This is a genomic window from Streptomyces sp. NPDC004629 (genome assembly GCF_042873595.1).
Taxonomy (GTDB): domain Bacteria; phylum Actinomycetota; class Actinomycetes; order Streptomycetales; family Streptomycetaceae; genus Streptomyces.
In genome coordinates this window covers 1-57,671 of record NZ_JBIALO010000042.1, presented here as the reverse complement: position 1 = coordinate 57,671, position 57,671 = coordinate 1, and the positions used below count along the sequence as shown (strand labels likewise).

General features: G+C 72.5%; 45 protein-coding genes and 1 pseudogene (1 of these 46 running past the window's edge). 23 read left to right on the top strand and 23 right to left on the bottom strand.

Translation table 11 applies throughout. The features are described from left to right. The 4 genes and pseudogenes from ACFYTE_RS38280 to ACFYTE_RS38265 all read left to right on the top strand — a co-directional run. Positions 1-398 carry the 3' portion of a hypothetical protein gene (locus ACFYTE_RS38280; protein WP_388720960.1) on the top strand. 457 nt of this gene lie to the left of the window's left edge, so only the last 398 of its 855 coding nucleotides appear in the window; its start codon lies beyond the left edge, outside the window; its stop codon occupies positions 396-398. Then, positions 395-2,539: an ABC transporter substrate-binding protein gene (locus ACFYTE_RS38275; RefSeq protein ID WP_388720957.1), complete on the top strand. Its 2,145-nt coding sequence runs from the start codon at positions 395-397 to the stop codon at positions 2,537-2,539. The genes ACFYTE_RS38280 and ACFYTE_RS38275 overlap by 4 nt, the downstream gene beginning before the upstream one ends. Positions 2,540-2,567: 28 nt before the next feature. After that, positions 2,568-4,709, top strand: coding sequence for a bifunctional serine/threonine-protein kinase/ABC transporter substrate-binding protein (locus ACFYTE_RS38270; protein WP_388720954.1), 2,142 nt, complete (start codon positions 2,568-2,570; stop codon positions 4,707-4,709). Between the two features lie 49 nt (positions 4,710-4,758). After that, positions 4,759-4,959: pseudogene (locus tag ACFYTE_RS38265) on the top strand (ATP-binding cassette domain-containing protein); the annotation flags it as partial. 617 nt (positions 4,960-5,576) lie between these two features. On the opposite strand, the gene ACFYTE_RS38260 reads toward ACFYTE_RS38265, so the two are convergent. After that, entirely contained in the window at positions 5,577-6,623 is a 1,047-nt protein-coding gene (locus tag ACFYTE_RS38260; RefSeq protein WP_388720951.1) for a Ku protein, read from the bottom strand. Positions 6,624-6,676: 53 nt separating this feature from the next. Here ACFYTE_RS38260 and ligD point away from each other — a divergent pair, with 53 nt between their 5' ends. After that, on the top strand, positions 6,677-7,558 hold the full coding sequence (ligD, locus tag ACFYTE_RS38255; RefSeq protein ID WP_388720948.1) for a non-homologous end-joining DNA ligase: 882 nt from the start codon (positions 6,677-6,679) through the stop codon (positions 7,556-7,558). Between the two features lie 34 nt (positions 7,559-7,592). Here the strand turns inward: ligD and ACFYTE_RS38250 are convergent, their stop codons facing one another. Further along, positions 7,593-8,396 (bottom strand): nuclease-related domain-containing protein, encoded by an 804-nt coding sequence (locus ACFYTE_RS38250; protein WP_388720945.1) that lies wholly within the window; start codon positions 8,394-8,396, stop codon positions 7,593-7,595. A 619-nt stretch (positions 8,397-9,015) separates the two neighbouring features. Here ACFYTE_RS38250 and ACFYTE_RS38245 point away from each other — a divergent pair. The 3 genes from ACFYTE_RS38245 to ACFYTE_RS38235 are packed head-to-tail and all read left to right on the top strand — an operon-like array spanning position 9,016 to position 12,225. Next, the gene (locus ACFYTE_RS38245) at positions 9,016-9,366 is read left to right on the top strand and encodes an SH3 domain-containing protein (protein ID WP_388720942.1); all 351 of its coding nucleotides are present in this window, start codon (positions 9,016-9,018) and stop codon (positions 9,364-9,366) included. Positions 9,367-9,409: 43 nt separating this feature from the next. Then, positions 9,410-10,771 (top strand): FtsW/RodA/SpoVE family cell cycle protein, encoded by a 1,362-nt coding sequence (locus ACFYTE_RS38240; protein ID WP_388720939.1) that lies wholly within the window; start codon positions 9,410-9,412, stop codon positions 10,769-10,771. Continuing rightward, positions 10,768-12,225: a penicillin-binding transpeptidase domain-containing protein gene (locus ACFYTE_RS38235; protein ID WP_388720937.1), complete on the top strand. Its 1,458-nt coding sequence runs from the start codon at positions 10,768-10,770 to the stop codon at positions 12,223-12,225. Before ACFYTE_RS38240 ends, ACFYTE_RS38235 begins: the two co-directional genes overlap by 4 nt. A 45-nt stretch (positions 12,226-12,270) precedes the next feature. On the opposite strand, the gene ACFYTE_RS38230 is transcribed toward ACFYTE_RS38235, so the two are convergent. After that, on the bottom strand, positions 12,271-13,377 hold the full coding sequence (locus ACFYTE_RS38230) for a ferritin-like domain-containing protein (RefSeq protein ID WP_388720934.1): 1,107 nt from the start codon (positions 13,375-13,377) through the stop codon (positions 12,271-12,273). A 125-nt stretch (positions 13,378-13,502) separates the two neighbouring features. On the opposite strand from ACFYTE_RS38230, the gene ACFYTE_RS38225 reads away from it, so the two are divergent. The 4 genes from ACFYTE_RS38225 to ACFYTE_RS38210 all read left to right on the top strand — a co-directional run bounded on the left by ACFYTE_RS38225 (position 13,503) and on the right by ACFYTE_RS38210 (position 16,647). After that, entirely contained in the window at positions 13,503-14,441 is a 939-nt protein-coding gene (locus tag ACFYTE_RS38225; protein ID WP_388720931.1) for a diiron oxygenase, read from the top strand. A gap of 61 nt (positions 14,442-14,502) precedes the next feature. Further along, positions 14,503-15,156 (top strand): TetR/AcrR family transcriptional regulator, encoded by a 654-nt coding sequence (locus tag ACFYTE_RS38220; RefSeq protein ID WP_388720928.1) that lies wholly within the window; start codon positions 14,503-14,505, stop codon positions 15,154-15,156. A 10-nt stretch (positions 15,157-15,166) separates the two neighbouring features. Next, complete coding sequence (locus tag ACFYTE_RS38215; protein WP_388720926.1) at positions 15,167-15,493, top strand: hypothetical protein; 327 nt, start codon at positions 15,167-15,169, stop codon at positions 15,491-15,493. Between the two features lie 113 nt (positions 15,494-15,606). After that, the gene (locus tag ACFYTE_RS38210) at positions 15,607-16,647 is read left to right on the top strand and encodes an NlpC/P60 family protein (protein ID WP_388720923.1); all 1,041 of its coding nucleotides are present in this window, start codon (positions 15,607-15,609) and stop codon (positions 16,645-16,647) included. 165 nt (positions 16,648-16,812) lie between these two features. Here ACFYTE_RS38210 and ACFYTE_RS38205 read toward each other — a convergent pair whose 3' ends face one another. From ACFYTE_RS38205 to ACFYTE_RS38185, 5 genes are read right to left on the bottom strand one after another with little or no spacing between them, the layout of a single operon-like run. Beyond that, the gene (locus ACFYTE_RS38205) at positions 16,813-18,066 is read right to left on the bottom strand and encodes a styrene monooxygenase/indole monooxygenase family protein (RefSeq protein ID WP_388720920.1); all 1,254 of its coding nucleotides are present in this window, start codon (positions 18,064-18,066) and stop codon (positions 16,813-16,815) included. A gap of 40 nt (positions 18,067-18,106) precedes the next feature. Beyond that, entirely contained in the window at positions 18,107-18,745 is a 639-nt protein-coding gene (locus tag ACFYTE_RS38200) for an ATP/GTP-binding protein (protein ID WP_388720917.1), read from the bottom strand. Then, a complete protein-coding gene (locus ACFYTE_RS38195) occupies positions 18,726-19,145 on the bottom strand; it encodes a DUF742 domain-containing protein (RefSeq protein ID WP_388720915.1) in 420 nt (139 codons plus the stop codon). The genes ACFYTE_RS38200 and ACFYTE_RS38195 overlap by 20 nt, the downstream gene beginning before the upstream one ends. Further along, entirely contained in the window at positions 19,142-19,645 is a 504-nt protein-coding gene (locus ACFYTE_RS38190; RefSeq protein ID WP_388720912.1) for a roadblock/LC7 domain-containing protein, read from the bottom strand. The genes ACFYTE_RS38195 and ACFYTE_RS38190 overlap by 4 nt, the downstream gene beginning before the upstream one ends. Beyond that, positions 19,642-22,947, bottom strand: coding sequence for a nitrate- and nitrite sensing domain-containing protein (locus tag ACFYTE_RS38185; protein WP_388720909.1), 3,306 nt, complete (start codon positions 22,945-22,947; stop codon positions 19,642-19,644). Before ACFYTE_RS38185 ends, ACFYTE_RS38190 begins: the two co-directional genes overlap by 4 nt. A gap of 385 nt (positions 22,948-23,332) precedes the next feature. Here ACFYTE_RS38185 and ACFYTE_RS38180 point away from each other — a divergent pair, with 385 nt between their 5' ends. Continuing rightward, entirely contained in the window at positions 23,333-24,124 is a 792-nt protein-coding gene (locus ACFYTE_RS38180; protein WP_388720906.1) for a hypothetical protein, read from the top strand. A 166-nt stretch (positions 24,125-24,290) separates the two neighbouring features. Here the strand turns inward: ACFYTE_RS38180 and ACFYTE_RS38175 are convergent, their stop codons facing one another. Continuing rightward, a complete protein-coding gene (locus ACFYTE_RS38175) occupies positions 24,291-24,782 on the bottom strand; it encodes a MarR family winged helix-turn-helix transcriptional regulator (RefSeq protein WP_388720903.1) in 492 nt (163 codons plus the stop codon). A 218-nt stretch (positions 24,783-25,000) separates the two neighbouring features. On the opposite strand from ACFYTE_RS38175, the gene ACFYTE_RS38170 reads away from it, so the two are divergent. After that, positions 25,001-25,822, top strand: a complete 822-nt coding sequence (locus ACFYTE_RS38170; protein ID WP_388720900.1) for a lysozyme — start codon at positions 25,001-25,003, stop codon at positions 25,820-25,822. Between the two features lie 71 nt (positions 25,823-25,893). Here ACFYTE_RS38170 and lon read toward each other — a convergent pair whose 3' ends face one another. Then, positions 25,894-28,326, bottom strand: coding sequence for an endopeptidase La (gene lon, locus ACFYTE_RS38165; protein ID WP_388720898.1), 2,433 nt, complete (start codon positions 28,324-28,326; stop codon positions 25,894-25,896). A gap of 207 nt (positions 28,327-28,533) precedes the next feature. Then, complete coding sequence (locus ACFYTE_RS38160; RefSeq protein ID WP_388720895.1) at positions 28,534-29,298, bottom strand: rhomboid-like protein; 765 nt, start codon at positions 29,296-29,298, stop codon at positions 28,534-28,536. Between the two features lie 222 nt (positions 29,299-29,520). Between ACFYTE_RS38160 and ACFYTE_RS38155 the strand changes: the two genes are divergently transcribed. From ACFYTE_RS38155 to ACFYTE_RS38140, 4 genes are all read left to right on the top strand, one after another. Continuing rightward, positions 29,521-30,198, top strand: a complete 678-nt coding sequence (locus ACFYTE_RS38155) for a spermidine synthase (RefSeq protein ID WP_388720893.1) — start codon at positions 29,521-29,523, stop codon at positions 30,196-30,198. A 113-nt stretch (positions 30,199-30,311) separates the two neighbouring features. After that, the gene (locus ACFYTE_RS38150; protein ID WP_388720890.1) at positions 30,312-31,052 is read left to right on the top strand and encodes a response regulator transcription factor; all 741 of its coding nucleotides are present in this window, start codon (positions 30,312-30,314) and stop codon (positions 31,050-31,052) included. Next, entirely contained in the window at positions 31,049-32,158 is a 1,110-nt protein-coding gene (locus ACFYTE_RS38145; protein ID WP_388720886.1) for an ATP-binding protein, read from the top strand. The genes ACFYTE_RS38150 and ACFYTE_RS38145 overlap by 4 nt, the downstream gene beginning before the upstream one ends. A gap of 281 nt (positions 32,159-32,439) precedes the next feature. Beyond that, on the top strand, positions 32,440-36,276 hold the full coding sequence (locus ACFYTE_RS38140) for a multifunctional oxoglutarate decarboxylase/oxoglutarate dehydrogenase thiamine pyrophosphate-binding subunit/dihydrolipoyllysine-residue succinyltransferase subunit (RefSeq protein WP_388720883.1): 3,837 nt from the start codon (positions 32,440-32,442) through the stop codon (positions 36,274-36,276). Between the two features lie 228 nt (positions 36,277-36,504). Here ACFYTE_RS38140 and fxsT read toward each other — a convergent pair whose 3' ends face one another. From fxsT to ACFYTE_RS38100, 8 genes are all read right to left on the bottom strand, one after another. After that, a complete protein-coding gene (gene fxsT, locus ACFYTE_RS38135; protein ID WP_388720880.1) occupies positions 36,505-39,507 on the bottom strand; it encodes an FxSxx-COOH system tetratricopeptide repeat protein in 3,003 nt (1,000 codons plus the stop codon). A gap of 80 nt (positions 39,508-39,587) precedes the next feature. Then, the gene (locus tag ACFYTE_RS38130) at positions 39,588-40,880 is read right to left on the bottom strand and encodes an HEXXH motif domain-containing protein (protein ID WP_388720877.1); all 1,293 of its coding nucleotides are present in this window, start codon (positions 40,878-40,880) and stop codon (positions 39,588-39,590) included. Then, entirely contained in the window at positions 40,877-41,152 is a 276-nt protein-coding gene (locus ACFYTE_RS38125) for a hypothetical protein (protein ID WP_388720874.1), read from the bottom strand. Before ACFYTE_RS38125 ends, ACFYTE_RS38130 begins: the two co-directional genes overlap by 4 nt. Before the next feature lie 91 nt (positions 41,153-41,243). After that, complete coding sequence (locus tag ACFYTE_RS38120) at positions 41,244-44,450, bottom strand: SAV_2336 N-terminal domain-related protein (RefSeq protein ID WP_388720871.1); 3,207 nt, start codon at positions 44,448-44,450, stop codon at positions 41,244-41,246. A gap of 7 nt (positions 44,451-44,457) precedes the next feature. Beyond that, positions 44,458-45,474, bottom strand: a complete 1,017-nt coding sequence (locus ACFYTE_RS38115; RefSeq protein ID WP_388720982.1) for an AAA family ATPase — start codon at positions 45,472-45,474, stop codon at positions 44,458-44,460. A gap of 167 nt (positions 45,475-45,641) precedes the next feature. Beyond that, positions 45,642-47,753 carry a trypsin-like peptidase domain-containing protein gene (locus ACFYTE_RS38110; RefSeq protein WP_388720979.1) on the bottom strand — a complete coding sequence of 704 codons (2,112 nt, stop codon included), beginning with the start codon at positions 47,751-47,753 and terminating at the stop codon, positions 45,642-45,644. 14 nt (positions 47,754-47,767) lie between these two features. Then, complete coding sequence (locus ACFYTE_RS38105; RefSeq protein ID WP_388720868.1) at positions 47,768-48,175, bottom strand: CU044_2847 family protein; 408 nt, start codon at positions 48,173-48,175, stop codon at positions 47,768-47,770. Positions 48,176-48,341: 166 nt separating this feature from the next. Continuing rightward, complete coding sequence (locus ACFYTE_RS38100) at positions 48,342-48,530, bottom strand: DUF6104 family protein (RefSeq protein ID WP_385867848.1); 189 nt, start codon at positions 48,528-48,530, stop codon at positions 48,342-48,344. A gap of 199 nt (positions 48,531-48,729) precedes the next feature. Between ACFYTE_RS38100 and ACFYTE_RS38095 the strand changes: the two genes are divergently transcribed. Continuing rightward, positions 48,730-49,677, top strand: a complete 948-nt coding sequence (locus tag ACFYTE_RS38095) for a DUF4097 domain-containing protein (protein ID WP_388720865.1) — start codon at positions 48,730-48,732, stop codon at positions 49,675-49,677. Between the two features lies 1 nt (position 49,678). After that, complete coding sequence (locus ACFYTE_RS38090) at positions 49,679-50,779, top strand: PadR family transcriptional regulator (RefSeq protein ID WP_388720863.1); 1,101 nt, start codon at positions 49,679-49,681, stop codon at positions 50,777-50,779. Positions 50,780-50,849: 70 nt separating this feature from the next. Here ACFYTE_RS38090 and ACFYTE_RS38085 read toward each other — a convergent pair whose 3' ends face one another. The 4 genes from ACFYTE_RS38085 to ACFYTE_RS38070 all read right to left on the bottom strand — a co-directional run bounded on the left by ACFYTE_RS38085 (position 50,850) and on the right by ACFYTE_RS38070 (position 54,322). Beyond that, a complete protein-coding gene (locus tag ACFYTE_RS38085; RefSeq protein WP_388720860.1) occupies positions 50,850-51,413 on the bottom strand; it encodes a Clp protease N-terminal domain-containing protein in 564 nt (187 codons plus the stop codon). Continuing rightward, on the bottom strand, positions 51,413-51,622 hold the full coding sequence (locus tag ACFYTE_RS38080) for an HTH domain-containing protein (protein ID WP_388720857.1): 210 nt from the start codon (positions 51,620-51,622) through the stop codon (positions 51,413-51,415). The genes ACFYTE_RS38085 and ACFYTE_RS38080 overlap by 1 nt, the downstream gene beginning before the upstream one ends. Before the next feature lie 103 nt (positions 51,623-51,725). After that, the gene (locus tag ACFYTE_RS38075; RefSeq protein ID WP_388720854.1) at positions 51,726-52,691 is read right to left on the bottom strand and encodes a zinc-binding dehydrogenase; all 966 of its coding nucleotides are present in this window, start codon (positions 52,689-52,691) and stop codon (positions 51,726-51,728) included. 407 nt (positions 52,692-53,098) lie between these two features. Further along, positions 53,099-54,322 carry an NADP-dependent malic enzyme gene (locus tag ACFYTE_RS38070; RefSeq protein WP_388720851.1) on the bottom strand — a complete coding sequence of 408 codons (1,224 nt, stop codon included), beginning with the start codon at positions 54,320-54,322 and terminating at the stop codon, positions 53,099-53,101. Positions 54,323-54,858: 536 nt separating this feature from the next. On the opposite strand from ACFYTE_RS38070, the gene ACFYTE_RS38065 reads away from it, so the two are divergent. The 3 genes from ACFYTE_RS38065 to ACFYTE_RS38055 are packed head-to-tail and all read left to right on the top strand — an operon-like array spanning position 54,859 to position 57,580. Next, complete coding sequence (locus ACFYTE_RS38065) at positions 54,859-55,818, top strand: ABC transporter substrate-binding protein (protein WP_388720848.1); 960 nt, start codon at positions 54,859-54,861, stop codon at positions 55,816-55,818. 29 nt (positions 55,819-55,847) lie between these two features. After that, on the top strand, positions 55,848-56,777 hold the full coding sequence (locus tag ACFYTE_RS38060) for an amino acid ABC transporter permease (RefSeq protein WP_388720846.1): 930 nt from the start codon (positions 55,848-55,850) through the stop codon (positions 56,775-56,777). After that, positions 56,774-57,580, top strand: a complete 807-nt coding sequence (locus ACFYTE_RS38055; protein WP_388720843.1) for an amino acid ABC transporter ATP-binding protein — start codon at positions 56,774-56,776, stop codon at positions 57,578-57,580. Before ACFYTE_RS38060 ends, ACFYTE_RS38055 begins: the two co-directional genes overlap by 4 nt. Positions 57,581-57,671: the final 91 nt, after the last annotated feature.

Sequence of the window (57,671 nt, the reverse complement as noted above, 5' to 3'; positions counted from 1 at the left end):
AGGTGCGCACCGCCGCGACCGTCACCGTGCACCGCACCGCCGGCCAGGCCGACGGGGAGATGGCCGAGACCCTGGAGGAGGCGCTGCGCTGCCCCGACCAGCAGCTGCGGGCCACCGAGCGGATCAGCGGCCTGAACTCGATCGGCTCCGGCTACGGGACGAACGGGAACACCTCGGCCGACGATGTGCTGCTGGAGATGGGCGAGTATGTGAATCCCGCCCTCGGCAAGGGGGCCATGCCCTACTTCTGGGACCAGGTCCGGCTCGGGCCGGTGACGATCGCCGTGGTCGTCGAGGGCGGCAAGGGCTACGCGCAGGGCGATCTGCTGGCCGCGCAGGCGCGGGCGGTGGCCGCCATGGAGACCAAGGTGCGCGGCGAACTGGGGGCCGGCAAGTGATCGACCGCTCGCTGCGCCCCGACGACCCGTCCTTCGTCGGCGGGCACCGGCTGCTGGCCCGGCTCGGCGAGGGCGGCATGGGCGTCGTCTATCTGGGCCGGACCGACTCGGGGGCGCTCGCCGCCGTGAAGGTGATCAGGGCCGAGTACGCGCTGGACGACGACTTCCGTACCCGTTTTCGCCGTGAGGCGGACGCCGCCCGGCGCGTGGACGGCCCCTGGGTGGTCAAGGTCACCGGCGCCGACCCGGACGCCGCGCGGCCCTGGCTGGCCACGGTCTTCGAGCCCGGCCCCTCGCTCGCCGAGGCCGTCGGTCGGCACGGCCCGCTGCCCGTGCGGGCGGTGCGGGTGCTGGGCAAGACGCTGGCCCGCGCGCTGGCCGCGGTGCACGGGGCGGGGCTCGTGCACCGGGACGTGAAGCCGGGCAACATCCTGCTCGCCGCGGACGGCCCCCGGCTGATCGACTTCGGCATCGCCCGCTCCCTCGACGCGACCGGGCTGACCGCGACCGGACTGGTGGTCGGCACACCCGGGTTCCTCGCCCCCGAGCAGGCGGCGGGGGACGGCGACTGGGTCGGCCCGGCCGGCGATGTGTTCTCGCTGGGCTGTGTGCTGGCGTACGCGGCGACGGGCCGGCCGCCGTTCGGCAGCGGCCCGGTGGACGCTTTGCTCTACCGGACCGTGCACGACGAGCCCGATCTCGACGGCCTGGACCGGCAGGACGAGGAGTTGGCGGCCGTGCTGCGGCGCTGCCTCGCCAAGGACCCGGCCGGCCGGCCCGCTCCGGAGGAGTTGGACGCCGCGCTCGTGGAGGACGTGCCGTCGGGGACCGTCGACTGGCTGCCCGCCGCCGTCGTCCGCATGGTCGCCGACCGGTCGGCCGAGATGCTGTCCCTGCCCGAGATCGGGGCCACGATCATCGAGGGGCCGGTGCGGGACCGCGGCCCGTCGCGGCGCGGGTTCCTCGCGGTCGCCTCGGGGGGTGCGGCCGTCCTCGCCATGGGCGGCGGTGCCGCCGCCTGGGCCGCGCTGCACGACGGCACCGGGAGGCACACATCGGCCGGGCCCGGCTGGGCGATCGGCGTGCAGGCCGATCTGAGCGGCCCGGGGAAGGCGGCCGGGCGGGCGCAGGAGCAGGGGGCGCGGATCGCGGTGGAGGAGTTCAACGCGCGCCTCGGCCGGCCGTTCACGCTGCACCTGACGACCTCCGACGACGGGGGCCGGGCCGAGCGCGCCGCGGCGGCGGCCCAGCGGCTCGTCGACGACCCGGACGTCCTGGCGGTGATCGGGTCCAGCACGGACGCCACCACGCAGGCCGCCCTGCCCGTCTACGACGCGGCCCTGCTGCCCGTGCTGGGCATGTCCGCGGGGCAGAACCTCGCGCAGAACGTCCGCTCCTTCGTGCGCGGCCGGCCGCTGCACAACGTGGTCGCCATGAGCCTCGGCTACCAGTTGGAGGCGACGAGCGCGGCGACTCCGGTCGGGGTGCTGCTGGACCGCAGCGGCGGGGACCTCTCCTGGATGACCATCCAGATGGTCAACTTGGTCGTCCGCCAGTACGGCGACGCCACGCACCCGCGGGTGGTGCCGGCCGGCACCGGCGATCTGACCCCCGTACTGGCTCAGATGCGCTCCGCCGGCATCAAGGCGTTCGTGTACGCGGGCCCGCTCGACGGGGCGATCCGGGCGGCGCGGGGGCTGGCGGACTTCACCGGGCCGAAGTACGCGGCCGAGCCCGCCCTCGACGCCCGGTTCGCCGCCGAGCCCGCCGCGGCCGGGTGGACGGTGGTGGCCGGCGCGATCGGGCCGGGCGCGGCCGGCGTCCGTTCCTTCGCGCAGGCCTTCCGCACGCGGTACGGGCGCGCGCCCGGCTTCTGGGCCGCCGAGGGCTACGACGCGGCGAAGCTGCTGATCCGGCAGCTCGTCGCGACGAACGGGAAACGGCCGGCGCGCAAGGCGCTGATCGGCCCGTTGCGGAAGGCCACGTACCACGGCATCACCCGGGACTTCGCCTTCGACCAGAGGAGCGCGGGCCAGCCGGTGCTGACCACGCCGGCCAGTTTTGTGCACCAGGTCATCGACGGCGAGTTCCACTATCTGGGCCCGGCCCCGGACAAGGCGCCGCAGCCGAGGACGGTGTGACGGTGCGCCGGCCGGGGGGCGGGCGACGATGCGGCCGCTGACCGCCGCGGACCCGGAGTCGGTCGGCGGGTACCGGCTGCTGGCCCGGATCGGGGCGGGCGGCATGGGCGTGGTGTATCTGGCGCGCTCCGGGGGCGGGGCCCTGGCCGCCGTCAAGGTGATCCGTGCCGAGCACGCCGCCGATCCCGGTTTCCGGGCCCGGTTCCGCCGCGAGGCGGCCGCGGCGGCCCGGGTCGACGGCCGGTGGACGACGCCGGTGACGGCCGCCGATCCGGAGGCCCCCGAGCCGTGGATCGCCACCGCCTTCGTTCCCGGTCCCTCGCTCGCCGAGACGGTCGGCGGGCACGGGCCGCTGCCCGCGGACACGGTGCGGGCGCTGGGTGCCCGCCTCGCGGACGCGCTCGCCGCCGTCCACGCGGCCGGGCTCGTGCACCGCGACGTCAAACCCGGGAACGTACTGCTGGCCCTGGACGGCCCCCGGCTGATCGACTTCGGCATCGCCCGCGCGAGCGGCGCCACCGCGCTGACCGCGACCGACGTGATCGTCGGCACCCCCGGTTATCTCTCGCCCGAGCAGGCCCGGGTCCGCGACGGGGAAGTGGGCGCGCCGAGCGACGTCTTCTCGCTGGGCTGCCTGCTCGCCTACGCGGCTTGCGGGCGGCCGCCGTTCGGTAGCGGCTCAGCGGCGAGTGTGCTGTACCGCACCCTCCACGAGGCGCCCGATCTCGGCGGCGTCCCGGACGAGGCGCTGCGCGCGCTGCTCGCCCGCTGCCTCGCCAAGAATCCGGCCGACCGCCCGACCGTGCCCGAACTGCGCGCGGATCTCGGGGAGTTCGCCACCGACGACTGGCTGCCACCGGGTCTGCCCGCGGTCATCGCCGAGCGTTCGGCCGAGGTGCTGAACCTGCCGGAGCCGGAGCGGCCCGCGCCGGACGATGCGACACCGGCCGGTACGGCAGCCAGGGAGCGGACCGTGTCCGGCCGCCGCCGTTTCCTGGTGCTCGGCTCCGCGGCGGCGGGCGTCCTGGCCGCGGGCGGCGGCACCGCCTGGCTCCTCGGCGCTCGCCGCGGGGCGGACGCGAGCGGTCACCGGCCCTCGCGCACGATCGCCGTGCAGGCCGATCTGACAGGCCGGGGCAAGGCGCTCGGCACCGCCGTCGAGCGGGGCGTGCGGCTCGCGGTCGAGCAGCACAACGCGCGCGCGGACCGCGGCTTCGACCTGGCCCTCACCGTGCTCGACGACCGCGGGGACCCGGACCGGGCCGGGGAACTGGCCCGGCGGCTCGTGGCGGACGGAACGGCGTCCGCGGTGGTCGGACCGACGTCCGACGCGACCGCGCTCGCGGCCCGGGACGCCTACAACAAGGCCCTCTTGCCGATGGTGACCGCGTGGGCGGGCTCCGACGCCCTGTACAGCACGGTGTCGGTGACGGAGCCGGCCGTGTTCCAGGTCAGGCCGTCCGACGGCGCGATCGCCACGCCACTCGTCCGCTATCTCACCAGCGTCAGGCCGGTCACCCGTACCGCCCTGGTCGACGACCGGGCGACCCGCGACTACAGCTGGCTGATCGCCACCTCGCTGACGGCGGCTCCGCCGTCCGGTGGGTCGGTCACCACGTACCCGGTGGCCGCGGACACCGACGACTTCGGTGCCGTCGCAGCGCGGGCGGCCCGGGCCGAGGCGGTGGTCTACTGCGGCGGTTCGCCGCGGCGGGCCGCCGCCTGCGCCCGCGCGCTGCGGGCGGCCGGGTTCACCGGCACACCCGCCGCGACCGAGCCGGTGCTCGACCCGGTGTTCCTGGACGCGGCGGGCGCGGCGGCCGAGGGGTGGGTCTTCTCGGCGACGTTCGTGGACCCGGCGCGGCTGAAGTCGGCCGCCGGGTTTGTCCGTTCGTACCGGCGGCGGTACGGCGCCGGCGCGGTGGGGCGGGGCGCGGCGGAGGCGTACGACGCGGCCGGTCTCGTCGCCCGCGCGCTGACCGCGGTGAGGGCGGGTCCGGTGGACACCGGCACCCTGGTCCACCGGTTGCGGTCCCTGTCGTTCCGGGGTGTCACCAGGACCATCGGCTTCCAGTCGGACACCGGCACCGTGCAGATGAACCCGGGGCTGTTCCTGTGGCGGGTGACGGGCGGGACGCCGGTGTTCCTCGGGCAGTACCAGCGGGTGTAGGCGGCACCTGAACGCCGGCCGTGGCGGGAAAGCGCCGGCCCTGACCCACCGGGGGACGCCGCGCCGGGAACGCCGGGCGCGCGCCCGGGAGGCGCTGGAGCAGGTCGGCCTCGGCCACCGGATCCGGGCGCTGCCCACGACGCTGTCCCGGCGGTGAGCGGCAGCGCGTGGCCATCGCGCGCTGGTGGGCCGCCCGTCGCCGCTGCTGTGCGACGAGCCCACCGGGAACCCGGACACGGCGACGGCGGACGCTCGGCAGGTCGACGGCGACGACGACGGCCGCGGGACCGCTCGGCGACGGGACCAGGGCCGCAGCCTCGGGCCGCAGCCCGCCCCGCCCGCCGATCCCGACGATGCCGACGATGCCGACGATGCCGACGACGACAAGTCCGTCCTCCGGCTCCCGAACCGGCTGCACCGGTCCGGCACGACGATCGTGGTCATCACCCACGACCCGGCGGTGGCCGTGCACAGCGGCCGGACCGTGGCGCTCCGGGACGGCCTGCTGAGCGGGCCGGTGGGCGCGTGAGGATTCCGTTCCGGCGTGCCGCACGCCCTGCCCGCACGGTCCGCCGGTCCGGCTGCCCCCTGCGTGACCTCGTCTCGGTCTCGGAGGCCCTGGCCGGGATTCTGCAGCGGCCCGCGCGCTCCGCGCTGATCACGCACCCGCCGGGGCCTCGGCGGCGGCAGTCGAGGGACCGGGCGCGCGGCGTAGGGCCGCAGCGACCACGCGCCCAGGGGGCGGTCCGGCTCCACGCCCGGAGAGCCGCGTCGGCCTGCGGCACCGCCGTCTCCTGCCGCAGGGGAACACGGGCGCGCACCGCACGGGCAGCGGGCGCGGGGCCGGTGGTTCGTCCGGTGGCGCGGTCAGGCCGTGCGTTTGCGGGACGCGGTGGACTTCTTGGCCGTCGTCTTCTTGGCTGTGCTCTTCTTCGCCGCCGCGCTGTCGGCGGACTTGGCGGCCGACTTCGCCGCCGTCTTCTTGGCCTGGGCGGACTTGGCCGTCTTCTTCCCCGCGGCGGCCGTGGTCTTCTTCGCCGCCGTCTTCTTCCGGCCGCCGGTCTCCTTGGGGGCCGCGCGGGTGGACCGGCGCAGCGTGGTGACCTCGGCGTGCTCCGCCTCCTCCTCGCCGCGGGACTCCTTGGCGGCCCGGACGCTGTTCTCCAGCGCGGCCATCAGGTCGAGCACCTTGCCGCCCGCGGCCGGGGCGGGCACCTCGGGAGGCTCCTCGCCGGCCGCCTTCGCGGCGATGACCTCCTCAAGGGCCACCTGGTACTCGTCGTGCAGATCGGCCAGGTCGACCTCGCCGAGCGTGTCCATCAGGGCGTCCGCGAGATCGAGTTCCTTGTCACGGACCGTGACATCCGTCTCCGGCGCGACCCCCTCGGGGGCCCGCACCTCGTCCGGCCACAGCAGGCCGTGCATGGCGATGGCCTCGCCCACCACCCGCAGCATCCCGAGGCGCTCCCGGCCGCGCAGCGCGTACTTGGCGATGGCGACCTTGTTGCTGCGTTTGAGCGCTTCGCGCAGCAGGGTGTAGGGCTTGGCGGCCGCCGCCCCGCCGGCCGCGAGATAGTACGCGGCGCCCATCTGGAGCGGATCGATCCGTTCGGCCGGTACGAAGGCCACGATGTCGATCGTGCGCGCGGTCGGGATCGGCAGGTGGGCGAGATCGTCGTCGGAGATCGGGACGATCGTGCCGTCCGCGTCCTCGTACGCCTTGCCGATCTCCGCACCGCTCACCTCGCGGTCCTCCAGTTCGCAGAACTTGCGGTACCGGATGCGGCCGCCGTCCTCGGTGTGGATCTGGCGGAAGGAGATCGCATGGCTCTCGGTGGCGTTCACCAGCTTGATCGGGATGCTGACGAGGCCGAAGGAGATGGCGCCGTTCCATATGGATCGCACGTGCCGCACCCTTCCATCCGGTTCGTGGTGATGTGTCCGCGAATATCTGGGATTGTCATCGTATGACGCCGATCACCGAGGTGGAGGGGCGACGGGTCGCGCTCAGCAACCTGGAGAAGGTGCTGTATCCGGCGACCGGCTTCACCAAGGGCGAGTTGCTGCACTACTACGCGACCACTTCCCGCGTCCTGCTCCCCCACCTCCGTGACCGGCCGGTGTCCTTCCTGCGCTATCCGGACGGGCCGGGCGGGCAGGTGTTCTTCACCAAGAACGTGCCGCCGGGTACGCCCGAGTGGGTCACGACCGCCGAGGTACCCAGGTCGGAGGGGCCCGCGCGGATGGTGCTGGTGCAGGACCTGGCCTCGCTGATGTGGGCGGCGAACCTCGTCACCGAGTTCCACACGCCCCAGTGGTCGGTCGGGGCGCCCGCGCAGGCCGACCGGCTGGTCTTCGACCTCGACCCCGGGGCCCCGGCGACGGTCGTGCACTGCTGCGAGGTCGCGCTGTGGCTGCGGGAGCGGCTGGCGGCGGACGGGATCGCCGCGCACGCGAAGACGTCCGGGGCGAAGGGACTGCATCTGCTGGCCGCGGTGCGCGGGGCCTCATCGGAGCGTGCCTCGGAGTACGCGAAGGAGGTGGCCGTGGCGGCGGAGCGGGCACTGCCGCGGCTGGTGGTGCACCGGATGACCCGGAGCCTGCGGCCGGGGAAGGTGTTCGTGGACTGGAGCCAGAACGCCGCGCGGAAGACCACGGCCACGCCCTACACGCTGCGCGCCCGGACCGAGCCTTCGGTGTCCGCACCGGTCACCTGGGAGGAGGTGGCGGAGTGCCGGGAGGCGGGGCAGCTGGTGTTCCGGGCCCAGGACATGGCGGCGCGGTTGCAGGATTTCGGCGACCTGATGGCCCCGCTCCTGGACGGCGCGCACGCGGCCGAACTGCCCTGACGGGATACGGCGGGGCAGCCTGCCGCGCCGGTCCTCACACCCGCAGCCAGGTGTTCCGGTCGCGGGCCATCGCGTGCAGGGCCTCCACGTCCGCCGGCTTCAGCACCGCGCCCAGCCGGGACAGCGCCGGCACGTCCGTGTCCCGCAGGACGCGCAGCTCGCGCGGCGGGACGGTGACGGTGACCTCCGCGGCGCCCGCGAGGGCCAGGACCGGGCGGACCTCGGCGGTCAGCGCGTAGGAGGCACGGTCGGCGTCGGCGCGGACACGGCGCAGCAGCGGGTGCGCCTCGCGGCGGCCCAGCGCGACCAGCGGGTCGGTCACCAGAACGCGCTGCTTACGGGCGTACAGGCTGTGCAGGGCGAACAGTCCGCCGGGGCCGATCAGCAGGTGGTGGATGCGGTCGCCGCCCGGCAGCGGGATGGAGTGCAGGGCGTGCCAGCCCGCGCCGTCCAGCCCGTCCAGGGCCTCGCCGACGGTCTGCTCGGCGAGCAGCGCCCGGCGCCGCGGGTCCGGGCGCAGCCGCCGGGCCGGGCCGGGATCCCGGTCGAGGGCCACCAGCAGCGCCTCGCCGGGGCGGTTGGGGGCCAGGTCGTCGTCCGGGTGCAGGGAGAGCCGGGCCAGTTCCGCGGGCGTGGGGACGGGCGGCGGGCCCACGGCCACCGGGCCGGTCAGGAAGGGGCCCAGGGCCTCCAGTACGTCCTCCCTGCGGTCCTCGCTGAGCAGGTTGACCCGGGCCGCCTCACGGTCGTACCAGGCGACGTTCCTGCCGTCGACGAGGCATACGTACAGCCGCTCCCGGCCGTGCCGCCGGTCCGGCACCACGCGCAGTCCGCTCATGCGGCATCACCCCTCGACCATGGGAACAGGCGGGCACGCCAGGGGCAAGGGCCGACGTGGGACTGCGTCGCGAGTGCGGGGTGCGGGGCGCTTGTGGCTTCTTGCGCCGTTCCCCGCGGCCCTGGCGGGGCGGCTCGGGGGTGCGCGTGGGATGCGGAGTGCGGGGCGTGGGTGGCTTCTCGCGCCGTTCCCCGCGCCCCTGAACGGGGGCGGCACGGGGGTGCGCGTCGAGTGCGGAATGCGGGCCGCATGTGGCTTCTCGCGCCGTTCCCCGCGCCCCTGAACGGGGGCGGCACGGGGGTGCGCGTCGAGTGCGGAATGCGGGCCGCATGTGGCTTCTCGCGCCGTTCCCCGCGCCCCTGACGGGGGCGGCACGGGGGTGCGCGTCGAGTGCGGGGTGCGGGGCGCTTGTGGCTTGTCGCGCCGTTTCCCGCGGCCCTGGCGGGGGCGGCGTGGGTGGCTTGGCGCGCCGGTCCCTGCGGTCCTGGCGGGGGTGGCTGGTTGCGGCTCTGGGGGTAGTGGATTGGTTCTGTTGGGTCAGTGTGGGGGGACCGGGGGGAGGGGGGCTTCTAGCGTGGCGAGCAGTCGAACTTCTTCTCGTTTCCCCTCGGAGGTTTTCATGGCCCTGCGTTCCGTCCTCGTCCGCGGTCTCGCCATGGGCGCCGCGGCCTGTGCTCTGGTCGGCGCGTTCTCCGGCGCGCCCGCCGCCGCGGCGTCCCATGCGGGTGAGGACCACCACTACCGGGGCGTGGTCACGGCGGACAGCGGCCTGTGGCTGCACGCCCGGCCCGACCGCGACAGTCTCCGGATCGGCTTCCTCCAGCGAGGCGAGATCGTCTCGATCCGCTGCGCGGTCCGCGGCGACAACGTCCGCGGCAACCCGCTGTGGTACCTCCTCACGGACGGCACCTGGGCCTGGGCCTCGGCCCGGTACATCGACAACATCGGGCCCGCGCCACGCTGGTGCTGACACCCAAAGCCCGCAAGCCCCCCGGTACGGGTAGGTTCCGGACATGACGAAGGCCGGAACCGCCGTGCCGGCGGCGGAAACCCCCACCCCCGTCGTACCGCTCCCCCGGCGCCGCGGCATCGAACTCGCCCTCATCGTGCTGGCCGTCCTGCTGTGCGTGTACGGCTACTGTGCCGTCGGCCTCGCGCGCACCGGTGCCGTACCGCCCGGCGCCGTCGGCTACGGCGCCGGGCTCGGGGTGCTCGCCCTGCTGGCGCATGCGGCGGTCCGGCTCCGGGCGCCCGGAGCGGACTGCCTGCTGCTGCCGATCGGCGTGCTGCTCAACGGCCTCGGCCTGGTGCTGATCTACCGGCTCGACCTGGAGACGCCCGGTGACCGGGCGGCGCCCGCCCAGCTCGTGTGGTCCACGCTCGGCGTGGGGCTGTTCATCGTGGTGGTGGTGCTGCTGCGCGACCACCGGGTGCTCCAGCGCTACGCCTACGTCAGTGGCGCCGCGGCCCTAGGCCTGCTGATGCTGCCGATCCTGTTCCCCGCGGTGAACGGCGCCCGCATCTGGGTCCGGATCTCCGGATTCTCCATCCAGCCGGGCGAGTTCGCGAAGGTGCTGCTCGCGGTGTTCTTCGCCGCGTACCTGGCGGCCAACCGCAGCGCGCTCGCCTACGCGGGCCGCCGCGTCTGGTTCATGCAGCTGCCCACCGGCCGGGTCCTCGGCCCGATCGTCACCGTCTGGCTGATCAGCGTCGGCGTCCTGGTCCTGGAGCGCGACCTCGGCACCTCGCTGCTGTTCTTCGGCCTGTTCGTGGTCCTGCTGTACGTCGCCACCGGCCGCACCGGCTGGATCGCGGTGGGCCTGCTGCTGGCCATGTTCGGCGCGGTCGTGGTCGGCTGGCTTGAGCCGCACGTGCACACGAGGATCGAGGACTGGCAGCACCCGTTCGCGACGATCGAGGCGGGTGAGGGTCCCAACCAGCTCGCGCAGTCCCTGTTCGCGTTCGCCGCGGGCGGTGTTCTCGGCAGCGGCCTCGGCCTCGGCCACTCCGTGCTGATCGGCTTCGCGGCCAAGTCGGACTTCATCCTGGCGACGGCGGGCGAGGAGCTGGGGCTCGCCGGACTGTCGGCGATCTTCCTGCTGTACGGGCTGCTGGTGGAGCGCGGCTACCGGACCGGGCTCGCCCTGTGCGATCCCTTCGGCCGGCTCCTCGCCACCGGCCTGGCCTCGCTCGTGGCGCTTCAGGTGTTCGTCATCGCGGGCGGGGTGACCGGGCTGATCCCGCTGACCGGCATGGCGATGCCGTTCCTGGCGCAGGGCGGCTCCTCGGTCGTCACCAACTGGACGATCACCGCGCTGCTCATCCGGGTCAGCGACTCGGCCAGGCGCCCGGAAGAGCGGTGGGCTGACCGATGACGCGGCACATCCGCCACGCCGCCGTGTTCTGCGTGCTGCTGCTCGCGGCGCTCCTCGTGAACGCCGCCCGGGTGCAGGTCGTCGAGGGCCCCGCCTACGACGACAATCCGGCCAACCGCCGTGCCACGATCGCCCGTTACGGCCAGCCCCGCGGCGACATCCTGGTCGAGGGCGCCCCGGTGACCGGATCCCGGGACACCGGGGAGCAGCTGCGCCACGAACGGACGTACGCGAACGGCCCGTTGTACGCCCCGGTCACCGGCTTCGCCTCGCAGGTGTACGGGAGGACGTTCCTGGAGCACACGGAGGACGGCATCCTCTCGGGCTCCGATCCGCTGCTGGCACCGTTCCCGCTGTGGAACGACGTGACCCGGGCCCGGAACCAGCCGGGGAACGTCGTCACCACGCTCGACCGGGCCGCACAGCAGGCGGCGTACCTGGGGCTCGGCGGGCGCAAGGGCGCGGTGGCCGCCGTGGAGCCGTCGACCGGCCGGATCCTGGCGCTGGTGTCCAGCCCGTCGTACGACCCGGCCGTGCTGTCCGGGAACGACGACTCGGTGACGTCGGCCTGGGCCCGGCTCAACCGGGACCCGGACAAGCCGATGCTCAACCGGGCCGTGCGGCAGACCTATCCGCCGGGTTCCACGTTCAAGGTGGTCACCGCGGCGGCGGCGCTGGACGCCGGCCTGGTCCAGGACCTGGACCGGCCGACGGACTCCCCGGACCCGTACACGCTGCCCGGCACCCGGACGCGCCTGACGAACGAGGGCGAGGGCTGTGCGGACGCCTCGCTGCGGGCCGCGTTCGAGTGGTCCTGCAACACGGTGTTCGCGAAGCTGGGCGTGGACGTCGGGGTCGAGGACATGGTGTCCACGGCGCAGGCCTTCGGTTTCAACGACACCGATCTGAAGGTCCCGTTCTCGGTCGCGCCGAGCACCTTCGACACCTCGGTGGACAGGGCGCAGCTGGCGCTGTCGTCGATCGGCCAGTACAACACGCGGGCCACGCCGTTGCAGATGGCGATGGTGGCGGCGGCCGTCGCGAACGGCGGGCAGGTGCGGGCGCCGTATCTGGTGGAGCGGACCACCCGCAAGGGCGGTGAGACGCTGGGCACCGCCGGTCCCCGTGCGCTGCGCCAGGCGATGAACCCGGCGACGGCCATGCGGATGAAGGAGCTGATGACCGGCGTGGTCCGCGACGGCACCGGCACCAACGCGGCCATTGCGGGTGCCACCGTGGGCGGTAAGACGGGCACCGCGCAGCACGGCCTCGGCAATGCCGGTGTGCCGTATGCCTGGTTCGTGTCCTGGGCCAAGGCCGACGCCGATCTGGAGCCGAAGGTGGCCGTCGCGGTGGTGGTGGAGGACGCCTCGGCGGACCGCGGCGAGATCAGCGGCGGCGGTGACGCCGCGCCGATCGCCAAGGCGGTGATGCGGGCGGTACTCGGACTGTGAGACGGGGGTCGCAGCAGCCCGGCGCCCGCCGAGGGCGACGTCCCGTCAGTCGTCCGCGCCCGCCTCGATGGCCCGCTCCACCTCCGCCACCCGTTGCCGTTCCTCCGCCGCGAAGCGCTCCGCGTCCAGTTTCTCGGCGATCTCCTCGTCCTCGGCCATGAGCCGGTCGAGGTCGGAGTCGCCCAGTTCCAGGACGCCCATGTCGACGTAGGCCTGCTGGAGGCGCCTGCCCCACAGGCCGATGTCCTTGACACAGGGGACGATCCGGCTGAACAGGAGCTTGCGGAACAGCTGGAGGAACTCGGACCGCTCGCTCAGCTCCGCCGCCTGCGGCCCGGGGATGCCGAAGTTCTCCAGCACCTCCACCCCGCGCAGCCGGTCCCGCATCAGATAGCAGCCCTCGATGACGAAGTCCTCGCGCTCGCGCAGTTCGGCGTCGGTGAGCTGTTTGTAGTAGTCCCGCAGCGCCATCCGGCCGAAGGCGACGTGCCGGGCCTCGTCCTGCATGACGTACGCCAGGATCTGCTTCGGCAGCGGCTTCTCGGTGGTGTCGCGGATCATGCCGAACGCGGCGAGGGCAAGCCCCTCGATCAGCACCTGCATGCCCAGGTACGGCATGTCCCAGCGGCTGTCGCGCAGCGTGTCGCCGAGCAGCGACTGAAGGTTGTCGTTGATGGGGTAGACGAGCCCGATCTTCTCGTGCAGGAACCGGCCGTAGATCTCGGCGTGCCGTGCCTCGTCCATGGTCTGGGTCGCGGAGTAGAACTTGGCGTCCAGGTCGGGCACCGACTCCACGATCCGCGCGGCGCAGATCATCGCGCCCTGTTCCCCGTGCAGGAACTGGCTGAACTGCCAGGAGGCGAAGTGCCGCCGCAGTTCGCCCTTGTCGCGGTCGGTCATCTTCGCCCAGTAGGGGGTTCCGTAGAGGGTCATCGCCTCGTCGGGGGTGCCGAGCGCGTCGTACGGGTCGACGTCGATGTCCCAGTCGATGCGCCGCATGCCGTCCCACTGCTTGTCCTTGCCCTTCTGGTACAGGGCGAGCAGCCGGTCACGGCCGTCCTCGTACTCCCAGCTGAACCGGGCCGCGCCGGTCGCGGGCACCTGCCAGAGGGGTTCTCCCGGGTCATTGGCGTACACGTCATAGGTGGGCATGTCTCGCAGGCTCACATGTAGACGCCGAGTCAACAAGTCGTGTGCGAGGGATTGACGGGCTTGCTGACAAGCAGTCTCATAAGTGCGGAGAGGTTGGACCCTGGGCAACGAGGTGACGGAGAGCCATGACGACCCTGACGGAAGCGGACGCCCTCGACGGGCTGCGCGACGCGCTCGGCCCGCTCAAGGACCGGGAGCAGGTGGCCGAGCGGCTGCTCGCCTCTTCCGCCAAGCACTCCTTCGATCCCGACCAGGAGCTGGACTGGGACGCGCCCTTCGAGGAGGGCAAGTGGTTCTGGCCGCCGGAGCTGGTGTCGCTCTACGGCACCCCGCTGTGGCAGCGGATGAGCGAGGACCAGCGGATCCTGCTCTCCCGGCACGAGGCCGCGGCACTCGCCTCGCTCGGCATCTGGTTCGAGACCATCCTGATGCAGCTGCTGGTCCGGCACATCTACGACAAGGCGGCGACCAGCGCCCATGTGCGCTACGCACTGACCGAGATCGAGGACGAGTGCCGGCACTCCAAGATGTTCGCCCGTCTGATCTCCCGCAGCGACACGCCCTGGTACCCCGTGGGCCGCGCGCACCAGACCCTGGGCCGGGTCTTCAAGACGATCTCCACGACTCCGGGCTCCTTCACGGCGACGCTCCTCGGCGAGGAGGTCCTCGACTGGATGCAGCGGCTCACCTTCCCCGACGAGCGGGTCCAGCCGCTGCTCCGGGGCGTGACCCGGATCCACGTCGTCGAGGAGGCCCGGCACGTGCGCTACGCCCGCGAGGAGCTGCGCCGCCAGATGATGACCGCCCCCAGGTGGTCCCAGGAGTTCACCCGGGTCACCTCGGGCGAGTTCGCCCGGGTGTTCTCGGTGGCCTTCGTCAACCCCGAGGTGTATGCGAACGTGGGCCTGGACAAGCGGGAGGCGATGGCGCAGGTGAAGGCCAGCGGCCACCGCCGCGAGGTGATGCAGACGGGGGCCAGGCGTCTGACGGACTTCCTGGACGACATCGGGGTGCTGCGCGGTGCGGGCCGCCGGCTGTGGCGGTCGTCCGGGCTGCTGGCCTGAGCCGCGGCCGGGGGCGAGGGCCCCACGGTCGCCCCCGCCGAAAGCGGTTACGCTGCCGGTCATGACCCCGCAGGCCCCCAGCCCCGCCTACCGTCGGCTCAGCGTCGAGGAGCGCCGCAGTCAGCTCATCGACGCCGCGCTGTCGCTGTTCGCGCACCGCGCACCCGAGGACGTGTCCCTCGACGACGTGGCGGAGGCGGCCAAGGTCTCGCGCCCGCTGGTCTACCGTTACTTTCCCGGCGGCAAGCAGCAGCTGTACGAGGCCGCCCTCGGGTCCGCCGCCGAAGAGCTGGAGCAGTGCTTCGACGAGCCCCGCGAGGGTCCCCGGCTGGCCCGCCTGGCCCACGCCCTCGACCGCTACCTCGCCTTCGTCGACCAGCACGACACCGGATTCAGCGCGCTCCTTCAGGGCGGCAGCGTCGTCGAGACCAGCCGCACCACCGCGATCGTGGACGGCGTCCGGCGGGCCGCGGCCGTGCACATCCACCACCACCTCGGCATCACCGACCCCGGCCCCCGGCTGCGGATGACCGTGCGGATGTGGATCACCGCCGTGGAGGCGGCCTCGCTGATCTGGCTCGACGAGGGCAAACAGCCGCCCCTCGACGAGCTGCGGGACTGGCTGGTCGAGCAGTTCGTGGCCGTCCTGACGGTCACCGCGGGCCGTGACCCGCAGACGGCGGCGCTCGTCACCGCGCTCGCCGAGGATGGCTGACACTGGTGCCGTGAAGAGTCAGGACATCCCGTTCGAGGGCGGGCCCATGGACGGGCGCGTGCTCCCGGTGCTGCTGGGCCCCACCGGTCACCCGCCGAAGACGTACCGCATCCCGGTGCCGGACGCGCACGGCGGGCCGCCCACCGTCCTCGTCTACCGCCGCGCGCCCCGGGCCCACAGCAAGCGCATGGGGCTCGTGCAGGGCTGGAAGTACACGTTCGACGCCGAGGGCGGCAAGGCGGCGAAGGGCGGTGCCGGGCTCCGGTGGCCCTGGTCCCGGCCGGCGGCCGGAGCGGACACCGCGTCGCCCGGCAAGCCGGATGACACCGACGGGTGACGCGATTGCGCCGAACCGCGCACGTTCGGCGCGCGGGTCGCGCGCGTACCCCTGATGTTCGCGGCGCGGAGGCGAAGATACGACAAACGCCCGCCCGCACCGGAGGTGACAACGTGTCAGAAAGGTTGCTGCGCCTGGTGGGTACGGCCGCGGTCGCGGCCCAGGCCGCCCTCGCGCCCGCACCCGCCGTGGCCGCACCGGCACCGCAACGGCCCGTGGCCGAGCTGCTGACGGACCTTCAGAAGCTGTACCGGCAGGCCGAACGGTCCACCGAGACCTACAACGCCACCGCGGAGCGGCTGACCCGGCAGCGCGCCGAGGTCAAACGGCTCGGCGGGGAGCTGGCCCGCGCCCGGCGATCCCTGCACGACAGCCGCCGGGACGCCGCGCGGCTCGCCCGGCAGCAGTACCAGAGCAGCACCGCCCTCTCCCCGTACGTACGGCTGCTGCTCGCCCGCGATCCGCAGCATGCGCTCGACGAGGGGCATGTGATCGGGCAGGTGGCCCGGGATCGCGCGCGGACGGTGGACCGGCTCCGAGCCGGTGAGAAGAAGCAGGACGCCCTGGTCCGCAAGGCCCGTAAGGCACTCGACGGGCAGCTCCGGCTCGCCGAGCGGCAGCAGCGGCAGCGGGACGACGTGCGCACCCGGCTCGCCGACGTCGAGAAGCTGCTCGCCTCGCTCAGCGCCGACCGGCTCGCCCAACTCGCCCGGTTCGAGCAGGACGGCGTCGACGACGCACAGCGCAAGCTCGTCGCCTCCGGCTCGCTCAGCAGCGCGCGGCGCCCGTCGCAGCAGGGCGACCGGGCCGTGCGCTACGCCGTGCGGCAGCTCGGCAAGCCGTACCAGTGGGGCGCGCAGGGGCCCGGCGCGTACGACTGCTCGGGGCTGACCTCACAGGCGTGGGAGCACGCCGGCACCCCGATCCCGCGGACCAGTCAGGAGCAGTGGGCGCGGCTGGCCCATGTCCCGCTGAACGAGCTGCGCCCGGGCGACCTCGTCGTCTACTTCCCCGATGCCACGCACGTGGCGATGTACCTCGGCGACGGAAAGGTCGTCCAGGCCCCCCGCACCGGCGACCGAGTCAAGATCTCCCCCATCGCAACCAACCCCATCCTGGGCGCAGTACGCCCCGACCCAACCCCCGCCCCCTAGCGGACACGGGAAACGCACCCAGGGGCGCGAGGAACTGCGCGACCAGCCACAACAAACCCGCACCAACCCACCCACACCAACCCCCCACCACCCAGGGGCGCGAGGAACTGCGCGACCGGCCACAACAAACCCGCAGCCGCCCGCGCACAAAGCCCCCCACGGCGATTAGGCCCCCGCCACAGCCCCCACGTACGCCTCCGACTTCTCCGCCTCATAGAAGAAGTTCTCGAAGTCGGCCGGATCATTGAACCCGTTCGCGAACCGGTCCGCGACCGGCTGCAACTGCCCCGCCGCCCCGATCAGGTTCAGCACATGCTCCGGCGGCGGCGCGAGCATCGCATTGGTCCACTTGGTGACATGCCGGGCCGTCTCCCAGTACCGCTCGAACGTGGCCCGCATCCAGGCCTCGTCGAACTCCTTCTCCCCGTGTTCGAGGATCGACGCGAGATAGGAGGCCGCGCACTTCGACGCCGAGTTGGAACCCTGGCCGGTGATCGGGTCGTTGGCGACGACCACGTCCGCCACGCCGAGGACCCGACCGCCGCCGGGGAGCCGGCCGACGGGGTTGCGCACGGTGGGCGCGTAACGGCCCGCCAGCACGCCGCCCGCGTCGGTCAGTTCCGCCTTCGTGGCCCGCGCGTGCTCCCAGGGGGTGTACCGCTCCATGAGTTCCAGGGTCAGGGAGAGGTGTTCGCCCGGGTCCTTGATGCCGGCGAAGGCATCGAGCGGGCCGCCCGGTATGCCCTCCCAGAACAGGATGTCCGCGCGGCCGGAGGTGGTCAGGGTCGGCATGACGAACAGCTCGCCGACGCCGGGCACCAGGTTGCAGCGCACCGCATCGAACTCGGGGTGCTCCGGGCGCGGTCCGAGGCCGTGGACGTAGGCCACCGCCAGGGCGCGCTGCGGCTCGCTGTAGGGCGAGCGCTCGGGATCGCGGGCGAACATGGACACCAGCTCGCCCTTGCCCGCCGAGACCAGCACCAGGTCGTAGGTGCGGGAGAAGTAGTCGAGGTCGCCGACCGCCGCGCCGTGGATGACCAGTTGGCCGCCGCGCTGCGCGAACGTCTCCATCCAGCCGGCCATCTTCACCCGCTGGTCGACGGACTGCGCGTACCCGTCCAGCTTGCCAACCCAGTCGATGGCCCGCTGCGCGGGGCCGGGGTCGAAGGAGCCGGGGGCCGCGACCGAGACGCCGAGTCCTTGGATCTTCGGGGCCTGGGACTCCCAGAAGTTCAGCTGGAGATCGCGCTCGTGCTGCAACGCCGTGTGGAACATGCACTGCGTCGACATGACCCGGCCGGAACGGATCTCGTCCGCGGTCCGGTTCGACATCAGGGTGACCTCGTAGCCGTGGGACTGGAGTCCGAGGGCGAGCTGGAGACCGGACTGGCCGGCTCCGACGACGAGTATCTTCCGCATGCGGGTGGTGCCTCCTGGAGGGCGACGGTGGGCCTACGGCCTACTCGGGGGTTTCCTCAAGCGCGTGGGCGACGAGGGCGAGGAGGGTCTCGATCACCGATATCCGGCGCCGCGCATCCATGATCATGACAGGTACGCGCGCGGGGACGGTGAGCGCGTCCCGGACGTCCTGCGGGTCGAACAGCTCGCTGCCGTCGAAGTGGTTGACGGCGACGACGTACGGCACCCCGCAGCTCTCGAAGTAGTCGAGCGCCGGGAAGCAGTCCTTGAGCCGGCGGGTGTCGGCGAGGACGACGGCACCGATGGCACCCCGCACCAGGTCGTCCCACATGAACCAGAACCGCTGCTGACCCGGCGTGCCGAACAGGTAGAGCACCAGGTCGTCGTCGAGCGTGAGCCGGCCGAAGTCCATGGCCACGGTGGTGGTCAGCTTGCCGGGCGTGGCGGTGAGGTCGTCGGTGGCCTCGCTCGCCTCGGTCATCAGCGCCTCGGTCTGCAACGGCGTGATCTCCGAGACGGCGGTGACCAGCGTGGTCTTGCCGACGCCGAAGCCGCCCGCCACGACGATCTTCGTGGCCGCGGGCGCCCGGGTGCGGTCCGTCTGCCAGGACTTCAGCTCCTCGTCGGGCTCGACGACGAGGGGGGCGACGCCGACGGCGTCAGAGACGGCGGAGTCCACTCAGCACCCTTTCCAGCAGAGCGCGGTCCGGCCGGCCGACACCGTGACCGGTTCCGGTTCCGTACACACGGATCTTTCCTTGGTCCGCGAGGTCGCTCAGGAGCACCCGGACCACGCCGAGCGGCATGTGCAGCAGCGCGGCGATCTCGGCCACCGTACGCATGCGGCGGCACAGTTCGACGATGGCCCGCATCTCCGGCATGACCCGCGAGGTGAGGTTACCGTTCGTCAGTTCCTTGCGCTCCTCCGGGGATTCCAGGGCCTCCGTGCTGGCCACGAACGTCTCCACAAGGAGGACATGACCGAAGCGGGTGCGGCCGCCGGTGAGCGAGTAGGGGCGGACCCGGGCGGGCTTGCGATCGCCGCCGCGGACCGGGAGTTTCTTCGGAGCGCTGCTCATCGGGGACTCCCCGTCGACTCGGACTCCAGGGATTTTCGCAGCTCGCTGCGGAGTTCCGGGGTCAGCACATGGCCGGCCCGGCCCACGAACAGCGCCATGTGGTACGCCACGACGCTCATGTCGCAGTCCGCGGAGCCGTGCACTCCGAGCAGCGAGCCGTCGCTGATCGACATCACGAAGAGGCTCCCCTCGTCCATCGCGACCATCGTGTGCTTGACCGCGCCGGAGTCCATCAGCTTGGCGGCACCGAGGGTGAGGCTGCCGATACCGGAAACGATGGTGGCCAGGTCGGCGGCGGAGCCGCGGGGGCCGGTGCGCGGCGTCTCGCCGGCCTCGCGGGCCGCGGCGGCGCGGGCGGGGTCGGAGGACAGGAGCAGCAGGCCGTCGGAGGAGACCACCGCGACCGACTGGATGCCGGGCACCTCCTCGACCAGGTTCGTCAGCAGCCAGTGCAGGTTGCGGGCCTCACTGCTCAGTCCGAAGGTACTGGGCGCGGTCAACTGCTTGCCTCCTCGACGGTGCCCCCCGTGGCTTCTCCGGCGGTGCGCTGCGCGGCCTGGGCCGCGGGTGTGCTGGTCTCGCCTGTCTGTTCCGCTATCTCCGTCGCGACGTCGCGGCGGCCGGCCTCCGCTCCACGGCGGAATCCGCCGAGCCTGCGGCGCAGGGCGTCGGCGTCCACGGACCCGGACTGCCTGCGGGGGGCCGGGGCGGTTGCGGTGATCTTCGGGGTGCGTTTGGGCAGGCCCTTGGCGGTGAGCAGGTCGGGCGTACGCTCGTGGGCCGCCTCGTCGCCGCCGGACGCGGCACCGGCGGTGTCCTCCTCGGCGGCGGTGGCCGGCGCCTGGGCGTCGTCGCCGGACCTTTGGGTTCCGGGGGCGGGGAACCCATGGGTCCCGGCCTCCGTGGCGGGTGCGCCCTGCCGGGCCGCCGCGGCGTCGACGGCCGCCGGGTTCGGCGCCAGCAACTCCATGGTCGTCTCAGCGAGCCTTTCCGAGGCCCCGCCGGCCCCCGGCACGGCACCATGCCCCACCGGACCACCCGCATACTCCACCGGACGCTCAGGCACCACAGCATGCCCGCCGACCCCACTCCCGCCCACCGTGGCATCCCCGTGCCCCGCCTCAGCGTGCCCGGCGGGAGCACCCCCGTACACCGACGCATCCACGTCCCCCGGCTGCCCGGCCGGGTGCCCCGGGACCGCAGCATGCCCGCCCGGACCACCCCCGTACACGGACGCGTCCCCGTGCCCCGCCTCAGCGTGTCCGCCGGGAGCACCCCCGTACACCGACGCATCCACGTCCCCCGGCTGCCCGGCCGAGTGCCCCGGGGCCGCGGCGTGTTCGTCGGGGCCGCTTTCGGGGGTCGGGGCGTTTGTCTGTTCTGGCCGGTATCCCGGGGCCGCGGCGTGCTCGGACGGGCCGTGGCGGTCCGCCGGTGCCTCCGTCTGGCCTGCCGGGTGCTCCGGTGCCTGGGCGTGTTCGGACGGGGTGCTCTCGGGCTCCGGGTGGCCGGTCCGGGGGCTGGGGGGCGGGGGGCCGTCCGTGACGGCCGCCTCCCGTACGGTCTGCTCGGCGAGCGCGACCAGCGGGTCGGTGTCGGCCGTCCGGCCGTGCAGCACATTGGAGTTGGCCTCGGCGTCCGCGCCGGGCAGGGAGACGGGCCGGGCACCGCCGGCCACGGTCGCCGGGGACGGGACGGCCTTCGCCGGGGCGTTCGTCAGCAGATCCTGGGTGAGGACCACGACCGCGGCCACACCGCCCTGCTTCTGCTCGCGCAACTGCACCCGGACGCCGTGCCGGTGCGCGAGGCGGGCCACGACGTACAGGCCGAGCCCGAGGCCGTCCTCGCTCTCCTGGCCGTACGCCGCGTCCGGGTCGAAGTCGGCGAGGCGGGCGTTGAGCCGGTCCAGGCGCTCGGCGGCCATGCCGATGCCCTCGTCCTGCACCGAGAGCATCACCTCGCCGCTCTCCAGCAGCCAGCCGGAGATCTCGACGGGCAGGTCGGGCGGGGAGAACGAGGTGGCGTTCTCCATCAGCTCGGCCAGCAGATGAGAGACGTCGTCGGCCGCGAAGCCGGCCACGTGGGCGTGCGGCGGCAGCGCGGCGATGCGGACCCGCTCGTAGCGTTCGATCTCGCTGACCGCGGCCCGTACCACGTCGACCAGCGGCACCGGGCCGTGGTGGTTCTGGACGTGTTCGGTCCCGGCGAGGACCAGCAGGTTCTCGCTGTGCCGGCGCATGACCGTGGCGAAGTGGTCGAGCTTGAACAGCGTGGCCAGCCGGTCGGGGTCCTGCTCGCGTTCCTCCAGGCCCTCGATGACGGCCAGCTGCCGCTCGACCAGGCCGAGCGTGCGCAGCGCCAGGTTCACGAACGTGCCGCCGATGCCGCCCCGCAACTGCTCCAGGTGTTCCTGCGAGGCCGCGAGTTCGGCCCGCAGTTCCTCGCGGATGTCGGCCATCTTCTGGCGCTGGCCGACCAGGTGCTTGCGGTCGGCCTCCAGGGTGGCGATGCGCTCGTGCAGGGCGGCGGCGCGCGCGTGCAGGGCGTTGACGGAGCGGACGGCCTGGGCGAACTCGTCGTTGCGGCCGGTGAAGGCGATGGGTTCCTCGGCCGACGGGTTCTCGGCCTCGGCCAGCCGTGCGGAGCCGCGGCGCAGCACCGAGAGCGGGCGGGTGAGGGTGCGGGCCAGCGCGGTGGCGACGCCGACGGCGATCAGCAGCAGGGCACCGAGGGCGGCGATGCGGATCTCCAGCGCGGTGACATCGTCGTCGCGCAGCAGTTCCAGGTCTTTGGTGCGGCGGTCGTAGAGCGAGGACTCCACGCCCCGCATCAGATCGACCCGCGCGGACAGCGCGGCGTCCAGCTTCTTGGTGCCGGTGGCCAGTTCACCATCGGAGAGCGTCGGCTGGTCGGTGAGGGCGGCGAGGTACTTGTCGGCGGAGTTGACCTCGGGGCCGGTGACCGTGGAGTCGTATGTCGTGACGGCCGGCTTGGGCGCGCCGTCGCGGAAGTCGGCGAGGGCGGCGTCGGCACGCAGGCGGGCCTGCTGCGCGGCGGCGGTGAGGGCGTCGCGCTGCTTCTTGTCGGCCTCGGAGGTGACCGCGGTCGTCGTGGGCAGTCCGGTGATGGGGTCGATCACCGTCTGGGTGGTGCTCGGCACGTTCAGGGCCGCGAGGAGCAGCCCGCGGGCGGCGGCGGACTGCTGGACGGCAAGGTCCAGCTCGGCGAGTGCGTAGGTGCCGGAGCCCGCCCGCTCGGGCATCCGTTCCGCCAGTTCCCCGGCCAGCCGGTGCAGGTCGGTGATGGTGGCGGTGTAGGCCTGGTGGGCTTCCAGCGCGGTGCTCTTGCCGGTGAGCGCGGCCCGGCGTACGGAGGCGACGGTGTCGAGGTCCGCGCGCAGCCCGGCGGGCGTGTCGGGGTCGGTGCGCAGGTCCTCGACCTGCTGGTCGACGCGGGCGCCGCGGTCTTCGGAGGGCGCCTTGGACTTGGGCCGGCCCGCGGCGATGTAGGAGGTGACCTCGTCGCGTTCGTCGGCGAGCGCGTGCGCGAGGGTCAGCGCGCTCTCGGTGCGTCCGGCGAGGGTCACCAGTTCCTGGGTGTCGCTCAGCTGTCCGGAGGCGGTGAGCAGGGACGGGGCGCCGGCCCCGGCGACGGCCGCGGCCACCACGGCCACGGCGACGATCAGCCGGTTGCGTACGTGGGTGGGGCGGCCGGTGCCGACGGGTGTGCGCCCGGCGCTCCCTTCGGGGGTCGTCTGCCTGCCTTTGCGCCGAGGCCGCTTCATCTGCACCGGTGCTCGCATTCCTGAACTCGTCTGCCCATGGGTCCGGGTGGCACCCCGCCGTGTCGATGCTCGTCGTCGATGCCAAGGTGGTGTGTACACCCGGTACGGTCCGTTCCGACCCTCCCAGTGCCGGTGGTCGGCGGTCATGCATCACCTGGCCCGCCACCCGAAGGAGTGAACCTCGGAGGGGAGTTGGCGGGCAAGTTCCTCCGGCAAGCGCGGGAGTGGTTTCGGGCGGGCCGGTTGGACGCGGGCGGCAGGCTTTGGCAGTATTCGCCGCCACGCGTTCCCGGAGTGTGTCATTCCTGCGCAAACCAGGCGGCTGACCTGCGTTGCTGCCTCAATGCGGCAGCCGTGGCGGGCCTTTGACAGGCCTTGTGAAGGGCTCGTGCAGACTGGCTGGATGCGTACTGAAGTCGTTTCCGAGCCCGGCGACCCCGACCGCCCCGACGAGGACTTCGCCGGTGTCGGACTACCGGCCTGCGGACAGGGCGGTTGCGTGATCGTCCTGGACGGGGTGACCCCGCCGAAGGACGGGACGGGATGTCTGCATTCCGTCCCGTGGTTCACCGCGCGACTCGGCGGCGCACTGACCGAACTGACCGTTTCCGACCGAGATCTGACGCTGCAGGAGATTCTCTCCCAAGCGATTCTCCGTACGGCCGAGGCGCACGCGTTCACCTGTGACCTTTCTCACCCGCGCACGCCCCAGGCGACCGTCGTCCTGGTCCGCTGGTCGGCCGACCTGCTGGAGTACCTGGTCCTGTCCGACTCCATCCTGCTGCTGGAGTCCCCCGCCGGCGCGGTCACCCCGGTCCAGGACGACCGGCTGGCCCGGCTGCCCCGCGCCGCGCTGGCCACGGACGCGGTGGCGGACGCGACGGTCCGCAACAAGGAGGGTGGCTTCTTCACGGCCGCGGCGGACCCGTCGGTCGCCGCCCGCGCGGTGACGGGGAGCGTGCCCCGCCACCGGGTCCGCGCCCTGGCCGCACTGACGGACGGGGCGACACGCTGGGTGGAGAAGTTCCACGAGGGCGACTGGGCGGACTGCTTCACTCTGCTGCGGAAGGAGGGCGCACGGGCCCTGGTCGACCGGGTACGGGCCCTGGAGGCGGCCGACCGCGAGGAACGCAGGCATCTGGGGCGCAGCAAGACGCACGACGACGCGACGGTGGTCTACGCGGAACTGCGATGACCGCGGCCGTCCTGAGATCCGGGCCCCACTCCGCATGACCGAGCCACGTCCGCTCCCCCTCCACGGCCTACGCCGCCAGGACCCACCTCTCCATGACCCGTCCCTCCAGGGCCCACCTCTCCAGGACCTGCCTCTCTACGACCTGCCTCTCCTGCCCCTCGATGGCCTACTTCTCCATGACCCCGTTCAACTGGTGGAGCAGGCGTGCCAGTTCCGCGACCTCGCTCCGGTCCCAGTGGGCGAGCTGCCGGACGTAGCGGGCGCGGCGGGCCTCGCGCACCCGGACGACCCGGCCGCGGCCCTCCTCGGTCAGCTTCACCAGCCAGGCGCGGCCGTCCGCGGGGTCGGGCTCGCGGCCGACCAGTCCCAGCTGCTCAAGGGCGCGCAGCTGGCGGGACATGGTGGCCTTGCCGACGCCGATGTAGCCGGCGAGGTCGGTGGCACGCTGCCGGCCGTGTTCCTCCAGCAGGACGAGCAGGCCGTACGCGGCGGGCTCCAGGTCGGGGTGGACCTCGCGGGCCATCTCGCCCTGGTTGGCCCGAGCACGCCGCAGCAGCATCGTCAACTCGCGTTCCAGCGCCAGGAATTCCTGGTCTGCACCACTCGCCGACAGCCGGCCGGCGACGGGCCGTCCGTCGCCGTTCGCGTCCTCGTGCACGTCAGCACCCCTGATCGGTTTCGCGGTTCTGAAAGTTTCCGCCACGTGCCGCCATCGCCGCAGCTCCATAAGTATTTCGCAGGCGTAGACCAACGGCAGCCTCCGGGGCCCCTTCCCATGGCGCGGTCTACGTGCGTAGCTTCCTGCCAGACATGTCGCTGGCATGTCCACGCCAGTAGGCCATTCGTGGTCCCCCCACAACTCCTCGGAGGCACGCCATGCCCCTGAACAGACCCGGTACCACCCGCCGCAGACTCACGGCCCTGTTCGTGACGCTGCTCGCGGCCCTGTCCCTCACCCTCCCCCTCACCAGCGCCCAGGCGGCCACCACGCCCGCCCCCGGCTCCGCCCACATGGGCATGGGCGTCCTGGCGCACGAGGGCCGGCACGGCATGCCCCGCACCGCTGACGCCACCCAGACCGAGGGCGTCGACGTCGCCAGCTACCAGGGCAACGTCGACTGGTCGACCCTGTGGAACAGCGGGGTCAAGTGGGCGTACGCGAAGGCGACGGAGGGCACGTACTACACGAACCCCTACTTCGGCCAGCAGTACAACGGCTCCTACAACGTCGGCATGATCCGCGGCGCGTACCACTTCGCGACCCCGAACACCACGAGCGGTGCCGCCCAGGCCAACTACTTCGTCGACCACGGCGGCGGCTGGTCCCGGGACGGCAAGACCCTCCCGGGCGTCCTCGACATCGAGTGGAACCCGTACGGCGCCGACTGCTACGACAAGTCGGCCAGCGCGATGGTCAGCTGGATCGCCGACTTCCTGAACACGTACAAGGCCCGCACGGGCCGCGACGCCGTCATCTACACGTCCACCAGCTGGTGGACCCAGTGCACCGGCAACTACAGCGGCTTCGGGTCCGCCAACCCGCTGTGGATCGCCCGCTACGCCTCCAGCGTGGGCACCCTCCCGGCCGGCTGGGGCTCCTACACGATGTGGCAGTACACCGAGAGCGGGCCGCAGGTCGGGGACCACGACAAGTTCAACGGGGCGCTGGACCGGGTGCAGGCACTCGCGAACGGCTGACCCTCCCCAGGCAGGTGAAGGCCCGGGTCCCCGGCAGGGGCCCCGGGCCTTCCTTCATCCGGTGGCGTCCGTCACGCCGCCACCGGAACCTCGGGCTGCGCGCCGTTCACGGCCGGCGCGAGGGCCAGCTCCAGGACCTGGCGGACATCCGTGACGGCGTGGACGTCGAGCTTGTCCAGCACCTCGGCGGGGACGTCGTCCAGGTCGGGCTCGTTGCGCTTCGGGATGACGACGGTCGTCACCCCGGCCCGGTGTGCGGCGAGCAGCTTCTGCTTCACACCGCCGATGGGCAGCACCCGGCCGGTGAGCGAGACCTCGCCGGTCATCGCCACGTCCGTGCGCACCAGCCGGCCGGACAGCAGCGAGGCCAGGGCCGTCGTCATGGTGACGCCGGCGCTCGGACCGTCCTTGGGCACCGCGCCCGCCGGGAAGTGGATGTGCACGCCCCGGTCCTTCAGGTCGGCGACCGGCAGTTCCAGCTCGGCGCCGTGACTGCGCAGGAAGCTCAGCGCGATCTGCGCCGACTCCTTCATCACGTCGCCCAGCTGCCCGGTCAGGGTCAGGCCCGCCGCGCCGGTCTCCGGGTCCGCGAGGGACGCCTCGACGAACAGGACGTCGCCGCCCGCCCCGGTGACCGCGAGGCCGGTGGCCACGCCCGGCACGGCCGTACGGCGCTCCGCCGGGTCCTGGGCGGACTCGGGCACGTGGTGCGGCCGGCCGATCAGGGCCCGCAGATCGGCGTCCGTGATGGTGAACGGCAGCTTCCGCTCGCCCAGTTCGTGCTGGGCCGCGACCTTGCGCAGCAGCCGGGCGATGGACCGTTCCAGGGTGCGCACGCCCGCCTCGCGGGTGTACTCGCCGGCCAGCTTGCGCAGGGCGCTCTCGTCGAGGGTGACCTCGTCCTTGTCCAGGCCCGCCCGCTCCAGCTGGCGCGGAAGCAGGTGGTCGCGGGCGATGACGACCTTCTCGTCCTCGGTGTAGCCGTCGAGGCGGACCAGCTCCATGCGGTCGAGCAAGGCCTCCGGGATGGCTTCGAGCACGTTCGCCGTCGCCAGGAAGACGACGTCGCTCAGGTCGAGTTCGACCTCCAGGTAGTGGTCGCGGAAGGTGTGGTTCTGCGCCGGGTCCAGGACCTCAAGCAGGGCCGCCGCCGGGTCGCCGCGGAAGTCCGAGCCGACCTTGTCGATCTCGTCCAGCAGGACCACCGGGTTCATCGACCCGGCCTCCTTGATCGCGCGGACGATCCGGCCGGGCAGCGCGCCGACGTAGGTGCGCCGGTGGCCGCGGATCTCGGCCTCGTCCCGGACGCCGCCGAGGGCGACGCGGACGAACTTGCGGCCCATCGCGTGCGCCACGGACTCGCCCAGGCTCGTCTTGCCCACACCGGGCGGCCCGACGAGCGCGAGCACGGCGCCGCCGCGCCGGCCGCCGATCACGCCCAGGCCCCGGTCGGTGCGGCGCTTGCGCACCGCCAGGTACTCGGTGATGCGCTCCTTCACGTCCTCCAGGCCCGCGTGCTCGGCGTCCAGGATCGCCTTGGCGCCCTGGATGTCATAGGCGGAGGCCTTGTCATCGGTTCGCTCGTTCCACGGCAGTTCGAGGACGGTGTCGAGCCAGGTGCGGATCCAGGAGCCCTCCGGGGACTGGTCGCTGGACCGCTCCAGCTTGTCGACCTCCTTGAGCGCGGCCTCGCGGACCTTCTCCGGCAGGTCGGCGGCCTCGACGCGGGCGCGGTAGTCGTCGGACTCCTCGCTGTCCTGATCGCCGTTCAGCTCCCGCAGTTCCTTGCGGACGGCCTCCAGCTGGCGGCGGAGCAGGAACTCGCGCTGCTGCTTGTCGACGCCCTCCTGGACGTCCTTGGCGATGGTCTCGGCCACGTCCTGCTCGGCGAGGTGGTCGCGCAGCTGCTGGCTGGCCAGCCTGAGCCGGGCCACCGGGTCGCCGGTCTCCAGCAGTTCGATCTTCTGTTCGGTGGTCAGGAACGGCGAGTAGCCGGAGTTGTCGGCGAGCGCGGAGACGTCCTCGATGGCCTGCACGCGGTCGACGACCTGCCATGCGCCGCGCTTGCGCAGCCAGGCGGTGGCGAGGGCCTTGTATTCCTTGACGAGTTCGGCGACGTGGCCCGGCAGCGGCTCCGGCACCTGCTCGTCGATGCGGGTCCCCTCGACCCACAGCGCCGCGCCCGGCCCGGTGGTCCCGGCGCCGATCCTCACCCGGCTCCGGCCGCGGATCAGCGCGCCGGGGTCGCCGTCGGCCAGCCGGCCCACCTGCTCGACGGTGCCGAGCACACCGGTGCTCGCGTACGTCCCGTCGATGCGTGGGACCAGCAGGACCCTGGGCTTGCCCGGTTCCGCGCGCGCGGCGGCCTGGGCGGCCTCCACCGCGGCACGTACGTCGGTGTCATTGAGGTCCAGCGGTACCACCATCCCGGGCAGCACGACCTCGTCGTCGAGCGGCAGCACGGGCAGGGTGAGCGTTGTGAACGCCGCGGACTCAGCAGCCATGATCTCCCCTTCGGCAGTCAAGTTGAGCTATGCCGACTCAATGCACCTGAGCCCCGGAATGTTCCCCACCCCGCGTTCGCTCTGAGCGATCACCAGCCGGCGCCCCAAAGGGGCGCCGGGAACTGGGCGAGCAGCCACCACGCACTCGCACCCGACCACCAACCCCCGCCACCAACGGCGACGACCGCCCAGCCCAAGCGGCAGCGCTCAGTCCCAGCGGCGTACCAGGGGCCAGGTCGCCACACCGACGGCCAGCGCGATGAGATGACCCCAGTCCGTCATCGGGTCGGCGAACTCGATCAGGTCCGCGGCGACCATCCCACCGCACAGGGCCAGCAGCATCCAGCGCAGCCAGGGCGCGACGAGTCCGGCCAGCGCGCCGGTGACGGCGGCCACGCCGAAGCTGATGCCGTAGTCGAGGCGGTGCAGCGAGGTGACCGGCAGATGCCCGGCGAGCACGGCGAGCCCCACGGGCACCTCGGTCGCCAGCGTGGCCGGCACATGCCCGAGCAGGAAGATGCCGGCCGCGCGCAGGGCGCCGACGCGCCGCTCCAGCGCGGTGAGGACCAGCAGGAAGCCGAGCACGTACGGCGAGGCGACCCCGCCGGCGATCCACAGCGCGCTCGCCACCAGCACCGCGCCGGGCGCGCCCACCAGGTGGGCCACGTCCGTGCTCGATCCCTGCTGGAGGGCGTGCACGAGGGACGGGTCGGCGAACGAGGCGACCAGCGAGGTCACGGCGAGCAGGGCCGCGTAGGCGAAGGTGAACGGCGTACCGGTGGGCGTGGGCAGCAGCCGCCAGGGCCGCGGGGCGCAGGGCGTCCGGGTGACAGACGGTGCCGCCGACGGCACGGGGCCCCGCTGACGCGGCATCCCGTCCAGCAGCTCGGCCGTCCGGTTCCCGACCGGCTCGGGGGCGTCCGTGAGGCGTGTGGGCGGGGCCGTGGTCGCGGCCGCCGCGGTCTGTTCCACCGTCAGGCGCTCCTTCCACTCGGCCCCACCCTTCGCGCCACGGGGGCCGCTGTCTATGACCGACGCCACGCGTAACCGGATTCACCGGATGCTCCGGGGAACCGGCTCGGCCGTACGGGGAGCACGGCCGCGGCGCGCCGCTCGTCCGGGTGACGCGCCGCCGCTCCCGCCGACCGGGGCCGGACCGCAGGACCGGCCCGGGGTGTCGGGCAGGATGGGGCCATGACCGCCGCGTACGCCATTCCCGAAGTCCTGGACCGCCGCGAGGGCCCCTACGGCGAGGTGGTGCTGCGCCGGCACGGCGCGCTGCTCCAGATCATCGCCAACGGCTGCTTCCTGATGGACACCTCCGACGGGCGCTCGGAGCGGCTGCTGGTGGACGCCGCGCTCGGCGCCCTGGACGACCGCCCGGCGCCGGAGGTGCTGATCGGCGGTCTGGGAGTCGGGTTCTCGCTCGCACACGCCGCGGCGAACCCCCGCTGGGGACGGATCACGGTCGTCGAACGGGAACCCGCGGTCGTCGACTGGCATCGCGGTGGGCCGCTCGCCGAGGTGTCCGCCGCGGCCCTGGCCGACCCGCGCACCCACATCGTGGAGACGGACCTGGTGGCGTACGTCCATGAGACGTCCACCACGTTCGACGCGCTGTGCCTGGACATCGACAACGGGCCCGGCTGGACGGTCACCGAGGGCAACGGCGGCCTCTACGCACCGGCCGGACTGGCGGACTGCGCAAGGGTGTTGAGGCCCGGCGGGGTGCTCGCCGTGTGGTCGGCGCAGCCCTCTCCGGAATTTGAAGGAACCTTGGGGAATGCCGGGTTCCAGCAGGTGCGTACCGAAGAGATCCCCGTTGCCCGGGGCGTTCCGGACGTCGTGCACCTCGCCGTACGACCTGGATAGCGACGGCACGGTCTGTCGCCGTAGTGTGCTTCCCTGACGCGGATCATTCAAGCGTCAATCGCAGTCATGGGATCACCCCACGGATTCCGGAAAGCACACTTCAGGGGCGGGCGATGGAGCAGACACACACCTCCCACAACGGCACGTCGGCGGCCAGCCCGGGCGCGCAGCGCCGGGTCCTGGTCGTCGAGGACGACCAGACGATCGTCGACGCCATCGCGGCCCGGCTGCGCGCCGAGGGTTTCCTCGTGCAGACCGCGGGCGACGGTCCGGCAGCCGTCGACACCGCCGAGGCATGGCAGCCCGATCTGCTGATCCTCGACATCATGCTGCCCGGCTTCGACGGTCTGGAGGTCTGCCGCCGGGTGCAGGCCCAGCGCCCGGTACCGGTGCTGATGCTGACCGCGCGGGACGACGAGACCGACATGCTGGTCGGGCTCGGGGTCGGGGCGGACGACTACATGACCAAGCCGTTCTCCATGCGGGAGCTGGCCGCGCGGGTGCATGTGCTGCTGCGCCGGGTGGAGCGGGCCGCGCTGGCCGCGGCGACCCCCCGCTCGGGCATCCTGCGCCTCGGTGAGCTGGAGATCGACCACGCGCAGCGCCGGGTACGGGTACGCAGCGAGGACGTGCACCTCACGCCGACCGAGTTCGATCTGCTGGTCTGCCTGGCGAACACCCCGCGCGCGGTGCTCTCCCGTGAGCAGCTGCTCGCGGAGGTGTGGGACTGGGCGGACGCCTCCGGCACCCGGACCGTCGACAGCCACATCAAGGCGTTGCGCCGGAAGATCGGCGCCGAGCGGATCCGCACCGTGCACGGGGTGGGCTACGCGCTGGAGACACCGACGCCATGAGCGAGGGGCGGTCGGCCGCACGGAGGAGCCCCGGGGAACCCTGGGGCGGCGTACGCCCGTTCTCGATCAAGACCAAGCTGGGCGCGCTGGTCGTCATCTCGGTGCTGATCACGACAGGTCTGTCGATGATCGCGGTGCACACGAAGACGGAGCTGCGCTTCATCACGGTCTTCTCGATGATCGCCACCCTGCTGATCACACAGTTCGTGGCGCTGTCGCTCACCTCGCCGCTGGACGAGATGAACGCGGTGGCGCGCTCCATCTCGCACGGCGACTACACGCGCCGGGTGCGCGAGAACCGCCGCGACGAACTGGGCGACCTGGCCCAGACGATCAATGTCATGGCGGACGAGTTGGAGGCCCAGGACCGTCAGCGCAAGGAGCTGGTGGCGAACGTCTCGCACGAGCTGCGCACCCCCATCGCGGGCCTGCGGGCGGTGCTGGAGAACGTCGTGGACGGCATCGCGGAGCCGGACACCGAGACCATGCGCACGGCGCTCAAGCAGACGGAGCGGCTCGGCCGGCTGGTGGAGACGCTGCTGGACCTGTCCCGGCTGGACCACGGGGTCGTCCCGCTGCGCAAGCGGCGTTTCGAGGTGTGGCCGTATCTGTCGGGCGTGCTGAAGGAGGCCAACATGGTCGCCTCGGCGCGTGCCGCCATCGCCTCCGGCTCGGGCAGCCACACCCGTACCGACGTCCATCTGCACCTCGACGTCTCGCCGCCGGAGCTGACCGCGCTCGCCGACCCGGAGCGCATCCACCAGGTCGTCGCGAACCTCATCGACAACGCGGTCAAGCACAGCCCGCCGCACGGCCGCGTCACCGTGAAGGCGCGGCGCGGGACGCAGCCCGACTCGCTGGAACTGGAGGTCCTGGACGAGGGACCCGGCATTCCGCGCTCGGAGTGGCGCAAGGTCTTCGAGCGGTTCAACCGGGGCGCCGTCAGCCGTCCGCACGGTCCGGGCAGCGACGGCGGCACGGGGCTCGGGCTTGCGATCGCCCGCTGGGCCGTCGATCTGCACGGCGGCCGGATCGGGGTGGCCGAATCCGAGCGGGGCTGCCGGATTCTCATCACCCTTCCGGGAGAGCCTTCTCTGCCAAGTTGACGTAAAGTTCGAAGCGGAGCCACAAGATCCACGAGCGTCCCGGCCGACGGGTGCGTGGATCCGCGCGGAGCTACGCCCTTGCGCGCGCCGAGGCACGGGTCGAGGCATCCCTCGCACAGCTGAATCCCGCTTGTTTCCCGCCATTTCAAGGCTCGAAACCCAGTTTCTGATGTGACTTACGCGACGATGAACCGGCCCGACCTGACCTTCCCGCTCATGGAGGCGTAGCCTTTATTCCCGCTGTCCATCACCTTGTGAAGCGGAAGAGGGCGGTTGCCGCCGTGTCGCCACAGTCCCCCAGTAACCCGAGCTCCGCCGGCCTTCGGTCGGGCGGTGCCACCACGACCGACGAACAGGCCGGGAAGAATCCCACCGCCGCGTTCGGCGCGAACGAGTGGCTCGTCGACGAGATCTATCAGCAGTACCTCCAGGACCCGAATTCGGTAGACCGCGCCTGGTGGGACTTCTTCGCCGATTACAAGCCCGGAGCGGCTGCCGCCCCGGCCCAGGCGGGTACTGCGACCGCGGGGGCCGCAGAGACCTCCGCACCGGCCGCACCGGCCCAGCCCGCCGCCCCGGCGGCGCCCGCGCCCGCCGCACCGGCGCCTGCCGCACCGGCGCCTGCCGCCCCGAAGCCCGCGACCCAGGCTCCGGCCCCGGCCGCCCCCCGGCCCGCCGCTGCCGCGCCCGCGCCGGCCAAGCCCGCCACGCCGGCGGCCAAGCCGGCAGCACCGGCCGCCGAGGCCCCTCAGGGCCCCGAGTACGTGACGCTGCGCGGCCCCTCCGCGGCGGTCGCCAAGAACATGAACGCCTCGCTGGAACTGCCGACCGCCACCTCGGTCCGCGCGGTCCCGGTGAAGCTGCTGTTCGACAACCGCATCGTCATCAACAACCACCTGAAGCGGGCGCGCGGCGGGAAGATCTCCTTCACGCACCTCATCGGCTTCGCGATGGTCCAGGCCATCAAGGCCATGCCGTCGATGAACTGGTCGTTCGGCGAGAAGGACGGCAAGCCGACCCTCGTCAAGCCGGCCCACGTCAACCTCGGCCTCGCCATCGACCTGGTCAAGCCCAACGGCGACCGTCAGCTCGTCGTCGCGGCGATCAAGAAGGCCGAGACGCTGAACTTCTTCGAGTTCTGGCAGGCCTACGAGGACATCGTCCGCCGTGCCCGCGACGGCAAGCTGACGATGGACGACTTCACCGGCGTCACCGTCTCCCTGACCAACCCGGGCGGCCTCGGCACCGTCCACTCCGTGCCGCGTCTGATGCCCGGTCAGTCGGTCATCATGGGCGTCGGCTCGATGGACTACCCGGCGGAGTTCCAGGGCACCAGCCAGGACACCCTGAACAAGCTCGGCATCTCGAAGGTCATGACGCTCACATCGACCTACGACCACCGGGTGATCCAGGGTGCCGCCTCCGGCGAGTTCCTGCGCCAGGTCGCCAACCTGCTGCTCGGTGAGAACCGCTTCTACGACGAGATCTTCGAGGCGCTGCGCATCCCCTACGAGCCGGTCCGCTGGCTCAAGGACATCGACGCCTCGCACGACGACGACGTCACCAAGGCCGCCCGCGTCTTCGAGCTGATCCACTCCTACCGGGTCCGCGGCCACGTCATGGCCGACACCGACCCGCTGGAGTACCGCCAGCGCAAGCACCCGGACCTGGACATCGTCGAGCACGGCCTGACGCTGTGGGACCTGGAGCGCGAGTTCGCCGTCGGCGGTTTCGCCGGCAAGTCGATGATGAAGCTGCGCGACATCCTCGGTGTGCTGCGCGACTCGTACTGCCGCACCACCGGCATCGAGTTCATGCACATCCAGGACCCGAAGCAGCGCAAGTGGATCCAGGACCGCGTGGAGCGCCCGCACTCCAAGCCGGAGCGCGAGGAACAGCTGCGGATCCTGCGCCGGCTGAACGCCGCGGAGGCATTCGAGACCTTCCTGCAGACGAAGTACGTCGGGCAGAAGCGGTTCTCCTTGGAGGGCGGCGAGTCCGTCATCCCGCTGCTGGACGCGGTCCTCGACTCGGCGGCCGAGTCCCGTCTGGACGAGGTCGTCGTCGGCATGGCCCACCGTGGCCGCCTGAACGTCCTCGCCAACATCGTCGGCAAGTCGTACGCCCAGATCTTCCGCGAGTTCGAGGGCAACCTCGACCCGAAGTCGATGCACGGCTCCGGCGACGTCAAGTACCACTTGGGCGCCGAGGGCACCTTCACCGGCCTGGACGGCGAGCAGATCAAGGTCTCGCTGGTCGCCAACCCCTCCCACCTGGAGGCCGTCGACCCGGTCCTGGAGGGTGTCTCCCGCGCCAAGCAGGACATCATCAACAAGGGCGGCACCGACTTCACCGTGCTGCCGGTGGCGATCCACGGCGACGCGGCCTTCGCCGGCCAGGGCGTGGTGGCCGAGACCCTGAACATGTCGCAGCTGCGCGGCTACCGCACCGGCGGCACGGTCCACGTCGTCATCAACAACCAGGTCGGCTTCACCGCGGCCCCCGAGTCGTCGCGTTCCTCCATGTACGCGACGGACGTGGCCCGCATGATCGAGGCCCCGATCTTCCACGTGAACGGCGACGACCCGGAGGCGGTCGTGCGCGTCGCGCGCCTGGCCTTCGAGTTCCGCCAGGCGTTCAACAAGGACGTGGTGATCGACCTCATCTGCTACCGCCGCCGCGGTCACAACGAGTCGGACAACCCGGCCTTCACCCAGCCGCTGATGTACGACCTGATCGACAAGAAGCGCTCGGTGCGCAAGCTCTACACCGAGTCCCTGATCGGTCGCGGCGACATCACCCTGGAAGAGGCCGAGCAGGCGCTGCAGGACTACCAGGGCCAGCTGGAGAAGGTCTTCACGGAGGTCCGCGAGGCCACCTCGCAGCCGGCCGCCGCGGACGTCCAGGAGCCGCAGGACGGCTTCCCGGTGGCGATCCCCACGGCCGTCTCCTCGGAGGTCGTCAAGCGCATCGCCGAGTCCCAGGTCAACGTGCCCGACCGGGTCACCGTCCACCCGCGGCTGCTGCCGCAGTTGCAGCGCCGGGCGGCCATGGTCGAGGACGACACGATCGACTGGGGCATGGGCGAGACGCTCGCCATCGGCTCGCTGCTGCTTGAGGGCACCCCGGTCCGGCTGGCCGGCCAGGACTCGCAGCGCGGCACCTTCGGCCAGCGCCACGCGGTCCTGATCGACCGGGAGACGGGCGAGGACTACACCCCGCTGCTGTATCTGTCCGACGACCAGGCCCGCCTCAACGTCTACAACTCCCTGCTCTCCGAGTACGCGGCGATGGGCTTCGAGTACGGCTACTCGCTGGCCCGGCCGGACGCGCTGGTGATGTGGGAGGCCCAGTTCGGCGACTTCGTCAACGGCGCGCAGACGGTGGTGGACGAGTTCATCTCGTCGGCGGAGCAGAAGTGGGGGCAGACGAGCGGCGTGGTGCTGCTCCTCCCGCACGGCTACGAGGGCCAGGGCCCGGACCACTCCTCGGCCCGCCCCGAGCGTTTCCTTCAGCTGTGCGCGCAGAACAACATGACGGTCGCGATGCCGACCCTGCCGTCGAACTACTTCCATCTGCTGCGGTGGCAGGTGCACAACCCGCACCACAAGCCGCTGGTCGTCTTCACCCCGAAGTCGATGCTGCGCCTGAAGGCGGCGGCGTCGAAGGCGGCGGAGTTCACGAGCGGCCAGTTCCGCCCGGTCATCGGCGACGACTCGGTCGACGCGGCGGCCGTGAAGAAGGTCGTCTTCTGCGCCGGCAAGGTCTACTACGACCTCGACGCCGAGCGGAAGAAGCGCGGTGTGACCGACACGGCGATCATCCGGATCGAGCGGCTGTACCCGCTGCCGGGTGCCGAGTTGCAGGCCGAGATCGCCAAGTACCCGAACGCCGAGAAGTACCTGTGGGCCCAGGAGGAGCCGGCGAACCAGGGTGCCTGGCCGTTCATCGCCCTCAACCTGATCGACCACCTGGACCTGGCGGTCGGCGCGGACGTCCCGCACGGCGAGCGGCTGCGCCGCATCTCCCGTCCGCACGGCTCGTCCCCGGCGGTCGGCTCGGCCAAGCGGCACCAGGCCGAGCAGGAGCAGTTGGTGCGTGAGGTGTTCGAGGCGTAGGCCTCCGGCGGTTTGGCCGATGGTTGGAGGGCCCGGGGTCGAGTTCTTGCTCGGTGTCGGGCCCTTCGCCTATGCGTGGGGGTGAGTGCGGAGCATGCGCGAGTGCGGGTCGGTGGGGATTGCTCGCGCAGTTCCCCGCGCGCCTAAAGGGGCGCGGGGAACTGCGCGATCAGCCACGACGGTGCCGCATATGACCGACTGCCTATCCCGGCGTATCCAGCGGAGCGTTTAGCTTAGGTAGGCTTCGAAGTCCCAGTAGGGGCGGGTTCGTTGGCGGGCCGAGATGGTGTGGGGGTGCTGGGCTCCTAGCGTGCGGGTCAGGGACAGCAGGCCGTCGTCCTCCAGCTTTCCGGCCTCCTCCTGCTCCCTCGCCGCCCGCAGGTCGGCGGCGAGGGCCAGCTGGCAGGAGAGGGTGAGCGGATGCTCGTCACCCAGCACCCGGCGGGAGCGGCGCAGGGTGTCCCGGCTCAGCTCGACGGCGTCGGCGATACGGCCGTTGAAGTTCCGTGCGCTCGCCGCGTTGAGCGCGCAGCCCAGGACCCAGGGATGGTCGGCGGTCAGGGTGGCGGTGAGCCCGGCGAGCGCGGATTCGAACATGGCCATCGCTTCGGCGCGTTCGCCCGCGGACTGCATCACCAGACCAGTGTTGGTCAGCATTCCGGTGGCGACGGGGTGGGCGGGTCCGAGCAGGGCACGGTAGCCCGCCTCGGCCTCGGCGATCAGGTCGCGCGCCAGGCCCAGGTCACCGTGTTCCCGCAGGTAGTTGCCGTAGTTCGTGAGGAACGACAGCGTGCGGTAGTGCTCTCGGCCGTGCACCTGGCTCAGCTGTTCGAGCAGGCTGACCATGGCGGGCCCGGTGTCCCGCGCCTGTCCGCCCTCACGGCGCCGGCACATGATCAGCTGGGCGCGGGCCTCCAGCGTCTGCGGATGCTGCGGCCCCAGCACCTGTACATGCAGGCGCAGCACGGGTTCCTGGCGGGCCAGCGCGTCCCGGTAGCGGCCGAGCAGACGCAGGTCGTGGGTGACGGCGTTGCCCGAGCTGAGCGTGTTGATGTGCCGGGCGCGCAGCGTGTTCTCGCGCCGGGAGAGGGTCTCCAGGTCCATCTCGTACGCCTCGGCGTACCGGCCGAGCAGGCGCAGCACGACGCCCAGGTTGTGCCGGGCGATCAGGGTGAGCGTCTCGTCCGGCCCGAGGAGCCGGGAGTTGCCGTCGAGGACTTCCTGCTGGAGTTGGTACGCCTCCTGGTAGCGCCCCAGCTGCCGCAGGCTGCTCGACATGGTGCCCTTGGTGGTCAGCTCGGCCAGTTCGTTGCGCACCGGCGCGGCCTGCAGCTTGTCCAGGATGCCGCGGTCCAGCTCGTGCGCCTCGCGGAAGCTGCCGCTGGCCCGCAGGATGTTGCTCTCCTGGGTGGTCAGATCGAGCATCGACTGGTCCAGCGGGTCGGACGTCCCCGACCAGTTCTCCCGGATCCGCCGGGCCAGGTCGAGTCCGCTCCGGTACTCCCCGCTGCGGAAGCAGTAGCGCAGGCAGTTGAGCACGGTCTCCCGGACCCGGGGCCGGGTGCTGGAGAGCGCGCCCGAGGGCTCCAGGTGCGGCAGCAGCTCGGCGTAGCGCGGCCAGTTCCGGCTGTCCATGGGGTTGCCGGGGTCGGCCTCCGCGAGCAGGGTGCGCACGACCCGCTGGTGGTCCGTGCGGCCCTGCTCGCTGACCAGTTTGGAGACGATGTCGTGGACGAGCCGGTGCATGTGCACGGACTCCTGGTGCGGGCCCATCTCGACGCCCGCCGGGCCGCGGGTCTCGCGGGTGAGCACCGAGTAGTTGACGAGGGTGTCCAGGGCCCTGGTCCAGGCGGCCAGGTCGGTAGTCATCCAGCGCAGGTCCTCCGGGAGGTCCGCCTGGGGGTAGGCGCGGATCAGGCCCAGCGGGATACGGCCGGGTGCGAACGACGTGCACAGGCTGAGCACGTCGATGGCCTGTGGCTGGGAGCGGCGCAGCCGGTTGAGCAGTATCGACCAGGAGGTCATGGACGACTGCGGGAAGCCCTCGCCGGTGGCGGGTTCGTCGACCGTCGAGAGCTGGCGCTCCCGCACCATGCGCAGGTACTCGGGTACCTCCATGCCGGACTCGCCGAGCCAGGAGGCGGCCTGTACGAGGGGCAGCGGGACGTCGCCGAACTCGGCGGCGACCTCGTCGGCCTGGGCCGCGCTGATGTGCGGGGCGCGTCGCAACAGATAGGCGGTGGACTCCGCGCGCAGGAAGGCGGGGATCTCCAGGATGTCGGTGTGCTCGCTCCAGCCGCGGTTGCGGGAGCTGATCAGGACGTGCCCGGGGCCCTGCGGGAGCAGGGTGTTGATCCCGTCGGTGTCGTCCCAGCCGTCCAGGATCACCAGCCAGTTGGCGTACGGATCACCGCGGCGCAGGGCGTCCCGGACGGCCCGGATGCGTTCGCCGGGCTCGCTGCCGATGGACAGGCCCATTTCCACGGCGAGTTCGCCGAGCCGGTCGCGCTGGATGTTGCGGTCGTCGGAGTTGACCCACCACACGACGTCGTAGTCGGTGCTGAACCGGTGCGCGTACTCGACGGCGAGCTGGGTCTTCCCGATGCCCGACATGCCGAGCAGGGTGCAGGCGGCGGCGCCGCGCTCGGCGTCCGCCAGCCGCTGGTGGATGTCGGTGAGGAGGTCGTCGCGGCCGGTGAAGCGCGGGTTGCGGCGGGGGACCTCGCCCCAGATCTCGCAGCGCGTGTCGGGGTAGCGGACCCGGTTGGTCACGGTCCGTGGCACCCGGGCGCGCTCCAGGCCGAGCCGGCGGAGCAGCCGTTCCTCGGCGCTCTCCTCGCTCAGCCCCCACAGGCTCGCGGGTTCCAGGACGGCCGTGGCCGGCAGCAGCGGGCGGTTGGTGAGGTTGACGGCGGCGAAGCGGTCGGCGTGCGCGGCGACGAACCCGCGCAGGGCGTCGTTCCACTCCCCCGCGGGCCGCGGTCCGAGTTCGAAGAACCAGTCGTTGAGGACGAGGAGGATGCGCCCGCTGGACAGCAGCAGGTCGTCGAGGGAGTCCTCCAGCGGGACCTCGCGCGGCGGGTCCCAGCGCTGCAGGGTGGCCCGGTGGCCGTGGCCCTCCAGGCACTGTGCGATCCATGTCGCCCAAGAGCGGTGGTAGCCCGGAAAGACCACTAGGAAGTGCTCGGGCGACGGCGTACCGTCCCCGCCCGAACGCCGCTGTACCGCCATCGTCGCTCCCTGTTCCAGCGTCCGCCGCGCTGCCGCGCGTCCACCTGCATAGCGTGACGCAATCCTATGCCCACGGAGTGTTATCGCAGGCTTCTGGCCGCCCCGCCGAGGCTGGCGTGGTGTCGGCCCATCCCCCGTACGAACTCCCTTCCCACCAAGGTCAGTTCATCGGATTCGCCGAGCGCGGACAAGGCTTCTCCGACGTGCTCACGGTAGATTTCCAGCCGCGGTCCGGCGCGGCGCCGCCAGCCGGACGGAACGGACGGGGTGCGGGCGGCCCGCCACCACAGATCGACGAGCGCGAGATGCGCGTAGACGCCTTGCAGCACGCCCATGACCGGGCGGGGGTCGGGCCGCCAGCCGACGCGGTGCAGGGTGCCGGCACCGGGTACGCACAGCGGCGAGAGGTCGTGCAGGGCGGCCAGTTTGGTGTGCTGGGTCTCGTGCACAAGGGATTCCGCGAGTTCTCCGCCGTCATCGGGAAGCTGGGCCAGCACGGCGCCGGGCGCGGCCCGGGCGGTGGCGCTGCGCGGGGCGCCGCCGGCCCGTCGCTCGGGGGCGAGGGGGACCACGGCCCGCAGCACCGTCCCGATCTCCGCGGCCCGGCCGGGATCGGTCGCCGACAGCAGCGCGTGCGCCTCGCTCCAGCGCTGTGCCCACAGCCGCCGGGCGGACTCGGGGCGCTCGGCCGCGGGCAGGGCGGCGGGGCCGATTCCGTGCGGCGGGACCCGGTAGGGGTCCAGGTCGTCCAGGACGATCGCGCTGCCCGGCAGCGTGCGCAGCGCGGACCAGCCGGGCCCGCCGCCGAGGACGCGGGCGGTGCGGTCGTCCGGCCGGGTGGCGGTGCGCAGCAGGACCGGGCCCTGACGGCCCGTCGGGTCCGCCATCCGCACGGTCCCGGCCCGGCTCGTCAGGCGTACCTCCGGTGTGGTGCGGCGCAGCGTGCCCAGGCCGGGCAGGGCCAGCACGCCGGTCGGCAGGGTCCGGGTGCCGCCGACCGGGCAGCCGGCCCGGATCGCGGCGGCGAGGGCCACCCCGCCGAAGTGCGCCAGATGCCGTTCCAGGGCGGGCCCGTCGGGCGCGGCGAGCGCCTCGGCCAGCCAGGCGCCCGTCATCGGGTAGTCGAGCACATCACGCACCGCTGACGGGTCGGCCCGCTCCGCGCTCTCCAGCAGGCCCCAGTCGCGCTCGAACCGCCGCCGGGCCGGCGGGCCGAGCGCGCCGCCGAGCCGTTCCAGCCGTACCAGGAGGGATTTCAGGAACAGCAGTCGACGCGCGTGGAGTCCGGCACGCAGTGCCGCGTCGCCCATGGGCAAGGGACGGGTGCTCGCGAGCACCCTGGCGACCTCGGACGAGGCGGACGCCAGGGTCATTCCGGGCTCTCCTCGCCCGGGAGGCGTTCGGCGGATCCGACCGGAAACATGCGCTCCTGGCCGTCGCCGGTCCGCAGGGGGTCGTCCCCGGTGGAGTACCAGGCCTCGGTCAACTCGTGCGGGCTGCGGAGCACCCGCGCCACCGCGAGACTCAGCCCCGGATCGTCCATGGCACGCAATGTCCGCAGGTCGACGTCGGTGAGGTCCGGCAGGAGCGCGGTCCGTGCGACCTCGTCGCCGGTACCGACCGCCCCGTTCCTCTGCTCCCCCACCCTCGGCTCCTCCCTGCCTACGCCCGCCCCGCGCAGCCGCACTGGCTGCCCACTTCTTCCCGACAGGCCGGGGACAGAAACCCGCCTCCGATCAACTTCGGTCGCGTTCCGTCAAGTTCGTCCATTCTGCCGTCCATGGCCACCACGGCGGCGCCACCGCGTGCCACTGTTCCTCCGGAGTGCGCTCGGCCCCGGACCGCGCCTGTTCCTCCTCCAGCCGCCGCGTCAGTTCCACGTCCGCCCAGTCCACCTCCCACAGCGCCCCCACCAGCCGCTGCCACTGGTCCCGGGCCGCGCGGTAGGCGGCACGGGCCGCGCGGGGACGGTCCATCAGGGCGAGCACGGATCCCGAGCCGTGCCGCGCCCGCGCCGCCGTCACCGAGCCGGGGTCGGCCCCGTGCGCGGCCAGCGCCTCGCGTTCCGCGTTCTCGTACGCCTGGAGGGCGTCCACCAGGACCGGCGCCCCGGCCCGGTACCAGCCTTCGAGCCGGACCCGGCCGAGTTGCAGCCAGACCTCGGCCCGCACGGCGGCGTCGGCCGCAGCCCGTACCGCCTGCCCCAGCAGGTGACGGCTCTCGAACAGGTCGGGCAGGAAGCCCAGATGGCGGAACCGCTGGGCGAGAGCACTGCCCACCAGGCCCTGGAGCCGGCCGCGCTGGGCCGATCGCGCGGGCAGCGCCTTCAGCGCCTCGCGCAGCACGTTCTCGGCCCGGTCCACGACCCGCGCACCGTCCCCGGCCGAAGCGCGCCGCAGCAGCGACTCGCCCCAGGCGGTGAGGAGTTCGCAGCGCCGCGCGCTGTAGGGCGGCGCCAGCATCACGGCCGTCTCGTACGCCTCGTCGGCCTCGGAGGCCTCGCCCGCCGCGTCGTGGAACGCGGCCCGCGCCGCGAGACAGGGCAGCCGCAGGTCCGGGTCCTCACCGGCGGCCCGCTCGGCCGCCACCAGGGCGGCACGGGTCTCGGCGTCCTCGGCTCCCGCGGCCCCGAGCGCCCGCGCCAGGTCGAGCAGCGCCGGGCTGCGCACCGCCGCGGCGGCCCGCTCGGTCTCCAGCAGCGCGCACGCCTCACGCAGTTCCGGTACGGCGGCCCCGGGGCGGCCCAGATCCAGCAGCAGACGCCCGCGCAACAGCAGCCGGGCCCGATGCGCGGTGGCCGACGCGGGCGCCCCGCCGGCCGGCTCCCGCACCCCGCTCTGCCGCACCGACTCGGCCCATGCCCGCGCCCCGGCCGCGACACCGGGCCAGGGCACCTGCCCCGGATCCAGCACCGCCGCTGCCGCCGACAACTGCTCCGACTGGCCCGTCAGCTGCCACAGCTCCCGCCGGCACGCGGCCAGTTCGAGGGCCGCCTCCGCCTGCTCGGCGCTGTCCGCCGGGGCCGCCGCGTGGGCCGCCGCGAGGTCGTCGACGGCGTCCCGCAGCAGCCCGGCCCGCCGGCCGGCCGCACGCACCGCCGCCGTGCCGGCCTCGGCCCGCAGGATCCGGCCGAGGAGCAGCCGGGCCCGTACGGCGTCGGCGGGGTCCTGCGCGGCCGGGCCGACGGGCGGGCCCAGGGCGGCCTCGGCCTGCTCCCGCGCGCGGCGCAGCGTCTCCGGGTCGGCGAGCTGCTGCCACTGGCGCAGCAGCCGTTCCGCCTCGGCCAGCGGCTCGGGGGTCACCAGGTCGGGCAGGTAGAAGCGCAGCACCCGGGCGGGGATGCGGGCGAACAGTTCGGCCTCGACGCTGCCCTGGGCGTCCTGCGCCCCGCCGTCGTCGGCGAAGCGGGCGGTGCCTGCGGCCGGGTCACGATCGGCGAGCCGGGCGGCGGCGAGCGCCGCGAAGTTGCGGGTGCCCTTGCCGAAGTACCGTTCCACGTAGGCGGAGCAGTGCTTGAGGACGAGTCCGGCGGTGTCCTGGTCGAGGGAGGCGAGCAGCAGTTCCTGGAGCCTGCCGGGGAAGGCGAAGCAGGGCTGCTGCTCGGTGCCGGGCAGTTGCCTGAGCAGGCCGCCGAGCAGCACCTCGGCGAGTTCCATGGGGCCGGTGTCCGGGAGCATGGCGCGCTGGACCAGCTGCATCACGGGCAGGGTGAGCGGGGCCGCCGCCAGGTAGACGGCGAGGCGCAGCGCGCCGGGTGAGGCGGCGGCCCGGAAGGCGCGCAGCAGCTCGTCGTCGCTGCGCGGGGTCCCGGTGCCGGGCGCGGCCGGGACGGCGGGCGTGGTCAGCGCGGCCCAGGCGGGTTCGCTGGTCGGGCCCGTGCCGGACAGCAGGCGGGCCCAGGCCGCGAACGCCTCCGGCGTCGGCTGGAGCACCGGCACCGGCCGGGCGTCGGCGGCGGGCGCGTCCCAGGGCTCCTCGTCGGGCAGGAAGCCGATCCGGCCGCCCAGTTCGCCGGGGCGGACCAGGCGGCCCGGTTCGGCGGGGAACGCGGTGCGGCCCCACAGGCGGGGCGGCAGCGGCTGCACGACCGCCAGCGGCGCGGTGCGCGGCCAGGCGTACAGCAGCCGCTGCGCGGTGCCGTTCTGCCACAGCGGTCCCACGCAGTCGCTGATCACCAGGGTGAGCCGACGGCCGGTGGGGTCGTGCAGCTCGTCGGCCCTGCGCAGCCGGGTGTGCGCGCCGGGTCCCGCGGTGGTGCCGACCAGGGGCGTGCCGTACTCGTCGCCGTACAGGTGGTGGACGCGGACGGAGGCGAAGGCGCCGGACTGCTGGCATGCCTGGCGCAGTTCCTCGACGAGCTGTCCCCATACGGCCATGGCGGGGCCGGTGTCCATGAGCAGTTGGACGTCGCAGCGGTGGCGGCGGCCGGGCCGGGTCACGGGCAGCAGTACGCCGCTCGCGGCGGCGCGGTCCGCGGTGGCCTCCTCGTCGACCTCCTCGTCCCGGGGGGTGTCGGTGGCGAACCGGTAGCGGCCGAGCACGCGCAGCGCCTTTTCCAGGCCGAGCAGTCCGGGCAGGGCGCCGGCGGCGGGCGCGCGGACCGGGAAGACGGAGTGGGTGCCGTCGGCGTGGCCGTGCGGGGCGGCGCCGGCGGCGTGCAGGGGTACGGGGGCGGAGGGTGCCTCGGCAGGGGTCCGCGCCGGAGCCTCGGGCGTGGCCGGCCGGCCCGCGGACTGCTGGCCGGGTTCGGGGCCGGGGCCAGGGCCGGGTGGGTCCCTGTCCGGGGTGAACGCGGCCGGGCCCGGCGCCCGGGGCGCATCGCGGGGCGGGGCCGCGCCGAGCCGCTGGGCCAGCCAGACGGCGTCGGCGACGTCCTCGGCGCTGAGGTCAAGGCCGCCGCGGCGCAGCCTGCCGATCAGCTCGTCCAGACGCATGCCGCGCATCCGGCCATCACCTCGTACGGTCGAGCGGCTGCATGAGCATGTCCGCGATCCGCTCCCGGGTGAGGCGTTCCGCGCGCGACGCGTGCTGGGTGAGGAAGAGGGCGTTGAGGAGCTGGTCCGCGGCGACCACCTCGCCCGGTTCGCGGTCCAGGAACCGGGCGATCAGATCGCGGCCCGCGGTCACGCTCTCCTCGCCGAGGTGCGCCTCCACCATGGCGGTGAGCTGTTCCTCGCCGGGCGGCTCCAGTTCGAGCTGGATGCAGCGGCGCAGCAGCGGCGCCGGGAAGTCGCGCTCGCCGTTGGAGGTCAGGACGATCACCGGGAAGGCGGTGCAGGCGACGCGTCCGCCGTGCACGCGGACCCGCTCGCCGTCGTGGGTGAGCACCTCGACGACGGGCTCGCGGTCCGCGAGCCGCTCCAGTTCGGGGATCGCGAACTCGCCCTCCTCCAGGGTGTTCAGGAGGTCGTTGGGCAGGTCGAGGTCGCTCTTGTCCAGTTCGTCGATGAGCAGGACCCGGGGCTGCTCGGCGGGGAGCAGGGCGGTGCCGAGCGGACCGAGGCGGATGTAGGAGCCGATCCCGGAGGCCGCCGCCGCGGCCCCTTCGGCGCCCTGGGCGCGCTCCAGCTGGACGTCCTGGAGCCGGCCGATCGCGTCGTACCGGTACAGGCCGTCGTGGAGCGTGGTGCGGCTGACGATCGGCCAGCGCAGCACCTTGCCGAGCCCGAGTTCGTGGGCGACCGCGTAGGCGAGGGTGGACTTGCCGGTGCCCGGATTGCCGGTGACGAGCAGCGGGCGGCGCAGGTAGAGCGCGGCGTTGACGGCGTCGACCTCGGCGGGCCGAGGCGCGTAGTTCTCGACCAGACGACGGCGCACGCCGAGCCGGCGGGCGCTGCTGGAGTCCTCCGGGCCGGACTCCGCCCCCTCCTGGGCGGCCGCGAAGTCACGCCAGGGCGGCGGCGCGGGTAACCGCCGTACTCCGTCGTGCGGCTGACCCACTCCGCGGTAGATCCGCCAGTCGTTCACCATGGGCTCCTCCCGGCTCCGGTGATCAGGCTGCGGGCCCGGCCGTTCGACGTACGACGTTACCGCCAGGTGGCCGTGCCTGCCGAGCTTCGCGGGCGTCCGGTGTCGCTTCCCGGTCCGGGAACGCCCTTGTGATGCAGGTGGTTGACGAGGTGTCCGGTGGGCGGTCAGCCGCCGGGGGCGGCCAGGGGTGGCGGTCGCATGGCCTCCGATCCGTACGGAGTGCGGTCGGGCGGGTCGAACAGCACGGCGAGTTTGCCGCGCAGGCCCTGGGCGCGCACGGTGTCGGGGTCGGCGAGCCGGATGCGCAGGTCACGGACCGGGCCGTGCAGCCCGTCCGCCCCCTTGGCCAGCCCCAGCAGGTCGGCGGCCTGCCGGTGGAAGGCGCGGCACTCCTCGTGGTCGTGCCGGTCCCGGCGCCACAGCACCACGGAGTGACCGGCCATGAGCGCGTACTTCATGGCCACCTGGCCCTCGCCGCTGCCGACCGGGCCGCAGTAGACCGGCACACAGCCGTTGCCCAGCGCCGACAGCCGGCCGTAGACGGCGTACTCGCCCTCGGTACGGCCGCCGGGCGCATGTCCGCCGGCCGGTGCCTCGCCGCGCAGCGGCTGGTGGGAGAGCGGTCCGCGGGTCGTGCCCCGCCACCGTTTGAGCCACTCCGGCGAGGGCTTCCTGGCATTGCGCCGGGCGTCGCGGATGACGACGGTCCGGCGCAGCCCGAGCGGCATGGCACGCTCGTCGGGATCGGCGGTATCGGCGGTATCGGCGGTATCAGCGGTATCGGCGGTACTGTCTTCGGGCTCGCCCGCGGCGCCGTCGGGAGCGAGGCCCCAGTCGTCCACGGGCAGGTCGAACAAGCGCCGCGGCAGGAACACCTCGACCGCGGCCAGGTGTTCGCCGTGGTCGCCCTGGCTGAGTGCGCGGGCCAGCGGTTCGCGCAGGGTGGCGGACAGTTCGTCGGCGCGTACACCGCGGTCGTCGCCCGCCACGGGCGTGACGTCCTGGCCGTCGTAGATCAGCTGGACGCTCCAGGGGTAGAGGTCGCCGTACATCGGTTCGCCGACCTTGACGAGGACGTCGGTGCGGGCCGTGGACGGCTCCGCGGGGTGCGCGGCGGCCGGGTCGAAGAGGCCGTCGAGGATGCCGTGGATGGCCTCGCCGACCGCCCAGTACTCGTGCCGGTCGGCCTGTTCGGTGATCCAGTCGGCGAAGGCGCGCAGCCGCTCCGGGTCCGCCTCGCCCGGACGTTCCTGGACGGTGTGCCGGGCCACCCGGGCCGCGTACAGCAGGACGGCGTCGAGGTCGACCGGGGCTGCGCCGGCGGCCTGCCCCGGCGCGCGCAGTCCGTGCAGCAGTCCGGCGCCCTCGCGCCAGCTGCGCGGCTCGTGCACGATCAGCGAGCGGTGCCGGCTGTTCAGCACCCGGGCCCTGACCTCCTCGACCAGGTGGACGACCTCGCCGGGACCGGCGGGCGGCGGGAGGTGCGCGAGGTGGCCGTAGAGCCGGGCCCGCAGTTCGGGGGTGATCCCGGAGCCGTCGTAGCCGGGCAGGCCGGACTGCGCCGCGGTCCAGTGCGCGTACTCCGCCGACTCGTCGAGGAGCGCGAGGTGGTGCAGGTCGTGGGCGCGCAGCACCTCGTGCACCAGGTCGCCGCCGCGTACGTCGAGCAGTTCGCGCAGCGCGGTGATCGGCACGGCGGCGCCCTCGTCCCGGCCGCGGCCCTTGATCATGCCGATGACCGCGCCGTAGCGCCGGTCGATCACGGGCCCGCCGGACAGTCCCTCGAACGGCAGGCTGCCGTTGATCAGCAGCGCCCGGCCGTCCGAGCCGGCCGCCTCGCCGACACCGTGCCGCACACCCAGCTCGCCGGTCCTGCGGGACCAGCCGTGCAGCCCGATCGGGGCGGGGGTGCTGGGCGCCCGGTCGCTCAGCCACAGGCACCGCGCGTCCTCGGCGTCCGGCACCCGGACGAGCGCGATGTCCGGCAGCCGCCAGCGGTCACCCGCCGCGTCGGGGTTCTCGGGGCGCGGCTCGGCGAGGACCACGGTGCCGGTCGCGGTCCGCTCCCGCCGGATGCCCGCGGCGCCGCGGCCCTCCCAGCTCACGCCCACGACCCTCTCCCCTCGCCACACCGCAGCGCCCCCCTTCCCCACGACGTGCGCGCAGGTCAGCAGCCAGCCCGGGGCTATGAAGAAGCCTGATCCCCAGTACCCGTCACGGTCGGTTGCATACCCGTCGCCCGGTGCGCCGATGCGTGCGAGCGAGGGGCGCACCATCTCGTCGAAGGCGCTCATTCCGCGTCGGGGGCGGTAGCGCCGGGCGCCGCGCCGGCGCGCCGGTCCGCCGCCGGATCGGTGCGCCGCCCGTCCCCCGCCGGTTCGGTCCAGGTCAGGGACACGGTCAGGGAGGACGTGCCGCCGCCTTCGGCGATGGCACTCACGATCTTGCCGGACTGCGCCGTCAGTTCGATTCCGAAGCTCACGGACACCTCGACCGGCGCCGTCGTGTCCAGACCGGCGCGCAGGGAGCGCACGACGCCCCCGACCGTGCCGGCCAGTCCCCCGGCCATGTCGACGATCCGGCCCCCGAACCCGGTGTCCCGGTACCCGTCGTCCTGCGCGGTGTCGTCGGCCGCGCCGATCCTGGCCCAGACGACGGTTCCGTCATCGAGCCGTATCCGTTCGACCCCTCCGCCCATGCCGCCCCCGTTCGCTCAATGGGAGGAGAAGGCTAACTCCCGATGAAGACGAGCGGGAGGGGCAACGACCCCTCGGGCGTGGCGAACGACCGCATCAGCACTGCCCGCTGAGGCCGCCGGCCTATTGCTCTACCGCTCTACCGCTCTACTCCTGGTATCTACCGCTCTACTCATCGTCATCGTCCTCGTCGTCGTCGAGCCGGGCCAGCCAGGTCGCCAGCCGCTCGACGGGGACCTCGAAGTCCGGGTTGAGGTCCACGAAGGTGCGCAACTGCTCGGCAAGCCACTCGAAGGTGACCTCTTCCTCGCCGCGCCGCTTCTCCAGTTCCTCGATGCCGCGGTCGGTGAAGTACATGGGGGCGTCTCTCCTGCGGATACGTATGCACTCGGCCTCTGCGCACAGCCTATGCAACCCATGCTCGCCGAGGCCCACCCTCCCCGGGCCGGGGGTCGGCGTCCACGAACGGGTGTCTTGACTTTCCGAGACCGCGATATATCGTGTTTCGCGGAAGACGCGATATGGCGCGTCGCGTCCCGCCGAGGAGGTCAGCACCATGTCCGAGTGGTCCGTCGCAGAGCCCAGGAAGCTCACCTTCGACGACCCCGTGCGTGATCTGCACGTGCGCATCGTCAACGGAACAGTCAACGTCGTGGGCACGGACGAGGGTTCCGCCCGGCTCCAGATCTCCGAGGTCGAGGGCCCGCCGCTGGTGGTCACCCAGGAGGGCGGCACCCTCACCGTGGCGTACGAGGACCTGCCCTGGAAGGGCTTCCTCAAGTGGCTGGACCGCAAGGGCTGGCGGCGCACCGCGGTCGTCTCGCTCGCGGTCCCCGCGGACACCCGCGTCGAGGTGGGCGTGGTCGGCGCCGGCGCCGTGGTCTCGGGGATCCGCGGCGCCTCGGTGGTCAAGGGTGTCACCGGTGACACGACCCTCGTCGCCCTCTCCGGCCCGGTCCGCGCGGACACGGTCTCCGGCAGCCTGGAGGCCCAGGCCGTCACCGGCGACCTCCGCTTCAACTCCGTCTCGGGCGACCTGACCGTCGTCGAGGGCTCCGGCCCCTCCGTGCGCGCCGACACCGTCAGCGGATCCATGATCATCGACCTGGATCCGGACGGTCCGACCGACGTCCGGCTGACCAGCGTCTCCGGCGAGATCGCCATCCGGCTGCCGCATCCGGCGGACGCGGAGGTGGAGGCGAACACGGCGAGCGGCACGATCTCCAACGCCTTCGACGGACTGCGGGTGCACGGCCACTGGGGCGCCCACAAGATCACCGGCCGGCTCGGCGCGGGCAACGGCAAGCTCCGGGCCACCACGGTCTCCGGTTCGATCGCCCTGCTGCGCCGCCCGCCGAAGGAGGACGAGGACACGACCTGGGACGACACCGAGCCGGACCCGGCCGCGTCCCGGCACACGTCGGGGGACAATTCCGTTTCCGGCCGGACAGCCGACACGACGAGCGCCCCGGCCGACGGCACGACCGACAAGAAGGTGCTCTGACATGCCTCCCGTCTTCGCCCACGGCCGCCTCCGCCTGTACCTGCTCAAGCTGCTCGACGAGGCCCCGCGCCACGGCTACGAGGTGATCCGTCTCCTCGAAGAGCGCTTCCAGGGGCTGTACGCACCATCGGCGGGCACCGTCTACCCCCGGCTGGCCAAGCTGGAGGCCGAGGGTCTGGTCACACACACCACCGAGGGCGGCCGCAAGGTGTACGCCATCACGGACGCGGGCCGCGCAGAACTGGCCGACCGCAGCGGGGAACTGGCCGACCTGGAGCTGGAGATCCGCGAGTCGGTCGCGGAGCTGGCCGCCGAGATCCGGGCCGATGTGCGCGGCGCGGCGGGCGATCTGCGGCGCGAGATGCGGGCCGCCGCCTCCGAGGCCCGGCACGGCGCCGGCACCCGCGCCACCGAGCAGGGCCCCTTCGGGGAGCACGGCGAGGCCGGCGACAAGGAGTCCTGGCGCGCCGCCAAGGAGGAGATGCGCCGCGTCAAGCAGGAGTGGAAGGAGCAGGCCCGGCGGGCCAAGGACGAGAGCCGCAGAGCCCGTGACGAGGCCCAGCGGGCGCGGCGCCAGGCCCAGGAGGCCCAGGCGCGGGCGCGGGCCCAGGCACAGGAGGAGATGCAGCGGATCGCGCGGCGGGTCCAGGAGCGGGTGCAGGACCACTTCACGCGGGGCGACTGGCCCACGGGCATGCGTGAGGGCCTGAGCGAACTCGCCAAGGAGTTCGGCGAGTTCGGCAAGGACTTCGGGAAGGACTTCGGGAAGGAGTTCGGCAAGGACTTCGGCTTCGGCCGCGGCGGGGCGGGAGCGGGGACCGGCCAGGGCCCTGCGGCGGGGACCCCCAAGGCCGCGCCCGCTGCGGAGTACGAGCAGACGGCGGAGGACTTCCCGGCCGACTATGTACCGGCCTGGGCCCAGGAGGACACCAGCGGCGATCCGGCCCGTGACCTGGACCGCCTCCTCGACCGCTTCCGGGACGACATCCGGGACGCGGCCCGCGACAACGGCGTCACGGCCGACCAGTTGCGGGACGCCCGCCGCCATCTGTCGACGGCGGCGGCCCACATCGGGGTGATCCTCCGCCGGCCCCGCCCCTGAGCCCCCGGCACCGCGTCCGCACGTGCCCGCGCCCGATGCCCGCGTCCGGCGCGGGCCCGCGGAGGCCGCGTCAGGACGCCTTCGCCTCTCCGCCGCCGTACAGCACCCGTGTCACGGACTCGTACGTCACGCCATGATCGGCGAGAACCTCGGCGGGTACGCCGGGGCATACAGTCAGGGCGATGAGGATGTGCTCGTCACCGATGTGCCGGTCACGGCGGCCGGCGGCGGTGCGCAGCGCCCGTTCGAGGACATCCTTGGCGCCCTTGGTGAAGGGGCGGTGGCCCGACCACCAGCCCCTGCCCCCGCGGTCGCCGGACAGCGCCCCGACGCCATGCGTCTCCTCCACCCGCTGGACGATCCCGGCGACGTCGATCCCCAGCCCGGCGAGCGCGTCCTCGTCCGCCCGGGTGAGACCGCCCCGCCGCCGCGCCTCGCCGAGTGCGCCCCGCACGGACTCCTTGCGGTCGGCGAGGCCCAGCGCGGCCAGCGCGAAGGAGGCGCGGTTTCCCTCGCGGTCGAGCAGCGCGAGGAGCATATGGTCGGTGCCGATGGACCGCGCGCCCTCGCGTTCGCCGTACTCCACGGCGCCGCGTACCACGTCACGGGCGTGCCTCGTGAACCGTTCGAACATCACTGCCTCCCGTACTTCTTGTGCACGGCCTGCCTACTGACGCCGAGTTCGGCGGCGATCTCCTGCCACGACCAGCCCTGGTTGCGGGCATTGCGCACCTGCACGGCCTCCAGCTGCTCCAGCAGCCTGCGCAGGGCGGCGACGGCCCGCAGCCCGACCCGCGGGTCGCGGTCGCCTGCGCGCTCGGCGAGATTGGTTGCCTCGGTCATGATGTCAACCTACGTTGACATGAAGGGATCTGTCAACCCCGATTGACAAGGATCGACGGCCGACCCGGGAGCCGGGTCGGCCGTCGGTGGGGCAGCGGCGCGGTCAGCCGTTGGTGAACACGACCTTTCCGAACTGGCCGCCGGACTCCAGCCGTTCGAAGCCCTCGCGGGCGCGGTCCAGTGGCAGCACCTCGTCGATGACGGGGCGTACGCCGGTGGCGGCGCAGAAGGAGAGCAGGTCCTCCAGTTCCTCCTTGGTGCCCATGGTCGAGCCGACGACCTTGAGCTCCAGGAAGAAGATCCGGGTCAGCTCGGCGTGGGACGGCCGGTCGCCGCTGGTGGCGCCGGAGATGACGATGGTGCCGCCGGGCCGCAGGGACTTGATCGAGTGGGACCAGGTGGCGGCGCCGACGGTCTCGATGACGGCGTCCACGCGCTGCGGCAGCCGCGCCCCCGTCTCCACCGCCTCGACGGCACCCAGCTCCAGGGCCCGCTTGCGCTTGGCCGCGTCCCGGCTGGTGGCGAAGACCCGCAGCCCCGCCGCCTTGCCGAGCACGATCGCGGCCGTGGCGACGCCACCGCCCGCGCCCTGCACGAGCACCGAGTCGCCCGGCCGCACCCCGGCGTTGGTGAAGAGCATGCGGTACGCCGTCAGCCAGGCCGTGGGCAGACAGGCGGCCTCCTCGAAGGACAGCTCCTTGGGCTTGGGCAGGACGTTCCAGGTGGGCACGGCGACCTGCTCGGCGAAGGTGCCCTGGTAGCGCTCGGTGAGGATGGAGCGGGGTTCCCTGGGGCCGACGCCGTGGCCGGTCTGACCGATGACGGAGTGCAGGACGACCTCGTTGCCGTCCTCGTCGACTCCGGCGGCGTCACAGCCGAGAATCATCGGCAGCCGGTCCTCCGGGAGGCCGATGCCGCGGAGCGACCACAGGTCGTGATGGTTGAGGGAGGCGGCCCGGACATCGACGGTGCTCCAGCCGGGGCGGGCCTCGGGGGCCGGGCGCTCCCCCAACTCAAGGCCGGCCAGCGGCTGGTCGGGGTCGATTCGGGCGGCGTAGACAGCGAACATGGGCTCGACGATAGGTTCCCCACCCCACCAACGGAACCAGGCACCCCACAACAGCACCACCCCCCAAGGGGCGCGAGGAACTGCGCAACCAGCCACAACACCACCGCACCCAACCCACAACAGCACCACCCCCAAGGGGCGCGAGGAACTGCGCAACCAGCCACGACGACGCCGCACCCGACCCACGACGGCACCACCCCCAAGGGGCGCGAGGAACTGCGCGACCAGCCACGACGGCGCCGCACCCGAATGACGACGCACCCGCACGGACCGCCCCCACAGGCCCGCCTCAGTGGGACCCCGCCAGGTGAGCCCACCGAGGCAAGGCTCACCGGCGGAGGCCAACCGGCGGAGGCCAACCGGTGCGGAAAGCACGACGCTCGCCGGCGGCAGGCCCAGGACAACGGCTACCGGCGGGCCACGCCCTCCGCTCGGGCCGCCCCGGCCACCGCCGCCGTCACCGCGGGAGCGACCCGCTCGTCGAACGGCGAGGGGATGACATAGTCGGCGGCGAGATCGTCGCCGACCACCGCCGCCAGCGCCTCCGCCGCCGCGAGCTTCATCCCCTCGGTGATCCGGGAGGCCCGCACCTGCAACGCGCCCGCGAAGATACCGGGGAACGCCAGCACGTTGTTGATCTGGTTCGGGAAGTCCGACCGGCCCGTCGCGACGACCGCCGCGTACTTGTGGGCGACGTCCGGGTGCACCTCGGGCTCCGGGTTGGCCATGGCGAACACGAACGCGCCCGCGGCCATCGAGGCCACCGCCGCCTCCGGGACCGTACCGCCGGAGACGCCGATGAAGACGTCCGCGCCGGCCAGCGCGTCCTTCAGCGAGCCCGTGAGGCCCGCCTTGTTGGTGAACCCGGCCAGTTCCCGCTTGACCGGCGTCAGGTCGTCCCGGTCGGCCGACACGACGCCCTTGCGGTCGGCCACCGCGACGTCCCCGATCCCGGCCTTGACCAGCATCTTGGCGATGGCGACACCGGCCGCACCGGCGCCCGAGACGACGGCCCGCAGATCACCGACGCTCCGCCCGCTCAGCCGCGCAGCGTTGCGCAGCGCGGCCAGCGTCACGACGGCCGTACCGTGCTGGTCGTCGTGGAAGACGGGAATGTCCAGCCGCTCCTGGAGCTTGCGCTCGATCTCGAAGCACCGCGGCGCCGAGATGTCCTCCAGGTTCACGCCGCCGAAGGAGGGGGCGAGGCGGACCACGGTCTCCACGATCTCGTCGGCGTCCGTGCAGTCGAGCGCGATCGGCACCGCGTCCACGCCGCCGAACTGCTTGAACAGGATCGCCTTCCCCTCCATCACCGGAAGGGAGGCCAGGGGGCCGATGTCCCCGAGCCCGAGCACAGCCGTGCCGTCGGTGACGACAGCCACCACGGACGACTTCCACGTGTAGTCGTTGACCAGGTCCGGCTGTTCCGCGATCGCGGTGCACACGCGCGCGACGCCGGGCGTGTAGGCGAGGGACAGGTCGTCCTTGTCGCGGACCGGCACGGTGGCCCGCACGGCCATCTTGCCGCCGCGGTGGAGCGCGAAAGCCGGGTCGAAGGAATCGAGGGGCTCGGCCCCGCCGTCCTGATCGGCACTGCTGTCGCTGCGAGGATTGACGATCTCCGCTGCCACTTGTTTACCCCTTAGGTGTTCATGGTGTGAGGGTGAGGGCCACTCCTGGTGAAGAGTGGGCGGGACCGCATACGACCCGGTTTGACCGTTGCGTACGGGTCGTACGCGACGGGCGCGCCGCACACGCGCCCTGAGCCCCGGATGAGGGGTGTAAAGCACCTTCTTACCCGACGGACGGCGCCGACGACGAGTCCATTGGGTGCAAGGTCACCTGGTGCGGTTCGGCGGCCACGCTTCGGTGGCCTGCGGTCCGCGCCCCGTTCGCTTGCACGACGGCGGGCGCCGGGCAAGCATCGACCGCATGGTGAGATGCGCCGAAGATATTCCGGTTGATACCGGGGTTTTCCACAGACGGTCCGGCTGGATGTACCGACCTGGGCGGTTCGGGGGTCACCCGTTATCCGATTTTGACATAGCGGGTCGCCTGATTGGCCTAGCCCGAATGGCAAGATGCGGTAACCCACGAGGTCGCGACACCCGAAGGTGTGTGTTCTCGTCGACCCATCGGCACGCCACCCATCCGCCGGAGGAACCCCATGACCGCTCGCTCGACCCGTCGCACCACCGCCGCGCACTCCCGGCTAGCAGCGGTCGGTGCGCTCGCGGTCACCGGCGCCCTGCTGCTCACCGGCTGCGGTGACCAGACCGACAAGGGCGGCAGCGGCTCCGACGCGTCCTCCTCCTCGGCACCGCTCGCCGACAAGCTCCCCAAGGACATCCGCGAGGCGGGCGTCATCAAGGTGGGCTCGGACATCGCCTACCCGCCGGTGGAGTACATGGAGGGCGGCAAGGCCGTCGGCATCGACCCGGACATCGCGGACGCCCTCGGCAAGCAGCTGGGCGTGAAGTTCGAGTTCCAGAACGGCAAGTTCGACAACCTCATCGTCGGCCTGCAGGCCAAGCGGTTCAACGTGATCATGTCCGCGATGAACGACACCAAGGACCGCCAGGACGGCATCAACTCGGACAACGGCCAGAAGGTCGGCAACGGCATCGACTTCGTGGACTACTTCACGGCCGGCACCTCGATCCTCGTCCAGAAGGGCAACCCGAAGGGCATCAAGACGCTGGACGACCTGTGCGGCAAGGTCGTGGCCCTGCAGAAGGGCACCACGTCCGAGGGCATCGCCAAGGCGCAGAGCAAGAAGTGCACGCAGGACGGCAAGAAGGCGATCGCGCTGCAGACCTTCGACACCGACCCCGAGGCCCTGCTCCGCCTCAAGCAGGGCGCGTCGGTGGCGGATCTCAACGACTTCCCGGTGGCCGCCTACAACGCCAAGACCTCCGGCGGCGGCAAGGACTTCGAGGTGATCGGCGAGCAGATCGAGGCCGGCCCGTACGGCATCGGCGTCAGCAAGGAGAACACCCAGCTGCGCGACGCACTCCAGGCGGCCGTGAACGCCATCATCAAGAACGGCGAGTACACCAAGATCATGGAGAAGTGGAACGTCACGGCCGGCGCGGTGACCGAAGCGAAGATCAACGGCGGTTCCTGAGCGTCCCGAGCGACTGAAGGGCAGCCACCGTGTCTGACACCGCCGAGAAGATTCCCGCGCCACCCGTTCCACCGGAACAGATCAAGGCCATCCCCGTGCGCCACTACGGCCGCTGGGTGGCCGGCGCGCTGGTCATCGCCGTCCTGGCGCTGATCGGCACGGCGTTCTCCAACGCGAAGATCAACTACAGCATCGTCCCGCAGTACCTGACGGACGGGACCATCCTGTCCGGGGCCTGGCACACGCTGTACATCTCCGTACTCGCCATGGCGCTGGGCCTGGTCCTGGGCGTCGTCATCGCCGTGATGCGGATGTCGTCGAACCCGGTGACCAGCACGGTGGCCTGGTTCTACGTCTGGTTCTTCCGCGGCACCCCGGTCCTCGTCCAACTGCTGCTCTGGTACAACATTTCGCTGGTGTTCCCCGTCCTCAACCTGGGGTTCTACAAGAACGAGATGAACCAGGTCATGACGCCGTTCCTGACCGCGCTGCTGGGCCTCGGCCTGAACGAGGCCGCGTACATGTCGGAGATCGTCCGGGCCGGCATCCAGTCGGTGGACCTGGGCCAGACGGAGGCGTCGCACGCGCTGGGCATGACCCAGGGCAAGACGCTGCGCCGGGTGATCCTCCCGCAGGCGATGCGGGTCATCGTCCCGCCGACCGGCAACGAGTTCATCAACATGCTGAAGACCTCGTCGCTGGCGTACGCGGTCCAGTTCAACGAGCTGATCAAACGGGCCACGGACATCTCCAGCACCTCGCTCGCGGTCGTCGAGATGTACTTCGTGGCGTCGATCTGGTACCTGATCCTGACCACGGTGTTCAGCATCGTGCAGTACTACGTGGAACGCCGGTACGCCCGCGGCTCCTCGCGCAGCCTGCCGCCGACACCGTTGCAGCGGCTCAGGAAGAACCTCCGCCAGTTCGGTTCGTTCCGCCGTCCGGAGGTGGCCCGATGACCAGTCTCAGCAAGGACACCGGCTTCGGCCGCGGCTCGGCCGGCGGGCCGATGGTCAGGGCCGAGGGCGTGCACAAGTCGTTCGGGCTCTCGCACATCCTCAAGGGCATCGACCTGGAGGTGAATCCGCGCGAGGTGTTCTGCATCATCGGGCCCTCCGGCTCGGGCAAGTCCACCTTCCTGCGGTGCATCAACCACCTGGAGAAGATCAGCGCGGGCCGGCTGTACGTCGACGGCGACCTCGTCGGCTACCGGCAGCGCGGCGACAAGCTCTACGAGCTGAAGGAGCGGGAGGTCGCGGCGCAGCGGCGGGACATCGGCATGGTGTTCCAGCGCTTCAACCTCTTCCCGCACATGACGGCGCTGGAGAACGTCATGGAGGCGCCGGTCCAGGTCAAGGGGGAGCCCAAGGCGGTCGCCCGGGAGCGCGCGCAGCGGCTGCTCGACCGGGTGGGCCTCGGCGACCGCACCGGGCACTACCCGGCGCAGCTCTCCGGCGGACAGCAGCAGCGGGTCGCCATCGCCCGTGCCCTGGCGATGGAGCCCAAGCTGATGCTGTTCGACGAGCCGACCTCGGCGCTCGACCCGGAGCTGGTCGGCGAGGTGCTCGATGTGATGCGGGACCTCGCCGAGGACGGCATGACGATGATCGTCGTCACGCACGAGATGGGCTTCGCCCGTGAGGTCGGGGACTCGCTGGTGTTCATGGACGACGGCGTGGTCGTCGAGTCCGGCCACCCGCGCGAGGTCCTGACGAACCCCCAGCACGAACGCACGAGGTCCTTCCTGTCAAAGGTGCTCTAGTACTCCAGTCTGGTTTCGCGATCTTGCGGCGGCCCCGGCTGGGAACGGGTACGGCCACCGCGTGATCATCGGTTGGTGTGTGGACAAACGA

Bases quoted from the DNA above. Each gene is read 5' to 3' on its own strand.
- ACFYTE_RS38270 (WP_388720954.1), top strand. From the start codon at position 2,568: ATGCGGCCGCTGACCGCCGCGGACCCGGAGTCGGTCGGCGGGTACCGG.
- ligD (WP_388720948.1), top strand. From the start codon at position 6,677: ATGACGCCGATCACCGAGGTGGAGGGGCGACGGGTCGCGCTCAGCAAC.
- ACFYTE_RS38250 (WP_388720945.1), bottom strand. From the start codon at position 8,396: ATGAGCGGACTGCGCGTGGTGCCGGACCGGCGGCACGGCCGGGAGCGG.
- ACFYTE_RS38245 (WP_388720942.1), top strand. From the start codon at position 9,016: ATGGCCCTGCGTTCCGTCCTCGTCCGCGGTCTCGCCATGGGCGCCGCG.
- ACFYTE_RS38240 (WP_388720939.1), top strand. From the start codon at position 9,410: ATGACGAAGGCCGGAACCGCCGTGCCGGCGGCGGAAACCCCCACCCCC.
- ACFYTE_RS38235 (WP_388720937.1), top strand. From the start codon at position 10,768: ATGACGCGGCACATCCGCCACGCCGCCGTGTTCTGCGTGCTGCTGCTC.
- ACFYTE_RS38230 (WP_388720934.1), bottom strand. From the start codon at position 13,377: ATGCCCACCTATGACGTGTACGCCAATGACCCGGGAGAACCCCTCTGG.
- ACFYTE_RS38225 (WP_388720931.1), top strand. From the start codon at position 13,503: ATGACGACCCTGACGGAAGCGGACGCCCTCGACGGGCTGCGCGACGCG.
- ACFYTE_RS38220 (WP_388720928.1), top strand. From the start codon at position 14,503: ATGACCCCGCAGGCCCCCAGCCCCGCCTACCGTCGGCTCAGCGTCGAG.
- ACFYTE_RS38205 (WP_388720920.1), bottom strand. From the start codon at position 18,066: ATGCGGAAGATACTCGTCGTCGGAGCCGGCCAGTCCGGTCTCCAGCTC.
- ACFYTE_RS38195 (WP_388720915.1), bottom strand. From the start codon at position 19,145: ATGAGCAGCGCTCCGAAGAAACTCCCGGTCCGCGGCGGCGATCGCAAG.
- ACFYTE_RS38185 (WP_388720909.1), bottom strand. From the start codon at position 22,947: ATGCGAGCACCGGTGCAGATGAAGCGGCCTCGGCGCAAAGGCAGGCAG.
- ACFYTE_RS38180 (WP_388720906.1), top strand. From the start codon at position 23,333: ATGCGTACTGAAGTCGTTTCCGAGCCCGGCGACCCCGACCGCCCCGAC.
- ACFYTE_RS38170 (WP_388720900.1), top strand. From the start codon at position 25,001: ATGCCCCTGAACAGACCCGGTACCACCCGCCGCAGACTCACGGCCCTG.
- lon (WP_388720898.1), bottom strand. From the start codon at position 28,326: ATGGCTGCTGAGTCCGCGGCGTTCACAACGCTCACCCTGCCCGTGCTG.
- ACFYTE_RS38155 (WP_388720893.1), top strand. From the start codon at position 29,521: ATGACCGCCGCGTACGCCATTCCCGAAGTCCTGGACCGCCGCGAGGGC.
- ACFYTE_RS38150 (WP_388720890.1), top strand. From the start codon at position 30,312: ATGGAGCAGACACACACCTCCCACAACGGCACGTCGGCGGCCAGCCCG.
- ACFYTE_RS38145 (WP_388720886.1), top strand. From the start codon at position 31,049: ATGAGCGAGGGGCGGTCGGCCGCACGGAGGAGCCCCGGGGAACCCTGG.
- fxsT (WP_388720880.1), bottom strand. From the start codon at position 39,507: ATGGCGGTACAGCGGCGTTCGGGCGGGGACGGTACGCCGTCGCCCGAG.
- ACFYTE_RS38130 (WP_388720877.1), bottom strand. From the start codon at position 40,880: ATGACCCTGGCGTCCGCCTCGTCCGAGGTCGCCAGGGTGCTCGCGAGC.
- ACFYTE_RS38120 (WP_388720871.1), bottom strand. From the start codon at position 44,450: ATGCGCGGCATGCGTCTGGACGAGCTGATCGGCAGGCTGCGCCGCGGC.
- ACFYTE_RS38110 (WP_388720979.1), bottom strand. From the start codon at position 47,753: ATGGTGCGCCCCTCGCTCGCACGCATCGGCGCACCGGGCGACGGGTAT.
- ACFYTE_RS38105 (WP_388720868.1), bottom strand. From the start codon at position 48,175: ATGGGCGGAGGGGTCGAACGGATACGGCTCGATGACGGAACCGTCGTC.
- ACFYTE_RS38100 (WP_385867848.1), bottom strand. From the start codon at position 48,530: ATGTACTTCACCGACCGCGGCATCGAGGAACTGGAGAAGCGGCGCGGC.
- ACFYTE_RS38095 (WP_388720865.1), top strand. From the start codon at position 48,730: ATGTCCGAGTGGTCCGTCGCAGAGCCCAGGAAGCTCACCTTCGACGAC.
- ACFYTE_RS38090 (WP_388720863.1), top strand. From the start codon at position 49,679: ATGCCTCCCGTCTTCGCCCACGGCCGCCTCCGCCTGTACCTGCTCAAG.
- ACFYTE_RS38085 (WP_388720860.1), bottom strand. From the start codon at position 51,413: ATGTTCGAACGGTTCACGAGGCACGCCCGTGACGTGGTACGCGGCGCC.
- ACFYTE_RS38080 (WP_388720857.1), bottom strand. From the start codon at position 51,622: ATGACCGAGGCAACCAATCTCGCCGAGCGCGCAGGCGACCGCGACCCG.
- ACFYTE_RS38075 (WP_388720854.1), bottom strand. From the start codon at position 52,691: ATGTTCGCTGTCTACGCCGCCCGAATCGACCCCGACCAGCCGCTGGCC.
- ACFYTE_RS38065 (WP_388720848.1), top strand. From the start codon at position 54,859: ATGACCGCTCGCTCGACCCGTCGCACCACCGCCGCGCACTCCCGGCTA.
- ACFYTE_RS38055 (WP_388720843.1), top strand. From the start codon at position 56,774: ATGACCAGTCTCAGCAAGGACACCGGCTTCGGCCGCGGCTCGGCCGGC.